The sequence below is a fragment of the Pantoea cypripedii genome (assembly GCF_011395035.1).
GTDB lineage: Bacteria > Pseudomonadota > Gammaproteobacteria > Enterobacterales > Enterobacteriaceae > Pantoea > Pantoea cypripedii_A.
The window spans coordinates 3,838,042-3,890,342 of the sequence record NZ_CP024768.1 but is presented as its reverse complement, the minus strand read 5'-3'; the positions used below and the strand labels follow the sequence as shown (position 1 = coordinate 3,890,342).

At 54.4% G+C, this 52,301-nt stretch carries 46 protein-coding genes, 3 tRNA genes, 1 rRNA gene and 1 other annotated feature (1 of these 51 running past the window's edge); of the genes, 27 read left to right on the top strand and 23 right to left on the bottom strand.

Annotated elements, in window-relative coordinates; all coding sequences use genetic code 11:
* Positions 1-88: 88 nt before the first annotated feature.
* Positions 89-354: a sequence feature (23S ribosomal RNA rRNA prediction is too short), on the top strand.
* 119 nt (positions 355-473) lie between these two features.
* Positions 474-589, top strand: a 5S ribosomal RNA gene (gene rrf, locus CUN67_RS18085).
* A 205-nt stretch (positions 590-794) separates the two neighbouring features.
* Here rrf and CUN67_RS18080 read toward each other — a convergent pair.
* The 4 genes from CUN67_RS18080 to CUN67_RS18065 form a co-directional block, all read right to left on the bottom strand.
* Positions 795-1,556 (bottom strand): amino acid ABC transporter ATP-binding protein, encoded by a 762-nt coding sequence (locus CUN67_RS18080; protein ID WP_084877269.1) that lies wholly within the window; start codon positions 1,554-1,556, stop codon positions 795-797.
* An 8-nt stretch (positions 1,557-1,564) separates the two neighbouring features.
* Positions 1,565-2,665, bottom strand: a complete 1,101-nt coding sequence (locus CUN67_RS18075; RefSeq protein WP_208716693.1) for an amino acid ABC transporter permease — start codon at positions 2,663-2,665, stop codon at positions 1,565-1,567.
* A 15-nt stretch (positions 2,666-2,680) separates the two neighbouring features.
* Complete coding sequence (locus CUN67_RS18070) at positions 2,681-3,859, bottom strand: amino acid ABC transporter permease (RefSeq protein WP_208716692.1); 1,179 nt, start codon at positions 3,857-3,859, stop codon at positions 2,681-2,683.
* A 66-nt stretch (positions 3,860-3,925) separates the two neighbouring features.
* Entirely contained in the window at positions 3,926-4,951 is a 1,026-nt protein-coding gene (locus CUN67_RS18065) for an amino acid ABC transporter substrate-binding protein (protein ID WP_208716691.1), read from the bottom strand.
* Between the two features lie 260 nt (positions 4,952-5,211).
* Here CUN67_RS18065 and CUN67_RS18060 point away from each other — a divergent pair, with 260 nt between their 5' ends.
* Positions 5,212-5,493: a hypothetical protein gene (locus CUN67_RS18060; RefSeq protein ID WP_208716690.1), complete on the top strand. Its 282-nt coding sequence runs from the start codon at positions 5,212-5,214 to the stop codon at positions 5,491-5,493.
* 2 nt (positions 5,494-5,495) lie between these two features.
* On the opposite strand, the gene fis is transcribed toward CUN67_RS18060, so the two are convergent.
* From fis to msrP, 10 genes are all read right to left on the bottom strand, one after another.
* A complete protein-coding gene (gene fis / locus CUN67_RS18055) occupies positions 5,496-5,792 on the bottom strand; it encodes a DNA-binding transcriptional regulator Fis (protein WP_003855228.1) in 297 nt (98 codons plus the stop codon).
* Between the two features lie 24 nt (positions 5,793-5,816).
* Positions 5,817-6,782 carry a tRNA dihydrouridine synthase DusB gene (gene dusB / locus CUN67_RS18050; protein ID WP_084877254.1) on the bottom strand — a complete coding sequence of 322 codons (966 nt, stop codon included), beginning with the start codon at positions 6,780-6,782 and terminating at the stop codon, positions 5,817-5,819.
* A gap of 293 nt (positions 6,783-7,075) precedes the next feature.
* The gene (prmA, locus tag CUN67_RS18045; RefSeq protein ID WP_208716689.1) at positions 7,076-7,957 is read right to left on the bottom strand and encodes a 50S ribosomal protein L11 methyltransferase; all 882 of its coding nucleotides are present in this window, start codon (positions 7,955-7,957) and stop codon (positions 7,076-7,078) included.
* Between the two features lie 11 nt (positions 7,958-7,968).
* On the bottom strand, positions 7,969-9,414 hold the full coding sequence (panF, locus tag CUN67_RS18040; RefSeq protein ID WP_208716688.1) for a sodium/pantothenate symporter: 1,446 nt from the start codon (positions 9,412-9,414) through the stop codon (positions 7,969-7,971).
* Positions 9,404-9,646, bottom strand: coding sequence for a YhdT family protein (locus CUN67_RS18035; RefSeq protein ID WP_208717261.1), 243 nt, complete (start codon positions 9,644-9,646; stop codon positions 9,404-9,406). Before CUN67_RS18035 ends, panF begins: the two co-directional genes overlap by 11 nt.
* 74 nt (positions 9,647-9,720) lie before the next feature.
* Complete coding sequence (accC, locus tag CUN67_RS18030; RefSeq protein ID WP_084877243.1) at positions 9,721-11,067, bottom strand: acetyl-CoA carboxylase biotin carboxylase subunit; 1,347 nt, start codon at positions 11,065-11,067, stop codon at positions 9,721-9,723.
* Positions 11,068-11,078: 11 nt separating this feature from the next.
* Positions 11,079-11,549 carry an acetyl-CoA carboxylase biotin carboxyl carrier protein gene (accB, locus tag CUN67_RS18025; protein ID WP_208716687.1) on the bottom strand — a complete coding sequence of 157 codons (471 nt, stop codon included), beginning with the start codon at positions 11,547-11,549 and terminating at the stop codon, positions 11,079-11,081.
* A gap of 21 nt (positions 11,550-11,570) precedes the next feature.
* Positions 11,571-12,023 (bottom strand): type II 3-dehydroquinate dehydratase, encoded by a 453-nt coding sequence (aroQ, locus tag CUN67_RS18020; protein WP_208716686.1) that lies wholly within the window; start codon positions 12,021-12,023, stop codon positions 11,571-11,573.
* Positions 12,024-12,255: 232 nt separating this feature from the next.
* Complete coding sequence (msrQ, locus tag CUN67_RS18015) at positions 12,256-12,858, bottom strand: protein-methionine-sulfoxide reductase heme-binding subunit MsrQ (RefSeq protein ID WP_208716685.1); 603 nt, start codon at positions 12,856-12,858, stop codon at positions 12,256-12,258.
* The gene (msrP, locus tag CUN67_RS18010; RefSeq protein WP_208716684.1) at positions 12,859-13,863 is read right to left on the bottom strand and encodes a protein-methionine-sulfoxide reductase catalytic subunit MsrP; all 1,005 of its coding nucleotides are present in this window, start codon (positions 13,861-13,863) and stop codon (positions 12,859-12,861) included.
* Between the two features lie 294 nt (positions 13,864-14,157).
* Between msrP and csrD the strand changes: the two genes are divergently transcribed.
* From csrD to tldD, 8 genes are all read left to right on the top strand, one after another.
* Positions 14,158-16,104, top strand: a complete 1,947-nt coding sequence (csrD, locus tag CUN67_RS18005; RefSeq protein WP_208716683.1) for an RNase E specificity factor CsrD — start codon at positions 14,158-14,160, stop codon at positions 16,102-16,104.
* A gap of 310 nt (positions 16,105-16,414) precedes the next feature.
* Positions 16,415-17,458, top strand: coding sequence for a rod shape-determining protein MreB (mreB, locus tag CUN67_RS18000; RefSeq protein ID WP_003855260.1), 1,044 nt, complete (start codon positions 16,415-16,417; stop codon positions 17,456-17,458).
* Between the two features lie 148 nt (positions 17,459-17,606).
* Positions 17,607-18,632, top strand: a complete 1,026-nt coding sequence (mreC, locus tag CUN67_RS17995) for a rod shape-determining protein MreC (protein WP_208716682.1) — start codon at positions 17,607-17,609, stop codon at positions 18,630-18,632.
* Positions 18,629-19,117 carry a rod shape-determining protein MreD gene (gene mreD / locus CUN67_RS17990; RefSeq protein ID WP_208716681.1) on the top strand — a complete coding sequence of 163 codons (489 nt, stop codon included), beginning with the start codon at positions 18,629-18,631 and terminating at the stop codon, positions 19,115-19,117. Before mreC ends, mreD begins: the two co-directional genes overlap by 4 nt.
* Positions 19,118-19,125: 8 nt before the next feature.
* Entirely contained in the window at positions 19,126-19,719 is a 594-nt protein-coding gene (locus tag CUN67_RS17985) for a Maf family protein (protein WP_208716680.1), read from the top strand.
* The gene (gene rng, locus CUN67_RS17980; RefSeq protein WP_208716679.1) at positions 19,709-21,178 is read left to right on the top strand and encodes a ribonuclease G; all 1,470 of its coding nucleotides are present in this window, start codon (positions 19,709-19,711) and stop codon (positions 21,176-21,178) included. The genes CUN67_RS17985 and rng overlap by 11 nt, the downstream gene beginning before the upstream one ends.
* 167 nt (positions 21,179-21,345) lie before the next feature.
* Positions 21,346-25,161, top strand: coding sequence for an AsmA2 domain-containing protein YhdP (yhdP, locus tag CUN67_RS17975; protein ID WP_208716678.1), 3,816 nt, complete (start codon positions 21,346-21,348; stop codon positions 25,159-25,161).
* A gap of 65 nt (positions 25,162-25,226) precedes the next feature.
* Positions 25,227-26,672 (top strand): metalloprotease TldD, encoded by a 1,446-nt coding sequence (tldD, locus tag CUN67_RS17970; RefSeq protein WP_084877214.1) that lies wholly within the window; start codon positions 25,227-25,229, stop codon positions 26,670-26,672.
* 75 nt (positions 26,673-26,747) lie between these two features.
* On the opposite strand, the gene aaeR is transcribed toward tldD, so the two are convergent.
* The gene (gene aaeR, locus CUN67_RS17965) at positions 26,748-27,665 is read right to left on the bottom strand and encodes an HTH-type transcriptional activator AaeR (RefSeq protein ID WP_208716677.1); all 918 of its coding nucleotides are present in this window, start codon (positions 27,663-27,665) and stop codon (positions 26,748-26,750) included.
* Between the two features lie 269 nt (positions 27,666-27,934).
* Between aaeR and aaeX the strand changes: the two genes are divergently transcribed.
* From aaeX to CUN67_RS17945, 4 genes are all read left to right on the top strand, one after another.
* Positions 27,935-28,138, top strand: a complete 204-nt coding sequence (gene aaeX, locus CUN67_RS17960) for a p-hydroxybenzoic acid efflux pump operon protein AaeX (RefSeq protein ID WP_013510717.1) — start codon at positions 27,935-27,937, stop codon at positions 28,136-28,138.
* Positions 28,139-28,146: 8 nt separating this feature from the next.
* The gene (aaeA, locus tag CUN67_RS17955) at positions 28,147-29,076 is read left to right on the top strand and encodes a p-hydroxybenzoic acid efflux pump subunit AaeA (RefSeq protein ID WP_208716676.1); all 930 of its coding nucleotides are present in this window, start codon (positions 28,147-28,149) and stop codon (positions 29,074-29,076) included.
* 9 nt (positions 29,077-29,085) lie between these two features.
* Positions 29,086-31,038 carry a p-hydroxybenzoic acid efflux pump subunit AaeB gene (gene aaeB, locus CUN67_RS17950; RefSeq protein ID WP_208716675.1) on the top strand — a complete coding sequence of 651 codons (1,953 nt, stop codon included), beginning with the start codon at positions 29,086-29,088 and terminating at the stop codon, positions 31,036-31,038.
* 175 nt (positions 31,039-31,213) lie between these two features.
* Positions 31,214-31,483, top strand: a complete 270-nt coding sequence (locus tag CUN67_RS17945) for a barstar family protein (RefSeq protein ID WP_208717260.1) — start codon at positions 31,214-31,216, stop codon at positions 31,481-31,483.
* 58 nt (positions 31,484-31,541) lie between these two features.
* Here CUN67_RS17945 and yhcN (CUN67_RS17940) read toward each other — a convergent pair whose 3' ends face one another.
* The 4 genes from yhcN (CUN67_RS17940) to argR all read right to left on the bottom strand — a co-directional run bounded on the left by yhcN (CUN67_RS17940) (position 31,542) and on the right by argR (position 33,495).
* Positions 31,542-31,805 carry a peroxide/acid stress response protein YhcN gene (gene yhcN, locus CUN67_RS17940; protein ID WP_208716674.1) on the bottom strand — a complete coding sequence of 88 codons (264 nt, stop codon included), beginning with the start codon at positions 31,803-31,805 and terminating at the stop codon, positions 31,542-31,544.
* Positions 31,806-31,908: 103 nt separating this feature from the next.
* Positions 31,909-32,181 carry a YdgH/BhsA/McbA-like domain containing protein gene (locus tag CUN67_RS17935; protein WP_208716673.1) on the bottom strand — a complete coding sequence of 91 codons (273 nt, stop codon included), beginning with the start codon at positions 32,179-32,181 and terminating at the stop codon, positions 31,909-31,911.
* Between the two features lie 88 nt (positions 32,182-32,269).
* Positions 32,270-32,533, bottom strand: a complete 264-nt coding sequence (gene yhcN, locus CUN67_RS17930) for a peroxide/acid stress response protein YhcN (RefSeq protein ID WP_208716672.1) — start codon at positions 32,531-32,533, stop codon at positions 32,270-32,272.
* Positions 32,534-33,024: 491 nt separating this feature from the next.
* Positions 33,025-33,495, bottom strand: coding sequence for a transcriptional regulator ArgR (argR, locus tag CUN67_RS17925; RefSeq protein WP_208716671.1), 471 nt, complete (start codon positions 33,493-33,495; stop codon positions 33,025-33,027).
* Between the two features lie 431 nt (positions 33,496-33,926).
* On the opposite strand from argR, the gene mdh reads away from it, so the two are divergent.
* Positions 33,927-34,862, top strand: coding sequence for a malate dehydrogenase (gene mdh / locus CUN67_RS17920; protein ID WP_208716670.1), 936 nt, complete (start codon positions 33,927-33,929; stop codon positions 34,860-34,862).
* Between the two features lie 80 nt (positions 34,863-34,942).
* Here the strand turns inward: mdh and mscM are convergent, their stop codons facing one another.
* From mscM to rsgA, 3 genes are all read right to left on the bottom strand, one after another.
* Positions 34,943-38,275 carry a miniconductance mechanosensitive channel MscM gene (mscM, locus tag CUN67_RS17915; protein ID WP_208716668.1) on the bottom strand — a complete coding sequence of 1,111 codons (3,333 nt, stop codon included), beginning with the start codon at positions 38,273-38,275 and terminating at the stop codon, positions 34,943-34,945.
* A gap of 14 nt (positions 38,276-38,289) precedes the next feature.
* Positions 38,290-39,186 carry an archaetidylserine decarboxylase gene (gene asd / locus CUN67_RS17910; RefSeq protein ID WP_208716666.1) on the bottom strand — a complete coding sequence of 299 codons (897 nt, stop codon included), beginning with the start codon at positions 39,184-39,186 and terminating at the stop codon, positions 38,290-38,292.
* A 218-nt stretch (positions 39,187-39,404) separates the two neighbouring features.
* Positions 39,405-40,454: a small ribosomal subunit biogenesis GTPase RsgA gene (gene rsgA, locus CUN67_RS17905; protein WP_208716664.1), complete on the bottom strand. Its 1,050-nt coding sequence runs from the start codon at positions 40,452-40,454 to the stop codon at positions 39,405-39,407.
* Positions 40,455-40,556: 102 nt separating this feature from the next.
* On the opposite strand from rsgA, the gene orn reads away from it, so the two are divergent.
* The 4 genes from orn (at position 40,557) to CUN67_RS17885 (ending at position 41,702) form a co-directional block, all read left to right on the top strand.
* Positions 40,557-41,105: an oligoribonuclease gene (orn, locus tag CUN67_RS17900; RefSeq protein WP_208716662.1), complete on the top strand. Its 549-nt coding sequence runs from the start codon at positions 40,557-40,559 to the stop codon at positions 41,103-41,105.
* Positions 41,106-41,424: 319 nt separating this feature from the next.
* Positions 41,425-41,500, top strand: a tRNA-Gly gene (locus CUN67_RS17895).
* A 25-nt stretch (positions 41,501-41,525) separates the two neighbouring features.
* A tRNA-Gly gene (locus tag CUN67_RS17890) sits at positions 41,526-41,601 on the top strand.
* A gap of 25 nt (positions 41,602-41,626) precedes the next feature.
* A tRNA-Gly gene (locus CUN67_RS17885) sits at positions 41,627-41,702 on the top strand.
* Between the two features lie 404 nt (positions 41,703-42,106).
* Here CUN67_RS17885 and queG read toward each other — a convergent pair.
* Complete coding sequence (gene queG, locus CUN67_RS17880; protein ID WP_208716660.1) at positions 42,107-43,246, bottom strand: tRNA epoxyqueuosine(34) reductase QueG; 1,140 nt, start codon at positions 43,244-43,246, stop codon at positions 42,107-42,109.
* On the opposite strand from queG, the gene nnr reads away from it, so the two are divergent.
* From nnr to hflK, 8 genes are all read left to right on the top strand, one after another.
* Positions 43,245-44,762 carry a bifunctional ADP-dependent NAD(P)H-hydrate dehydratase/NAD(P)H-hydrate epimerase gene (gene nnr / locus CUN67_RS17875; RefSeq protein WP_208716658.1) on the top strand — a complete coding sequence of 506 codons (1,518 nt, stop codon included), beginning with the start codon at positions 43,245-43,247 and terminating at the stop codon, positions 44,760-44,762. The two genes, queG and nnr, sit on opposite strands and share 2 nt — an antisense overlap.
* Before the next feature lie 3 nt (positions 44,763-44,765).
* Positions 44,766-45,242 (top strand): tRNA (adenosine(37)-N6)-threonylcarbamoyltransferase complex ATPase subunit type 1 TsaE, encoded by a 477-nt coding sequence (tsaE, locus tag CUN67_RS17870; RefSeq protein WP_208716656.1) that lies wholly within the window; start codon positions 44,766-44,768, stop codon positions 45,240-45,242.
* Complete coding sequence (amiB, locus tag CUN67_RS17865) at positions 45,239-46,891, top strand: N-acetylmuramoyl-L-alanine amidase AmiB (protein WP_208716654.1); 1,653 nt, start codon at positions 45,239-45,241, stop codon at positions 46,889-46,891. Before tsaE ends, amiB begins: the two co-directional genes overlap by 4 nt.
* Before the next feature lie 41 nt (positions 46,892-46,932).
* Positions 46,933-48,768: a DNA mismatch repair endonuclease MutL gene (gene mutL / locus CUN67_RS17860; protein ID WP_208716652.1), complete on the top strand. Its 1,836-nt coding sequence runs from the start codon at positions 46,933-46,935 to the stop codon at positions 48,766-48,768.
* Positions 48,761-49,711 (top strand): tRNA (adenosine(37)-N6)-dimethylallyltransferase MiaA, encoded by a 951-nt coding sequence (miaA, locus tag CUN67_RS17855; protein ID WP_208716650.1) that lies wholly within the window; start codon positions 48,761-48,763, stop codon positions 49,709-49,711. The genes mutL and miaA overlap by 8 nt, the downstream gene beginning before the upstream one ends.
* A 101-nt stretch (positions 49,712-49,812) precedes the next feature.
* Positions 49,813-50,124 carry an RNA chaperone Hfq gene (gene hfq, locus CUN67_RS17850; protein ID WP_208716649.1) on the top strand — a complete coding sequence of 104 codons (312 nt, stop codon included), beginning with the start codon at positions 49,813-49,815 and terminating at the stop codon, positions 50,122-50,124.
* Positions 50,125-50,206: 82 nt separating this feature from the next.
* Positions 50,207-51,487 carry a ribosome rescue GTPase HflX gene (gene hflX, locus CUN67_RS17845; RefSeq protein ID WP_208716647.1) on the top strand — a complete coding sequence of 427 codons (1,281 nt, stop codon included), beginning with the start codon at positions 50,207-50,209 and terminating at the stop codon, positions 51,485-51,487.
* A 79-nt stretch (positions 51,488-51,566) separates the two neighbouring features.
* Positions 51,567-52,301 carry the 5' portion of an FtsH protease activity modulator HflK gene (gene hflK / locus CUN67_RS17840; protein WP_208716645.1) on the top strand. The gene runs 504 nt beyond the window's last position, so 735 of the gene's 1,239 nt are visible here — the first part of the coding sequence; it begins with the start codon at positions 51,567-51,569; its stop codon lies beyond the right edge, outside the window.

Here is a 52,301-nt window from a genome sequence, read left to right as displayed (position 1 = left end):
AGGGAGGGTACGGCTGTTCGCCGTTTAAAGTGGTACGCGAGCTGGGTTTAGAACGTCGTGAGACAGTTCGGTCCCTATCTGCCGTGGGCGCTGGAGAATTGAGGGGGGTTGCTCCTAGTACGAGAGGACCGGAGTGAACGCACCACTGGTGTTCGGGTTGTCATGCCAATGGCATTGCCCGGTAGCTAAGTGCGGAAAAGATAAGTGCTGAAAGCATCTAAGCACGAAACTTGCCCCGAGATGAGTTCTCCCTGACCCCTTGAGGGTCCTGAAGGGACGTTGAAGACGACGACGTTGATAGGCCGGATGTGTAAGTGCAGCGATGCATTGAGCTAACCGGTACTAATGACCCGTGAGGCTTAACCTTACAACGCCAGAGGCGTTTTGGCTGAGAGGCCGGAAGAAGATTTTCAGCTTTGTTTACCGGATTGATTCGTGCGGCCTGTGATGGCGGTGCGGATAAACAGAATTTGCCTGGCGGCTGTAGCGCGGTGGTCCCACCTGACCCCATGCCGAACTCAGAAGTGAAACGCCGTAGCGCCGATGGTAGTGTGGGGTCTCCCCATGCGAGAGTAGGGAACTGCCAGGCATCAATCAAGTGAAGAAGCCCTGAACGAAAGTTCAGGGCTTTTTTACGTCTGTGGATCAGAAAAGCACGGTCCGTAGCGGCGCGATTTATCGCGCAGTTTCTATTCCGTCAGGTCTGAAGCGTTCACGATAAATAACGCAGAGACGTAAAAAAACCCCCTGCCAGAGCAGAGGGTTGATTTCAGAGAACCCGCCTGAGAGTTGCCTCAGTGGATAACCTGCGACAGGAAGGCACGGGTACGTTCAGATTTCGGATTGGCAAAGAATTCCTGCGGCGGTGCCTGTTCCACGATCTCACCACGGTCCATAAAGATAACCCGGTCTGCGACGGTGCGCGCAAAGCCCATCTCATGGGTTACACACAGCATCGTCATGCCATCTTCCGCCAGGCCAATCATGGTATCGAGCACTTCTTTTACCATTTCCGGGTCAAGGGCGGAAGTGGGTTCATCAAATAACATAATTTTGGGTTTCATACACAGCGAGCGTGCAATGGCCACGCGCTGTTGCTGACCACCGGACAGCTGTCCAGGAAATTTATGTGCATGCTCGGCAATACGTACGCGTTGCAGATAATGCATTGCCAGCTCTTCCGCTTCTTTCTTTGGCATCTTACGCACCCAGATAGGTGCCAGTGTGCAGTTTTGCAATACAGTTAAATGCGGGAAAAGGTTGAAGTGCTGGAACACCATGCCGACTTCAGTTCGCACACGTTCAATATTGCGTACATCATCATTCAAATGAATGCCATCAACGACGATACGGCCTTGCTGATGTTCTTCCAGGTGGTTGATGCAACGAATTGTGGTGGATTTGCCCGATCCGGATGGCCCGCAAAGTACGATACGTTCACGCGGTTTCACCTGCAGGTTAATGTCCTTTAATACATGGAACTGACCATACCATTTATTCACATTTTCGAGCGTAATCATCATTTGGTCAGCAGAATTAGTCATAGATTGTGTCATGTAAAACCTCAGTGCGATTTACGCCCGGTGTGAAAGCGCTTCTCCAGATACTGGCTATAGCGCGACATGCTAAAACAGAAAATCCAGTAGACGAGGGCAGCAAAAACATAGCCTTCTGTCGACATCCCAAGCCATGTGGGGTCAACCGTTGCCTGCTGAACGCTACTGAAAAGATCGAACAGGCCGATGATGATCACCAGACTGGTATCTTTGAACAACGCGATGATGGTATTAACCAGGCCGGGAATAGTGAGTTTGAGTGCCTGAGGCAAAATCACCAGAATCTGTGTTTTCCAGTAACCCAGCGCCAGCGATTCTGCGGCTTCATACTGTCCCTTTGGCAAAGCCTGTAAGCCACCGCGCACCACTTCCGCCACGTAGGCTGACTGGAACAGGATCACGCCGACCAGTGCACGCACCAGCTTATCGATGGTGGTTCCTTCGGCCATGAACAGTGGCAGCATCACCGATGACATAAACAGCACGGTAATCAGTGGTACACCACGCCAGAACTCAATAAAAATCACCGACAGGGTTCGTACTACTGGCATCTTTGAGCGGCGTCCCAATGCCAGCAAAATCCCCAATGGCAGAGCGCCGGCGATGCCGACCGAGGCGATAATCAGCGTCAGCGTCAGGCCACCCCACTGGCGCGTTTCGACGCGGTCCAGACCCAAATAACCACCATACATCAGGAACCAGACGATAATGGGATAGGCCACTGCCCAGCAGGCGATATAACGGCCACGATGTGGGATCGATTTGATAAACATCGGGATAATGGACAGCAGGCCAATCACCAGCGCCAGGTTGATGCGCCAGCGCAGTTCATGTGGATACAGCCCATACATAAACTGGCCAAAGCGTGCATGGATAAACACCCAGCAGGCACCTTCTTTGGTACAGTCAGCGCGGGTTGAGCCAATCCAGTTAGCCTGAAAAACCAGCCAGTTAAGTGCTGGCGGAATGACGCTCCAGATAATCCAGAAGCAGAGCAATGTCAGCAGGGTATTGAACCAACTGGAGAACAGGTTTTTGCGTGCCCAAACCCAGGCTTTGCTGACAGGATTGGTTGGCACCGGCGGTGTTTCGTGTGTGGTAACAGACATAGTAATCCCGTTCTCTTAACGCTCAACCAGCGCAATTTTGCGGTTGTAGAGGTTCATCAGCAGCGAAATGACCAGACTGATGATCAGGTAGACCGCCATGGTGATCGCAATGGTCTCGATAGCCTGGCCTGTCTGATTCAGCACCGTACCGGCAAACAGCGATACCATATCCGGATAGCCGATGGCTGCGGCCAGTGACGAGTTCTTCACGATGTTGAGATACTGGCTGGTCAGAGGTGGAATGATCACACGCATCGCTTGCGGGATGATCACCTGGCGCATGGTCACAGGATTTGGCAGACCGAGTGAACGGGCTGCTTCATTCTGACCATGCGGGACCGACTGGATACCGGAACGAATCACTTCAGCGATAAACGAAGAGGTGTAGATCGACAGCGCCAGTGTCAGTGAGGCCAGCTCTGGGATCATCACGAATCCGCCACGGAAGTTAAATCCACGCAGTTGCGGCACATCCCAGTGAGTGGCCGCACCGAACAATGCGTGGGCGATCAGAGGGAAAGCAATGATCATCGCAGTGGCAATCGGCCAGGTACGGCGCAGCTGGCCGGTTTTCAACTGGTGTTTACGGTTAAAACGAAACAATCCAACACTAACGATTATCGCCAGAGCCAGGGCAATAACAAACGGCCAGGTACCAGGCGCATAGGTGGGCCAGGGAATGTAAAGCCCGCGGTTACTCACAAATGCCAGATCAAATGCGTTCAACGCCTGGCGTGGGCCTGGCAAATTACGCAGCACCGCGAAATACCAGAAGAAGATCTGTAACAACGGCGGGATGTTACGAAACGTCTCAATGTAAATGGTGGAGATCCTGCGCAGCAGCCAGTTATCAGACAGGCGTGCAAGGCCGATAAAGAAGCCCAGGATAGAGGCGAAAACAATACAGAGCGCGGAAACCAGCAGGGTATTGGTTAACCCCACCATAAACACGCGCGCGTAGGTATCACCTTCTGTGTAATCAATCAGATGCTGGACGATGCCGAAACCGGCACTGCGCTCCAGAAAGCCGAAACCGGATGTGATGCCGCGATTAGCCAGGTTGATCACCGTATTGTGGATGAGATATCCCACAACAGCGAACACGGCCACAATCGCGACTATCTGGTAAAACCAGGCGCGAACCGTAGGATTACCGAACGAAAAATCCCTTTTTACGGTTGGGCGTTGAGACATGTTGAAACCTCAGTGAAGAAAACGCATTGGGCACCGCAGGGTGCGGTGCCCGACTGGAAGGCAGAATTAACGTACCGGCGGAGCGTACTGGATGCCGCCCTGGTTCCAGAGCGCATTCTGACCACGCGCGATTTTCAGAGCACTGTCTTTACCGACGTTGCGGTCAAAGCTTTCCTGGTAGTTACCTACCTGTTTAATGATGTTAAACGCCCATTTGTTGTCGAGTTTCAGGTCTTTACCAAAGTCGCCTTCAGCACCCAGCAGGTGAGCCATATCCGGGTTAGACGGTTTTGCGGCCAGCTGATCGACGTTCTTCGAGTTGATGCCCATCTCTTCAGCATTCAGCATCGCGTACAGTGACCATTTCACAATGGTGAACCAGTCATCATCACCACGACGTACCACCGGACCCAGCGGTTCTTTAGAGATCACTTCTGGCAGAACGATGAATTCGTCCGGTTTGCCCAGCTTGATGCGCAGTGCGTACAGCTGAGATTGGTCAGAAGCCAGGGTATCGCAGCGACCGCTGTCGAGTGCTTTAGCGGATTCGTCAGAACGGTCAAAGGTCACCGGAGTGTATTGCATATTGTTGGCTTTAAAATAATCCGCCACGTTCAGCTCGGTATCGGTACCGGCCTGGATACATACGGTGGCGCCATCCAGCTCTTTAGCGCTTTTGAGACCGGCTTTTTTATGGGTCAGGAAGCCGATACCGTCGTAATAGTTTACACCCGCGAACAGGAAGCCCATGCCGCCATCGCGTGAAGAAGTCCAGGTGGTGTTACGGGACAGAATGTCCACTTCACCGGATTGCAGAGCAGTAAAACGCTCTTTTGCCGTCAGCGGGGTGTATTTCACTTTAGTAGCATCGCCAAATACGGCAGCCGCAGCGGCACGGCAAACATCAACGTCGATACCGGTGAATTTGCCGCTCGCATCGGCATAGGAAAAGCCGGGCAGGCCATCACTGATACCGCACTGAACAAACCCTTTCTTTTTAATTGCATCCAACGTGGTGCCGGCGTGCGCTTGCTGCGCAACGGCGAACAGAGAAGCTGCAGCGACCAGGGTGGAGAGCATCATCTTTTTCATAAAGCATCCTGTGTGGCGAAATCGTGTTGTGATGTGGGTGCATTGCGCACTTTTATGTGCGCTTTTCCTGTCTTTGGCGGTCAGCCATTCACGACTTTGCAAAGCTAATGCCAGGTTTGCAGAATCCTGAATTCATTGGAAAGATCTCTTCATAAACTGAAGCATTCAGAAAGTTCCGACTACTATCGCGCACCAAAAGGAAGCAATGCGAGTCGCCTCGATCACAAACAGTGCAAAAAGTTTCACTATATGGAAGCAGTGTGAGCGGGGACGCAGGGCAAAATGTATGGGTTTGCACATTTGCGGCTGAAGCGGTTCAGGATCACACCAGCAGCGGCCTGGGCGGCCATCAGGTGACGAAAAGAGGGGAAAACACGGGCGAAAATGGGGCAGAACAAGGAGAGCGCTACGGGCGAAATATCACTGGAGCAATTGCAACTATCGTTACCATTATGGGGACAACTGTTTCACCCGTTGTTAACGACAATGACACAAACAAAAACGCCAGCCCGAAGGCTGGCGTTTTCGCAGCAACAAACTGAAATCAGTTCATGCCGTATTTTTTCAGCTTCTTACGCAGAGTACCACGGTTGATACCCATCATCAGGGCTGCACGGGTCTGGTTGCCACGGGTGTACTGCATCACCATGTCCAACAGTGGCTGCTCGACTTCAGCCAGTACCAGCTCATACAGGTCACTCACATCCTGACCATTCAGTTGAGCAAAATAGTTCTTCAGTGCCTGTTTAACCGAATCACGCAGAGGCTTTTGCGTCACCTGATCCTGTGAGTTAACGGTAGAAACGGTCAGTACGTCAGAATTTACGCGTTGTTCGAACATAGTTCTTTCAGCTCTTTATTTCGTTTACGCAAGATTTTCGAAGTATGCCTCCAACGCCTCCAGCTGTTCGCTGGCATCCTCTATGGCGTTGAATGTGCGCCGAAACTGGTCATCAGGGGCATTTTCCTGCAAATACCAGGAAACGTGTTTTCGGGCAATACGGTATCCCTTGCGCTGACCGTAAAAGTCGTGCAGCTCCCGTATATGTCCAATCAGCATATGCTTCACTTCAGCCAACGGCTTCGGTGCCAGCAGCTCCCCTGTGTCCAGATAATGCTGGATTTCCCGGAAGATCCACGGTCTTCCCTGAGCAGCGCGACCGATCATCAGAGCATCGGCTCCTGTATAATCGAGCACTGCTCTGGCTTTATGCGGGTCAGTAATGTCACCATTCGCGATAACCGGAATGGTAACGCTCTGCTTAACTGTCCGAATGCTGTCGTATTCAGCTTGCCCTTCAAACAAACAGGCGCGAGTGCGTCCATGAATGGTGAGAGCCTGAATGCCACAGCGTTCAGCCAATTGGGCAATCTCTACACAATTACGATTTTCTTTATCCCAGCCAGTGCGAATCTTCAGCGTAACGGGCACATCAACTGCATTCACGACCGCGGAGAGAATAGACTCAACCAGTTGCGGATGTTGCAGCAGTGCAGAACCCGCCATCTTACGATTCACCTTCTTCGCCGGGCAGCCCATGTTGATGTCAATGACCTGTGCGCCTGACGCCACATTAATGCGCGCGGCAGCCGCCATTTCATCGGGATCACATCCGGCAATTTGCACGGCACGAATGCCAGGCTCGTCACTATGCACCATGCGCAAACGGGATTTGTCACTGGCCCAAACTTCCGGGTTTGATGACAGCATCTCGGAGACCGTCATGCCAGCACCGTTCTCGTAACACAGGGTGCGAAATGGCTTGTCGGTAACCCCGGCCATAGGCGCAGCGATGAGTCGATTACGAAGCTGATGATGTCCAATGCGCATGAAAAAGAAGTGACCCTAACTGTTCGCAAGGCGGCGTATATTACGCATTTTTTCACGAAGATGAAAGGCCAAACTTTGAACAATTCGCAGGGAAAGATCAAGGAATTGAGGCCGATCAGCGTGAGCTATAAGAAATACCTATACTATTCAGTGGATTAAAAAAATACGCTGAAATTGTGTACAAAAGTTTTTCTGAAAATTTGAACTAAATCACAACATAAAAAACGCCACATCGCCCGATTAGCAAGAGATGTGGCGGGGTGGAAACAATGAACTGCGCTAATTGTGCGGGATTAGCGGCGTACACCGGTAATCCGACACCACTCTTCTTTTTCTGCCACCGGGTCCAGCACAAAACGTTCGGTGTAGGCTTCACAAACGCTGTCGGCCTGGCTGGCCAGCACGCCGGATAACCCCAGATGTCCCCCGGATTTTGGCAGAACGCTGATTAACGGAGCCAGTTCGCGCAGCGGGCCGGCAAGAATATTCGCGACCACCACATCCGCCGTCAGATTTTCCGGCTGCTGATGGGGCAGATAAAGCGCCAGGCGGTCGGCCACGCCATTACGCTCTGCGTTATCGCGGCTGGCCTGAATCGCCTGCGGGTCGATATCAATACCAATCGCCTGTGCAGCTCCCAGCTTTAGTGCGGCAATCGCCAGAATGCCGGAGCCACAGCCAAAGTCGATGACCGTCTTACCCTGTAAATCGAGACCATCCAGCCAGCTCAGACACAGCGAGGTGGTCGGGTGGGTGCCGGTGCCAAATGCCAGGCCTGGGTCGAGCATCACGTTGACAGCGTTGGGATCCGGGACTTCACGCCAGCTCGGGCAGATCCATAAACGCTCGCCGAAACGCATCGGGTGGAAATTATCCATCCATTCGCGTTCCCAGTCTTTGTCCTCGATCTGTTCGATCTTATGACGGAAACCGCTGCCAAGCAGCGGGTGCTGGCTCAGTTCCGCGACAACATCGTCCATCTCCGTTTCGGCATCAAACAGGCCGATAACATCGGTATCGCCCCACAGCAGCGTCTCACCCGGCAGTGGCTCATACACCGGGTTATCGTGGGTGTCCTGGAAGGTCACAGACACGGCCCCGCTCTCCATCAGCGCATCGCTCAGTGTTTCCGCGTGCTCACCGGTGCTGTTAATTTTGATTTGAATCCATGGCATAGCGTTTCTCTTTATTCCAGGGCAGCGTCTTGTGCGTCAGGCGTGCTGCCAAATAGGTTACCTGCCAGAAAGGCCAGCAGGCTAAGGATCAATGATGGAACGATAGGATGGAAGCCCCACAGTTCCAGTTTCAGGCTGGCGAGCAGCGTATAGCAACCGGCACCGACGACCATCCCGCTGATAGCGCCAGCAGCGTTTGCGCGCTCCCAGTACAACCCGAGTACCAGTGGCCACAGGAACACGGCTTCGAGGCCACCAAAAGCCAGCAGGTTTAGCCAGATGATCATATCCGGTGGGTTCCAGGCGGCCAGCAACAGCAATAAACCCAGCACAAAGGTGATGGTGCCGGAGAGCATGCGCAGGCGCGCTTCATTCTCGCTATGCTGCGGCGCGATACGCAAATAGAGGTCTTTGATCAGGGTAGCGGAGGATTGCAGCAGCTGCGCGTTAATTGTCGACATGATCGCCGCCATTGGTGCGGCAAGAAAAACACCAGCGGCCATTGGTGGCAGCACGGTGATCATCAGTGTAGGGATCACCCGATCAGGTACGGTCAGATCCGGCAGGATCGCGCGGCCCAGTGCGCCCGCCAGATGCATCCCCAGCATCAGGATCACTACCACGATGGTGCCAATAATGATGCCACGATGCATCGCCTTGCTGTCTTTATACGAAATACAGCGCACGGCGGTATGCGGCAGGCCGATCACACCAAAACACACCAGTACGGCAAACGAGCTGAGGAATGTCGGCGTGATCACATTGCCAACGCCTTCTGGCGATACCAGTTGCGGGTCGATGGCGCGCAATTTCGTCACCGCGGTTTCCAGCCCGCCCGCCTGATGAATCACCGCAAACAGCAGCAGGAAGGTACCTGCCAGCATCACAAGTCCCTGCATTGCATCATTCAGCACGCTGGCACGGAAGCCGCCAAACGCGGTGTAAAGCGCAATAGTGCCGCCAAAAATCAGCAGCCCGGTATCGTAGGGAATGCCCGCCGCCGTTTCCAGCAAACGTGCGCCGCCAATGAACTGCACCGTCATCGCGCCGATAAAAGCCACCAGCAGACTCAGGCTGGCTAACCAGATCAGCAGCGGGCTGCGATAGCGGCCATACAGCATGTCATTCAACGTCACCGCATTGTAACGACGCGCCAGAATGGCGAATTTTTTTCCCAGTACACCGAGTGACAACCACACGGCAGGGACCTGAATCATGGCGAGCAGTACCCAGCCCAGGCCATATTTATACGCAGCCCCTGGGCCGCCAATAAACGAGCTGGCGCTGATATAGGTCGCGGTGACGGTCATCGCCAGCACGAAGCCACCCATTGACCGGTTGCCGAGAAAATATTCCGTCAGGAAGTTGCCCTGGCGTTGCTTGCGCATGGCAAATACCGACAGCGCGGCAATCAGCACCAGATAAGCCAGCAGGGGAAGAATGATTTCACTTTCCATCTTTGTCCTCCAGTGACATATCGCGGAAAACCATCCGTACCATCAACCAGCACAACACAATAAACAGCACGGGAGCAAACAGGCAGGAGAGCTCAAACCAACGGGGCAGGCCAGTTATTCCAGCCGCATTCCCCCCCAGCCAGGCGGAAAGCCCCCACACAGCGAGATACGCCAGCGCCAGATAAAACGCCCAGCGCGCCTCTTTATTCGCTTGCACAAAACGCCAATCCATCATGCAACCTCAAAGGCAACAAAAATGAAAAAGGCCGGTTTAACCGGCCTCAAAGGAACTCTGCGTTGCAGGGATTACTCTTGCATGCCGAGTTTTTTCTCCAGGTAGTGGATATTGGTACCACCCTGCTGGAAGTTTTCGTCGGACATGATTTTCATCTGCAGTTCGACGTTGGTCTTGATCCCGTCAATGATCAATTCCGCCAGCGCATTTTTCATGCGGGCAATGGCCACGTCACGGTTTTCACCGTAAGTGATCAGCTTGCCGATCATGGAATCGTAGTACGGCGGTACCGTGTATCCGGCATAGATATGCGATTCCCAGCGCACACCAAAGCCACCCGGTGCGTGGAAACGCGTGATCTTACCCGGGCTTGGCAGGAAGGTGTTCGGGTCTTCGGCGTTGATACGGCATTCCACCGCATGGCCGCGAATCATCACATCTTCCTGACGGATAGACAGCGGCTGGCCGGCGGCAATGCGCAGCTGTTCTTTGATCAGGTCAACGCCGGTGATCATCTCGGTGACCGGATGCTCTACCTGAATACGGGTGTTCATCTCGATAAAGTAGAACTCACCGTTTTCGAACAGGAACTCAAAGGTGCCTGCGCCACGGTAACCGATATCTACACAGGCTTTGGCACAGCGATCGCCGATGAAGCTGCGCAGCTCTGGCGTGATGCCCGGTGCTGGTGCTTCTTCAACCACTTTCTGGTGACGACGCTGCATGGAGCAGTCGCGTTCTGCCAGATAAATCGCGTTGCCCTGGCCATCGGCCATGACCTGGATTTCGATGTGACGTGGATTTTCGAGGTATTTCTCCATATAAACCATGTCGTTGTTGAAAGCCGCTTTGGCTTCCGCTTTCGTCATGTTAATGGACTGCTCGAGATCCTTGTCGCTGCGCACGACACGCATACCACGACCACCGCCGCCGCCAGAGGCTTTGATGATGACCGGATAGCCGATGCGTTTGGCGAAGGCACGGTTTTTATCCATGTCTTCGGTCAGTGGGCCATCGGAACCTGGTACGGTCGGTACACCGGCTTTTTTCATTGCGGTGATCGCCGACACTTTGTCACCCATCAGGCGGATGGTGTCCGCTTTCGGGCCGATAAAGATAAAGCCAGAACGTTCAACCTGCTCGGCGAAATCGGCGTTCTCAGACAGGAAGCCATAACCCGGGTGGATCGCAACCGCGCCGGTAATTTCGGCGGCGGAGATCAGGGCCGGGATATTGAGATAACTTTTGACCGACTGCGCCGGGCCGATGCAGACAGTTTCGTCAGCCAGCAGCACGTGCTTCAGGTCGCGGTCCGCCGTGGAGTGCACCGCCACAGTCTTGATGCCCAGTTCTTTACAGGCACGCAGAATGCGCAACGCGATCTCACCGCGGTTAGCAATGACAATTTTATCCAGCATGGTTCGCCTCGTTATTCGATGACAACCAGCGGCTCGTCAAATTCAACCGGCTGGCCACTTTCCACCAGAATCGCTTTCACAACGCCGGATTTGTCGGCTTCGATCTGGTTCATCATTTTCATCGCTTCAACGATGCACAGGGTATCGCCGGCGTTAACTTTCTGGCCGACTTCGATAAAGGCTTTCGCGTCCGGGCTAGGGGTGCGATAGAAGGTGCCTACCATCGGTGAACGCACGATGTGGCCGCTGATTTCCGGTTTAGCGGCTTCCGCAACCGGTGCAGCAACAGCAGGGGCAACCGCAGCAGCCAGAGGAGCAACCTGCGGCGCAGGTGCAGCATAAGCCTGCTGCATCATAGGATAACCGACATTGGCAGGTGAACGGCTGATACGAACGGACTCTTCGCCCTCAGAGATTTCCAGCTCAGCGATGCCAGACTCTTCAACCAGTTCGATCAGTTTCTTAATTTTACGAATATCCATGAGTGTGGTTCCGTACTCTGTTTAATTGGAATGTGTCAGGCGTTTTACGGCCGTTTGTAAAGCCCACGAGTATCCGTCAGCGCCAAGTCCACAGATGACACCGGCAGATACATCGGAAAGATAGGAGTGATGGCGGAACGGTTCGCGTGCATGCACATTGGTCAGATGCACCTCGATAAAGGGAATATCGACCGCCAGCAGGGCATCACGCAGCGCGACGCTGGTGTGTGTGAATGCCGCTGGATTGATGATGATGTAATCCACATTGCCTCTGGCCTCGTGAATACGATCGATCAATTGAAACTCCGCGTTCGATTGCAAATGACTCAATTTCACATGGTGCTGATCAGCCTGTTGCGTCAGATCGCTGACAATTTGCGCCAGCGTGGTGTGCCCATACTTCTCAGGCTCACGCGTTCCCAGCAAATTCAGGTTGGGTCCGTTCAAAAGCAGTATGTGAAAGTTGTGCGCCATCTTGCTGCTATCTCCTGCAATTATTCAGGCATCGCGTAAAATACCGCGACAATCTTCCTTTGTCACTCTTCCGAGTGAAAAAGAAGACTTCACTTGCAATAAAGCCGGGCATTATATCCGTTTCGTCGCAATTCGCAGCAAAATACTGGTCTTATCTGCGAAGATGATCGGATGCGGCCAGAAGGCCACACCTTTTAACAGAAATTGCAGCAGGATGACAACCGTGCAGAAATTATCGGGAGAATAGTTTTCGCAACTTATTGTAACGCCAGCCCAACAGCAGCAGAGCCAGCAAAGCATAAATCAGCGGCTGTGGTGACAGGACTTTAACTGACCAAAGATAGTGAATAGGTGCGAGGATCGCCACCAGATAGATACCATTGTGCAGAGTTTGCCAGCGACGTCCCAATTTACGTTGTGCGCGTTGAAAGGAGGTGATTGCCAGCGCAAACAGCACCAGCCAGCAGATAATACCCAGTGTCAGGTAGGGGCGGGATATCAACTCACTGCCGAGTAATCGCAGATTATTGACACCTAATTCCAGCAGATAATAACTCAGCAGATGCAGACAGGCCCAGGCGAAGCACCACAGACCGAGCATGCGACGGGTGCGAATCAGCAGGGGTTGTTTGGCGTAACGCGTTAATGGGCTGACCAATAGCGTCGCCAGCAACAATTTAAGTGCCATTCTGCCGGTAAAATGCTGGATATCTTTGGCCGGATCGGCGCTTAACCAGCCCTGACTGGCGGCAAAAAACAGCCACACCAGCGGCAGAAAAGCCGCCAGATGCAGCACCACTTTCAGCCAGGTGATATGGCGTAATGTCAGACGCACTCAGTAGTTCTCCCGTAAATCCAGCCCGTGATAGAGCGAGGCTACCTCTTTGGCATAGCCGTTAAACAGCAGCGTTGGCTGGCGTTCCACCTTCAGAATGCCCCCCGGACCAATAAAACGCTCCGTCGCCTGCGACCAGCGGGGATGATCGACATGCGGGTTAACGTTGGCATAAAACCCATATTCATTAGCGGCGATTTGATTCCAGGTGGTCGGCGGCTGATCGTGTGTCAGGGTAATTTTGACGATCGATTTAATGCCTTTAAAACCGTATTTCCACGGTACGGTCAGGCGGATCGGCGCGCCATTTTGTGGTGGCAACGCTTTGCCATACACGCCGGTGCTGAGCAGGGTCAGGGGATGCATCGCTTCATCCATACGTAATCCCTCGACATAAGGATAATCCAGCCCGCCGCCGATAAAGCGATCTTTCTGACCTGGCATTTGATCCGGGGCGTAGAGCGTCTGAAACGCCACAAAACGCGCATTGCTGGTGGGTTCCGCCAGTTTCAGTAACTTGTTCAGCTCAAATCCCACCCAGGGGATCACCATTGACCAGGCTTCAACACAGCGCATGCGATAGATACGCTGCTCCATCGCAAAACGTTTAAAGATGTCATCCATATCCAGCGTGATCGGTTTTGCGACTTCGCCTTCAATACGTAGCTGCCAGGGATCCGTCTTCAGCGTTCCGGCATTGGCGGCTGGATCGGCCTTATCGAGGCCAAATTCATAGAAGTTATTGTAGCCCGCGACCTTATCAAAGGGCGTGAGCGGTAAATCCGCCTGCCAGGCGGGCGGTTTACTGAATTGCAGCGCTTTTCCAGCTGGCGCGGCGGGGCGATCGTTGCCTTTGAACCAGCTGAGTACATCGGCCTGTGCGACCCGTGGCAGGCTGGCAGCAGCAGCACCCAGGCCAAGGGCCTTCAGCACCTGACGACGCTGCATATTGAAGATACTTTCTGGCGTCACATCGGCTTCAGAAAGGGAATGCTTCGGCTTCATGGAATTCTCCGGCTGAATGTATAAGGCAAGCATGAGCAAATCCCGTTATACGCGCCAGCAAGAGCCGTAAAATGTGAAATTTCCTGGCTGCGCTTATGTTGAGAATAGGACGAAAAAAATCAGATGAAAGTCAGGTATTCCCTGTTTATCGTTATACTCGCCCCTGAATAGGTCGCGATGGTGGCTGAACGCTGTTTCAGGCGGTGATTTATGCTATTTTGCTCAGGTTTGCGCCAGTGAGGCTGGTGCCGCGGGTTCTTTTTCATTCATAACCGCAGTGATACAGGCACAGGGATGCGATTAACCACGAAGTTTTCTGCGTTTATTACATTATTAAGCTTACTGGCGATGTTGTTGATGCTGGTGGGCTGCGCTTTTAGTTTTGTCTGGTTGTCACAGCAGCGGGTGGAAACCCGGGTACAAACCCTGGCGACCGAAGTCGACAAAGCCTTAATCACTCAATCGCCTCAGGATCTGACGCAATGGCTGTCGCGCATTATGCCGGTGATTAATGCCGAACAGCTGGAGCTACGAGACGGCGAACGCACGTTGTTTCGCCTTGCCCGCCACGAACATCCGATGCTGGAAGATGAGCCGAACCGTTTTATCCAGTTCGATCTGCCGCTGGAGCATTCCCCGGGGATGATGCTGCGTGTGGTGGTGCTTGATCCGGCTAAAACCTGGTTTCGCTCCTTCACCGGTGCTTACACGCTGGTGGTCATTTTTACCGTGGTGATGATCATGGCGTCATTGCTGGTGATGACGCATCGCTGGCTGAACAGCCACTGGCGCAATATGGAGAGGCTGGAGGCGCGTTCCGAGCGTATTCTGGCGGGCGATCGCCAGGCTCGGGATAATGAAGCGGTGGAATGGCCACCCAAGGCCAGCCACGCGATCGATCTCCTGCTACATGATTTGCTGGAGGCGGGCGAGCAGCGATTGCGCATCGATACCCTGATTCGCACGTTTGCCGCACAGGATTCGCGGACCGGGTTGAACAACCGGCTGTTCTTCGATAACCAACTGGCGACGCTGCTGGAAGATCAGGAAGATGTTGGCACCCATGGTGTGGTGATGATGGTGCGCCTGCCCGATCTTGAAACACAGCATGAAACGCTCGGCTCCGCGCTGGCCGAAGAGTACCAGTTTGATCTCATTAATATGCTGTCCACCTTCGTGCTACGTTATCCTGGCGCACTGCTGGCCCGTTATTTCCGCAGTGATTTCGCTGTGCTGCTGCCGCACCGAACCCTGAAAGAAGCCAACAATATTGCTGATCAACTGATCAATGCCGTGGACTCCCTGCCGCCGATGCGCCTGGTGGATCGTGATGATCTGATCCATATCGGCATCAGCGCCTGGCGTAGTGGGCTCAGCGTGCCACAGGTAATGGAAAACGTTGAAATGGCCACGCGTCGCGCTGCCTTGCAGGGGGGTAACAACTGGTCAATCGGCGAGGGTAACCTGCTGGATATGGGGCGCGGCAGTGTGCGCTGGCGAACGCTGCTGGAAAATACCCAGAGTCGTGGTGGACCTCGTCTGTACCAGAAACCTGCCGTCATGCTGGATGGAAAAGTTCATCATCGGGAGATGCTGGCCCGTATCTTTGATGGTGACAAAGAAGTCGTGTCTGCCGAGTTTATGCCGCTGGTGCAGCAACTGGGCATGGCCGATAGCTGGGATCGCCAGATGGTGACCCGTATCGCCGCATTGACCGAGATGTGGCCTGATGAAACTCTGGCGCTGCCGGTGAATATTGATTCGTTAGTACAGCGACCTTTTCAGCGCTGGCTGCAAAAATTGCTGCTGCAATGCAGCAAATCACAAAGAAAACGATTTTTATTTGAACTTGCCGAAGCGGATGTTTGTCAACACATCAACCGTTTAGTGCCGATTTTCAGAATGCTCAGCGCGTTTGGTTGTCGCATCGCTGTCAATCAGGCGGGATTAACGGTGGTGAGCAGCGCTTATATCAAGCAATTTCCGGTGGAGTTAATCAAACTGGACCCCGGTCTGGTGCGTAATATTGAACGACGCACCGAAAATCAGTTGTTTGTACAAAGTCTGCTGGAAGTGTGTAAGTCCACCCCCACTCAGGTCTTTGCTGCCGGTGTACGCACGCGTGCGGAGTGGCAAACGCTGGCAGGATTGGGGGTCGCCGGTGGTCAGGGCGATTTCTTTGCACCCTCGCTGCCGGTAAACAGTAATGTGAAAAAGCATTCACAACGTTATCGAATTTAGCCGTTAATTGGCCGATAGCGGCGCTCACGGTTGTTTTACGCTGTAAACCTGAATTATGCCGGCCAGCAGCTATGCTGGAAATGTTAGATTTTATGTCGAAAATCGCCCCGGCTTGTGGGGCGAAAGGCACTGGAAGCGGCGGCTTTGCGCCATTTTTCCTTAGCGAACCGCAGCATACACTGCTGGAAAAAATAGCTAGCATATTTTCTCACCGAAGCGGAACGTTTTTGCGCCTTGTAGCGGCTTCGCGTGGTTGGTAAAGTAGGCGGATTTTATTTTCCGCCCCCAGCTTGCAGGATTATCCCTTAGTATGTTTAAAAAATTTCGTGGCATGTTTTCCAATGACTTGTCCATTGACCTGGGTACCGCGAATACCCTGATTTATGTAAAAGGACAGGGCATCGTGCTGAACGAGCCTTCCGTGGTTGCCATTCGTCAGGATCGTGCCGGCTCCCCAAAGAGCGTTGCCGCCGTTGGTCATGACGCCAAACAGATGCTTGGCCGTACGCCGGGCAATATCGCTGCTATCCGTCCGATGAAAGACGGTGTAATTGCAGACTTCTTCGTCACCGAAAAAATGTTGCAGCACTTTATTAAGCAAGTGCACAGCAACAGTTTTATGCGCCCCAGCCCGCGTGTGCTGGTGTGTGTGCCGGTGGGTGCAACTCAGGTTGAGCGTCGTGCTATCCGTGAATCTGCGCAGGGCGCAGGTGCGCGTGAAGTCTTTCTGATTGAAGAACCGATGGCCGCTGCAATCGGTGCCGGACTGCCGGTATCAGAAGCGACCGGTTCTATGGTGGTGGATATCGGTGGTGGTACCACTGAAGTTGCCGTTATCTCTCTGAACGGCGTGGTTTACTCCTCTTCAGTGCGTATTGGTGGTGACCGCTTCGATGAAGCTATCATTAATTATGTACGCCGTAATTACGGCTCGCTGATCGGTGAAGCCACCGCTGAGCGTATTAAGCATGAGATCGGTTCTGCGTATCCGGGCGATGAAGTCCGTGAAATCGAAGTCCGTGGTCGTAACCTGGCTGAAGGTGTGCCGCGCGGCTTTACGCTGAACTCCAATGAAATTCTGGAAGCGCTGCAGGAACCGTTGACCGGTATCGTAAGTGCGGTGATGGTGGCGCTGGAGCAGTGCCCGCCGGAACTGGCTTCCGACATCTCCGAGCGTGGCATGGTGCTGACCGGTGGGGGCGCGCTGCTGCGTAACCTCGATCGCCTGCTGATGGAAGAGACCGGCATCCCGGTGGTCGTGGCCGAAGACCCGCTGACCTGCGTAGCGCGTGGTGGTGGTAAGGCGTTGGAAATGATCGACATGCACGGCGGCGATTTGTTCAGCGAGGAGTAAATCCTCATCGGCTGAGGCCGTGGTCAAATTGCGCAGGGAATGAGCGCCGATGACGACGCTGCGCATGACGGCACGATGCGTCCAGCCCTGGAGGCGCAGGTCTTAGGACCAGCGCTTCTTCCCTGATGTCGAGGAACACGCAGATTTTATGAAGCCGATTTTTAGCAGGGGGCCATCCCTGCAGTTGCGCCTCTTTCTGGCAGTCATTGTGGCCATCGCGATCATTATCGCTGATAGCCGCGTGGCCTCCTTTTCCCAGATTCGCAACTACCTGGACACATCGGTCAGTCCATTTTACTTCCTGGCTAACGGGCCAAGAGAGCTTCTTGACGGCGTTTCCGCCACGCTGGCTTCACGTCAGCAGCTGGAACTGGAAAACAAAGCACTGCGTCGTGAACTCTTTCTGAAGAACAGCGACCTGCTGATGCTGGGGCAATATAAGCAGGAGAACGCGCGTCTGCGCGAGCTGCTCGGCTCACCGTTACGCCAGGATGAGCACAAGATGGTGACGCAGGTGATCTCCACCGGCACCGATCCCTACACCGATCAGGTGGTTATCGACAAAGGCAGCGTAAACGGTGTTTACGAAGGTCAGCCGGTGATCAGCGATAAAGGTGTCGTGGGGCAGGTGGTGGCGGTAGGCCAGGTGACCAGCCGTGTGCTGCTGATCTGTGACGCTTCCCATGCGTTGCCGATTCAGGTGCTGCGTAATGATATCCGCGTGATTGCGGCCGGTAACGGCTGTAATGAAGATCTGCAACTTGAGCATCTGCCAGGCAATACCGACATTCGTGTGGGTGATGTGCTGGTTACCTCGGGTCTGGGTGGACGTTTCCCGGAAGGCTATCCGGTTGCCGTGGTGTCGTCGGTGAAAGTGGATACGCAGCGTGCGTACACCGTTATCCAGGCTCGCCCGACAGCAGGTTTGCAGCGTCTGCGTTATCTGCTGCTGTTATGGGGAGCGGATCGTAACGGCGATATGCCGATGGCGCCTGATGAAGTGCATCGTGTTGCGAATGAACGCTTAATGCAGATGATGCCGCAAGTCTTACCGCCAGCCGGTGAGATGGGGCCGCCCGCACCCACTAGTCAGCAAATGGGACCACCCGCGCCTGCCAGCAATGGCAGCAGTTCGCAGGTAACACCGGCGAACACGCGTGGAGGCCAGCCTTGAGTCGATATCGCAGCCAGGGCCGATGGGTTATCTGGCTGTCCTTTCTGATTGCCCTCATCCTGCAAATCATGCCCTGGCCAGAACAGTTCTACATGTTCCGGCCATCATGGCTTTTGTTGATCCTCATCTACTGGGTGCTGGCGTTGCCACACCGGGTTAATGTTGGCACCGGCTTTGTGCTGGGCGCCATCATGGATCTGGTGGCCGGTTCAACGCTGGGCGTGCGTGCGCTGGCATTGAGTATCGTTGCCTACCTGGTCGCCTTTAAATTCCAGCTTTTCCGTAACTTAGCGTTGTGGCAGCAGGCATTAATGGTTATGGTGCTGTCGCTGGCGGTGGATGTTATTGTTTTTTGGGCGGAATTTTTGGTGATTAATGTCTCCTTTCGTCCGGAAATCTTCTGGAGTAGCGTTGTCGACGGTATTCTCTGGCCCTGGCTATTCTTATTAATGAGAAAGATTCGTCGTCAGTTCGCTGTTCAGTAAGGAAAACTATGATAACCCTGTACCTGGCTTCCGGTTCACCGCGTCGACGTGAGCTGTTGACGCAGCTTGGTTTGCAATTTGAACGTCTGATTACCCATGTGGAAGAACAACGTCTGCCAGCTGAAGCGGCTGAGGTGTATGTGCGTCGTCTGGCGATTGATAAAGCGCTTGCCGGGGTGGCTGTGGCTCCGCAGGATCTGCCAGTGCTGGGTGCTGATACCATCGTGGTGCTCAATGGTGAAGTGCTGGAAAAACCGGCCGATGCCGCCCACGCAACCCAAATGCTGAGTAAGCTATCAGGACAGACGCATCAGGTGATGACCGCAGTGGCGCTGGCTGACCACAAACAGCAACTGGATTGTCTGGTGGTCACAGACGTGACCTTCCGCAAGATCACAACGGAAGAAATTGCGCACTATATCGCCAGTGGCGAACCGATGGATAAAGCCGGCGCTTACGGAATACAGGGCATGGGCGGCAACTTTGTGCGCAAAATTAATGGAAGCTATCACGCAGTGGTGGGATTACCGCTGGTTGAGACCGGTGAGTTGCTCAGCAATTTTCAGTCACTGCGTGCGCTAAGGGGACAAGATGACGGCTGAACTGCTGGTAAATGTGACACCCTCTGAGACTCGCGTCGCCTATATTGATGGCGGCATTTTGCAGGAAATCCACATCGAGCGCGAAGCGCGCCGCGGCATTGTAGGCAACATCTACAAAGGACGCGTCAGCCGGGTGCTGCCGGGTATGCAGGCCGCGTTTGTTGACATCGGCCTCGACAAAGCGGCCTTTTTGCACGCTTCCGACATCATGCCGCACACGGAATGCGTTGCGGGTGATGAACAAAAGAATTTCAACGTGCGCGATATTGCCGAACTGGTACGCCAGGGGCAGGATTTAATGGTGCAGGTGGTGAAAGATCCCCTCGGCACCAAGGGCGCACGTCTCACCACTGACATCACGCTGCCGTCGCGTTATCTGGTGTTTATGCCGGGTGCCTCGCACGTTGGCGTCTCCCAGCGTATCGAAAGTGAAGCCGAGCGTGAACGTTTGAAAGCGGTGGTTGCCGCTTATTGCGACGATCTTGGTGGCTTCATTATTCGCACCGCAGCGGAAGGCATTGGCGAAGAAGAACTGGCGCAGGACGCAGCGTTCCTCAAGCGCCTGTGGACCAAAGTCAGTGAACGTAAGAAGCGTAACCAGACGCGTTATCTGCTGTATGGGGAGCTGGCTCTGGCGCAGCGCGTGTTGCGTGATTTTGCCGGTGCGGCACTGGATCGCATCCGGGTGGATTCCCGCCTGACCTGCGATCTGCTGGTGGAATTTACCGGTGAATATATCCCGGAAATGGCCAGCAAGCTGGAGTTATACAGCGGCAAGCAGCCGATTTTCGATCTCTACGATGTAGAAAACGAGATCCAGCGTTCGCTCGATCGCAAAGTTGAACTGAAGTCTGGCGGTTATCTGATCATCGATCAGACTGAAGCGATGACCACCATCGATATCAATACCGGTGCGTTTGTCGGCCATCGCAATCTGGACGAAACCATTTTCAACACCAATATCGAAGCTACCCAGGCGATTGCCCGCCAGCTACGGCTACGTAATCTGGGCGGCATCATCATTATCGATTTTATCGACATGAGTAATGATGACCATCGCCGGCGCGTGCTGCATTCGCTGGAAAGCGCGCTCAGCAAAGATCGGGTCAAAACCGGGATCAACGGTTTCTCGGCGCTTGGGCTGGTGGAGATGACGCGTAAGCGCACGCGTGAAAGCATCGAACATGTGCTTTGCGCTGATTGCCCGGTCTGTAAAGGACGCGGCACGCTGAAGACGGTGGAAACTGTCTGCTACGAGATCATGCGTGAGATTGTGCGTGTGCACCATGCTTACGATTCGGATCGCTTTCTGGTGTATGTCTCACCCGCGGTGGGCGAAGCGCTGAAAAGTGATGAATCCCACGCGTTGGCTGAAGTGGAGATCTTTGTAGGTAAACAGGTGAAAGTCCATGTTGAACCGCTCTACACTCAGGAGCAGTTTGACGTGGTGATGATGTAATTTTTCTTGTTTATGCTGGCCTTGCACGACGTTTTGTCATGGAGTCGGGCTAAAAATAGCCCCTTTTTTGGGGTAATATGCGTTTTCGACTCGATTGTTCCGCACTGATAACGGTCAGGGCTTGAGAGGTATCGATCCGTAATCCGGCGGAAAACAAGGAGAGGTGTGTGAGGCGGTTGCCGAGGATTTTTTTACTGCTGCTCGCCACAATCATCGTTATTGTGGCGCTGCTGGTCAGCGGGTTGCGCCTCGTCATGCCGCATCTCAACAGCTACCGCAGCGACATTTTGCAGGTCATCTCCCGCGCCACTGGCGTGCCGGTGCAGGCCAGTGAGCTGCAAGGTAGCTGGGAAAACTTCGGCCCCACTTTGCAGGTGCGCGATCTGCATATTGCCATGCAAGACGCCGGGCAGCTGAACATTGGTCGCGTCAATCTGGCACTGAATATCTGGCAGTCACTTTTTCAGTGGCGCTGGCAGTTTCGCGATCTCACCTTCTGGCAGATGCACGTCGAACTCAATCGGCAGCTGCTCACCAGCGATGAACAGAAAAACAGTTTCAAACCTACGCAGATCAACGAACTCTTCCTGCGTCAGTTCGATCATTTCGACCTGCGTGATAGCAGCATCCGTTTTCTTACCCCTTCCGGGCAGCACGCCGAACTGGCGATCCCGCGTCTTACCTGGCTGAATGAAAAAACACGCCATCGCGCAGAAGGTGAAGTGAGCCTGTCGAGCTTTACCGGCCAGCATGGCGTGGTACAGGTGCGCCTTGACCTTAATGACAACAATGGCCTGCTCGATACCGGACGTATCTGGATGCAGGCGGATGATGTCGATGTGCGTCCGTGGATCGGTCGCTGGCTGCGCGATAACACCAGCCTTGAAAGCGCGCGTTTTAGTCTTGCTGCATGGGTAAATCTGCGTGATGGCGATGTTTACGCCGGAGATTTGCTGTTACGGCAGGGCGGTGCACGCTGGCGCGGTGAAAAGGGTGATCATCAGTTGCAGGTGGATGGTTTAACCGCCCATCTGTCCCGTTTCCAGAATGGCTGGATGGTGTCCGTGCCGCAAACCCGCCTCAGTACTGATGGGGTTGCCTGGCAACCGGGGCATTTCTCGCTGCTATGGAAACCCGAAGATCAACAATTGCTGGGTGCCAGCAGTGCGCCGGAAATCCGCGTGCGCGCCACCCAGCTGGATCTGCAACGCCTCGCGCCACTGATACCGCTGTTCGCGCCGCTCTCGCCAACGCTGTTCGACAACTGGCGTGCGCTGCAACCGCAGGGCTACATCGATGCGCTGGCGCTGGATGTTCCCTTACAACAACCGGAGCAAACCCGTCTGCAGGCCCAATGGCGTGATTTAAGCTGGCAACATTGGGAGCTGCTGCCGGGCATCAGCAAACTGAGCGGCAACGCCAGTGGCAGCCTGAGCAATGGTCAGCTGGATGTGGCAATGGGACAGGCCGAGGTGCCCTACGGTGATATGTTCCAGGCACCGCTACAAATTCAGCAAATCACCGGCAAGCTCAACTGGCGGCATGATGATAACGGCCTGACGCTGGATGGTCATCAGCTGGATGTGAAGGCGCGTTCGCTTTGGGCGCGCGGCGATTTCCTCTATCAGCAGAATCTCGGTAAAGCGCCACGACTGGATATTCTGGCGGGTATTCGTGTGACCGATGCCGGTGATGCCTGGCGTTATTTCCCGGAACCCCTGATGGGCCACGGCCTGACGGACTATCTCAGCAACGCAATTAAAGGCGGGCAGGTTGATAACGCCACGCTGTTGTTTGCCGGTGACCCGACACTCTTTCCATTCCGCCACAACGACGGCATGTTTGAAGTCTGGGTGCCGCTGCGTCATGCCACCTATCAATTCCAGCCGGGCTGGCCAGCGATTAACAATCTCGACATCGATCTCGATTTCGTCAACGACGGTCTGTGGATGAAAGCCAATCAGGCGAAGCTGGGCGAGGTGGACGCCCGTAATATCAGCGCGGTGATCCCGGATTACCTGAAAGAGAAGCTGATCATTGACGGCGACCTGAGCGGTGAAGGCAAACAGATCGCAGATTATTTCGAACTCACGCCACTCAAACCTTCGCTGGGCGCGGCGCTGCAACAACTGCAGATCAAAGGCAATGTTCGTGGCCAGCTTAACCTCGATATACCGCTGGATGGCGAACTGGTTCATGCCAGCGGCAACGTGGTGATGAACAATAACAGCCTGCATATCAAGCCACTCAATACCACGCTGAACAATCTCACCGGACGCTTCCGCTATAACAATGGTGATCTGGAAAGTGAAGAGATGCAGGCTAACTGGTTCGGGCAGCCGGTTGGCGTCAGCTTTAGCACGCAGGAGAATCCGGACAACTTTGGCGTCAATGTTAAGTTGCTGGGAGACTGGCAGCTGGCGAAGCTAAAAGTGCTGCCGTCGGCCATCACCAGCCAGCTGAGTGGCAATCTGCCCTGGCAGGGCAATGTCGATATCACCCTGCCGAATAAAGGTGGCGCAAGCTACAAGATAGATTTGAAAGGCGATGGCAAAGAAGTAAGCAGTCGCTTACCGGCTCCGCTGGATAAGAGCGCAGGATCCGCGCTGCCGATCACCATTGCTGCCAGCGGTGATCTGCGTGGATTTGATCTCAGCGGTAGCGTGCTGGAGCATCATCGTTTTAACAGTCGCTGGCTGCTGGAGCCACAGCTGCGGGTCGATCGCGGTATCTGGCTGAACGATGCCAAAACAACGCCGAAGCTGCCGGAAAATCGCGGTATGGTGCTGAATTTACCGGAGATGGACGGCGAAGCCTGGATGGGGGTACTGGCAGGGACAGGTGGCTCGCACAATGCCCAGGGAGAAACCAGCATCGGCGGTGCGCTGCTGCCGGGTGATGTCACGCTGCATACCCCGGCACTGCGGCTGGCAGGCCAGCAATGGCATGACGTCAGTGCCACGGTGACCCAGGGACCGACCGGGAATACCGATGTGCAGCTCGACAGTCGCGAAGCTCATGGCAGTCTGAAAACCGCACAGAATGCGCCCTGGCAGATTGCCCTTAGCTATCTTTACTACAACCCGGAATGGGCGGAGAGCAAGGATGGCACCGCATCACCGTTCGGTAGCGATACCAACATCAATTTAACCAACTGGCCGGCGCTGCAACTCAGCTGTCAGGAGTGCTGGCTGCGCGGGCAGAAGTTTGGCCATATGCAGGCGTTACTGCAACCTCATGGCGATACGTTAGCACTCACTAACGGTTCGGTAGATACCGGCAGCTCGAAGCTGAGCGTCAACGGGGAATGGGTCAATAAACCCGGAGAGCAACGAACCTCGCTGAAAGGAACGCTGAGTGGCAAGAATATTAACGATGCCACTAACTGGTTTGGTGTGAACACGCCGCTGCGCGATTCATCCTTCAAAATTGATTACGATTTACACTGGCGTGCTGCTCCCTGGCAGCCATCCGAGCCGACCCTGAGCGGGACGCTGAAATCACACTTTGGTAAAGGTCAGATTGCGGATGTCAGTACCGGTCGCGCCGGGCAACTGCTGCGTTTGATGAGTTTTGATGCGCTGCTGCGCAAGCTGCGTTTCGATTTCAGCGACACTTTCGGCCAGGGTTTCTATTATGATTCGATCAATGGCACGGCATGGATTGAAAACGGCGTGATGCATACCGATAACCTGTTAGTCGATGGCCTCGAAGCGGATATCGCCATGCAGGGTAAAGTTGACCTTGTGAAACGCGAGATCGATATGGAAGCCGTGGTGGCCCCGGAAATTTCGGCTTCGGTAGGGGTGGCCACCGCTTTTGTGATTAACCCGGTGGTCGGTGCCGCAGTTTTCGCCGCCAGTAAGGTGCTGGGACCGATTTGGAACAAAATCTCGCTGCTGCGATACCACATCAGCGGACCGCTGGATAAGCCGGAAATCAATGAAGTGCTGCGCAAGCCGCGCGAAAACGACAAGAAGTGAATTTGACGCCGCCGGGGAATTACCGCAGGCTATGAAGTATCCGAGCAAATACTGAGTGAGAAACGATGACTCTGAATCTGGTAAGTGAGCAGTTGCTAACTGCGAACAGCATTAATCAGCAGGACCTTTTTTCCCTGTTAGGGCAGCTTTCAGAACGTCGTCTGGATTATGCCGATCTCTATTTTCAGTCCAGCTTCCATGAATCCTGGGTGCTGGAAGACAAAATCATCAAAGATGGTTCTTACCATATCGACCAGGGCGTTGGCGTTCGCGCGGTAAGCGGTGAGAAAACCGGTTTTGCCTACGCGGACCAAATCACCCTGAATGCGCTACGTCAGTCGGCTGAAGCCGCACGTAGCATCGTACGTGAACAGGGTAATGGCAAAGCACATACCTTATCGGCGGTAATCAACCGTTCGCTGTACGCAGCGGTGAACCCGCTGGATAGCCTGACGCGTGAAGACAAAATCGCTTTGCTGCATCGTGTTGATAAAGTTGCGCGCGCCGCTGACCCACGCGTGCAGGAAGTGAATGCCAGCCTGACCGGAGTTTACGAGCAGGTGCTGGTGGCGGCCACTGATGGCACACTGGCGGCCGATGTGCGTCCGCTGGTGCGTCTGTCTATCAGCGTCCAGGTGGAAGACCAGGGCAAGCGTGAGCGCGGATCCAGCGGCGGTGGTGCCCGTACCGGTTATGAATTCTTCCTCGCCGATGAAAGCGGTGATGTGCGCGCGGATGCCTGGGCGCGGGAAGCGGTGCGTATGGCGCTGGTTAATCTGTCAGCCGTCGCGGCACCGGCGGGAACACTGCCAGTGGTGCTGGGGGCGGGCTGGCCTGGCGTGCTGCTGCATGAAGCGGTCGGTCACGGTCTGGAAGGCGACTTTAACCGTCGCGCGACCTCGGTGTTCAGCGGCAAAATGGGCCAGCTGGTGGCATCTGAGCTGTGTACCGTCGTGGATGATGGCACCATCGAAGGGTTGCGTGGTTCGCTGGCGGTGGATGATGAAGGTGTACCAGGCCAGTACAACGTGTTGATTGAAAACGGTGTACTGAAAGGCTACATGCAGGACAAGCTCAACGCACGTCTGATGGGCGTTAATCCTACCGGTAATGGCCGTCGTGAATCCTATGCGCATCTGCCGATGCCGCGTATGACCAACACCTATATGTTGGCGGGCAAGTCCACGCCGCAGGACATCATTGAAAGTGTGGAATATGGCCTGTACGCCCCGAACTTTGGCGGCGGCCAGGTGGACATCACCTCCGGTAAGTTTGTGTTCTCAACCTCGGAAGCTTATCTGATTGAGAACGGCAAAGTGACCAAACCGGTGAAAGGTGCCACGCTGATTGGTTCCGGTATCGAAGCCATGCAGCAGATTTCGATGGTGGGCAACGATCTGGCGCTGGATAAAGGCGTTGGCGTCTGCGGTAAAGAGGGGCAGAGCGTGCCGGTTGGCGTGGGTCAGCCGACACTGAAGCTGGATAAACTTACCGTCGGCGGAACCGCCTGATAAGTCGCGTCAAACCTGGTGCGCATGAATGCGCACCCTACATCCGTAGGGGCGGCATTTATGCCGACCAGGCTGTTAATTTTTACGGTGTTGCTGGTATTGGCGCGCCACCCGTTTGAAATACTCAGTCAGATAATCGATACATACCTGCACTTTCAGCGGCAGCTTATCTTTTTCGGTATATAACGCGTACACCGGTCGTGGTGCCGACTGATATTGCGTAAACAGAATATCGATCTCACCGGTGTTGATCTCGTTTATCACCCACATCAGTGGCACATAGGCGATACCACACCCGGCTTTAAGCCAGCGAATCAGTGTCAACGAATCATTGGTGACGAAACGCCCCTGCGGTGTCAGACGTGTGACCAATCCCTCCGGCGCAATCAGTTCAAAGGTGTTATCCGGCCGCACGCTGTATTCCAGCCACGAAAGGTTATCGATTTCGCTCGGTTTTTCCGGCGTCCCCTGCTGTGCCAGATAGCTTTTCGCCGCGCACACCACCATCGGCATGGCCCCCAGCCGACGCGAGAACAGGTTAGAATCCTGCAACTCACCCACGCGTATGACCAGATCCAGGCCATTGGCGATGAGATCCGGTGCTGGGATGCCGGTGACTAAATTGACGCTCAACCCCGGATATTCGCGTAACATGTCGGCGGTCATATCGGCGAGGACATTTTGCGCCATTGTTGAGGAGCTGCCGATGCGTAAAATACCAATAGGCGTGTTGTTGAAGGCATACAGCTGCTCGTGCACCTGCATCGCCTCTGCCAGCATGCGGCGGCAGCCCTGATAATAGATTCTGCCAGCCTCGGTCAGCCCGATACTACGGGTGCTGCGATTCAACAGTTTAACCTGTAGTTCATCTTCCAGTTTCGCGACTATCTGGCTGATAGACGAAACGCTCAGATGAAGCTGACGTGCCGCGGCGGTAAAGGAACCTAATTCAACCACTTTGGCGAAGATGGACATGCCTTTAAGTCGTTCCATTGTTTACTCTGGCTAAAAAGTGATTTAGCTCACAATATGTAGAAAACGTATAGTCAAGCGCGTTACTATACGCACGCTGGGTCTTTTCACCGCACCTGAACATGGCAGCAAATCTGCCCGTGTTTGTCAGATGATACGCTATGATTAGCTCAAACGGCCTGAATGTTGCCATCAGTCTACCCGTCATCCCACTATCATCAACCCGTCGTGTTTTGTGGCGAACGGGCAGGTATCGGTGCAATCCGGCAAGGTCGAACTAAGGAACCGTAATGAGTGTGCTTCCGGTATTTGTCGTATTTGGGTTGTCTTTCCCGCCCATCTTCATTGAACTGATTGTTTCGCTGGCGCTGTTCTGGCTGGTGAAACGCGTGCTGACGCCCAGTGGATTGTATGATCTGGTCTGGCATCCGGCACTTTTTAACACTGCGTTGTATTGCTGTGTGTTTTACCTTGTATCCCGTTTATTCGTCTGAGGTTTTAAGTGAAAGCGCTAATAAGAAAAATCGCGCGCTACGCGATTACTCTCCTGCTGGTTGTCATCGCTATCGTGATCATCTTCCGCGCCTGGGTGTTCTACACCGAATCCCCGTGGACGCGTGATGCAAAATTCTCCGCCGATGTCGTGGCGATCTCTCCGGATGTCACCGGTCTGATCACCGATGTGCCGGTCCATGATAACCAACTGGTGAAGAAGGGCGACACGTTGTTCGTGGTTGACCGCCCGCGTTACCAGATGGCGCTGGATCAGGCCCAGGCCGACGTCGAGTATTATCAGGCAGTGGCGAACGAAAAACGTCGTGAAGCTGCGCGCCGTAATCAGCTGGGTACCAGCGCGATGTCGCGTGAAGCCATCGATCAGGCGAACAACGATCTGACCACCACCGAGCATCAACTGGCGAAAGCCATCGCGACGCGCGATCTGGCGGTGATCGATCTTGATCGCACCACCATCAAAGCACCGTCTGATGGCTGGGTCACCAACCTCAATGTGTATGAAGGCGAATTCATCACGCGTGGTTCAGTCGCCGTCGCGCTGGTGCAGCAGCATTCATTCTATGTGATGGCTTATATGGAAGAGACTAAGCTGGATGGCGTGCGTCCGGGCTTCCGTGCCGAAATCACCCCGCTGGGTAGCAACACCGTGCTGCGTGGTACCGTCGATAGCATTGCGGCGGGTGTCACCAACAGCAGCAGTAGCGTCGATAGCAAAGGTATGGCTACCATCGATTCCAATCTGGAATGGGTGCGTCTGGCGCAGCGTGTACCGGTACGTATTCGCCTCGATGATCAGCCGGGTAACCGCTTCCCGGCGGGGACTACTGCAACCGTGGTGATCACCGGGGATAAAGATCGCCAGACAAAAGTCTCGCCAATGACCCAATTTTTCAATCGCCTGCGTGAGTTTGGTTAAGAGGGCGATATGATTGAGTTCCTGCGTTTCCCGGTGAAGCTGACGTTTGCGCTGGTAGCCGCGCTAATGATCGGCTTTCACTTCAATCTGGAAACGCCGCGCTGGGCGGTGATGACTGCCGGGATTGTGGCGGGTGGCACCGCCTTTGCCGCCGGGGGCGATCCCTACTCCGGCGCGCTGCGTTACCGTGGCATTCTGCGTATTATCGGCACCTTCATCGGCTGTATCGCGGCCCTGACCATTATGATTGCGACCGTGCGTGCACCGGTGGTGATGCTGCTGCTGTGCTGCCTGTGGGCCGGGCTTTGCGTCTGGCTTTCCTCGCTGATTAAAGTCGAAAACTCCTATGCCCTCGGTCTGGCGGGTTACACCGCGCTGATTATTGTGGTCACTGCTGATGCCAGCGGTGGATTGACGCTGGCCCCGCAGTTCGCGGTGGAGCGTTGCAGTGAAATTGTACTCGGCATTCTCTGCGCCATTCTGGCGGACATGATTTTCTCACCGCGTTCGATTAAAAAAGTCATCGACCAGGAAGTGGATGCGCTGCTGGTGGCGCATTACAAGCTGCTGCAACTCTGCGTCGCTCACGGTGATAAAGACGAAGTCGATAAAGCCTGGAGCGCTCTGGTGCGTCGAACCACGACATTGAACAGCATGCGCAGCCAGCTGATGATGGAATCATCGCGCTGGCAGAACAGCAACCGTCGTTTGCAAATGCTGAACACGTTGTCGCTAACGCTGATTACCCAGGCTGCCGAAACCTTCCTGATTCAGAATTCACGAGCGGATTATATTCCGCCGCAATATCGCCTGTTGATCGAGAAAGACGTTAGCAGCGTTGATGATGTTCACAAACGCATGAAGATTATGCGTCGGGTGATTGGCGTCAGCAGTAAAACCACGCCACTGACGCTGGCCAGTTGGGTTGGTGCCGCCACCGAATACCTGCTGCTGATTAATGGCATAAAAAGTAACAGCCGAATCACCACGCTGGAAGAGGGTATCCTGCAGCGTGAAGTGGTGATTCAGGCGCGCTCTGCCGAAACGCATCATGCCATGATTAACGGCGTGCGTACTTTCGTTGCCACCGCACTTGGCTCGCTGTTCTGGCTCTACACCGGCTGGACTTCCGGCAGCGGTTGTATGGTGATGCTGGCGGTAATCACCGCGCTGGCGATGCGGATGCCAAACCCGCTGATGATGGCGAAAGACTTTCTGTACGGAATGAGCGTCGCGGTGCCGTTGGGTGCGCTGTACTTCATCTACATTATGCCTTCCACTCAGCAAAGCATGTTGCTGCTGTGTATTGCCATTGGTCTGCTGGGCTTTATTGGCGGCATTTTCGTGCAGCGCCGTCAGATCGGTACGCTTGGGGCACTTATCGGTACCATCAACGTGCTGGTGCTCGATAACCCGATGAAGTTCGAGTTCAACGTGTTTCTCGATAACGTTCTCGGTCAGGTCATTGGTTGTTTTGTGGCGATGATGGTGATTCTGCTGATTCGCGATAAATCAAAAGAACGTACCGGACGTAAGCTGCTCAACCGCTTTATGTATGCGGCCGTGTCGGCGATGACTACCAATCAGGCACGTCGCCGGGAGAACCATCTGCCCGCGCTGTATCAGCAGTTGTTCCTGCTGCTCAATCTGTTCCCGGGTGATATCAATAAATATCGTATCGCCCTGACGTTGATTATTGGTCATCAGCGCTTACGCAATGCGGAAGTTCCGATCAATGCGGATCTGTCGGCTTATCACCGTCAGCTACGAGCCACCGCAGACCAGGTTATTTCGACACGTAGCGATGATAAACGACGCGTCTATTTTGAACGGCTGTTGCAGGAGCTGGATGTCTACCAGGAAAAACTCCAGCAATATGCGGCACCAGGTAGCGTGACTGAGCCAGTGAAACGGTTAGCCGCAATGCTTAGCAAGTACCGCAACACATTGATTCAAATCTAGTACGGGCCGCCGCATTTATCGTGCGGCCCGCTATCACAAAACCCCCCGGATAATGCCATCTATACTTTCCTGACAGGATGCAAGCTGTCAGGAGAAGCAGGATGTCTCCCTTCTTTTACAGCAACACCCTCATTTCAACGCTTTAACGGGTAGTGGCACAGAGAGGATCGTCATGATGAGAATCGAACGTTTTGATTTCGATGAAATCGTCGATCAGGCGCATTTTTTCCGTCAGTTCAGCGACCGTTTTGCGCTGGCGGATCTGGCGATTATTGATCTGGACGATCTCTGGGAAGCGGTGACCGGCGATCAATTGCCGTTGCCGCTGGAGATTGAATTTATTCACTTAGGAAAGGGACAGAAGCGCCGCTATGGCGCGTTGATTCTGTTATTTGATGAAGCAGAAGAGGAGCTGGAAGGCCGGCTCCACTTTAATGTGAAGTAACAACAAAAAGGGCCCCGGCGAGCGGGGCCAAAGGGTTCGTCAAGCAGTTGACGAGGAATTACTTATACAGTTCAGCAGTGATGTGATAGTTGTCGCCGGTACGGGCTTCAATCACTTTATAGGCGCTGGCACCCTGTTCATCGGCTTTCTGTGACAGCTCAGCACGATAATCCATAGGCGCACCGGCAGTACCACTGATGGTTACTGTCCCCGCAGGCTGCATATTCTGAGCCTGTTCTGCAGTGACCAGTTGTGCGGCTGACGCACCAAAGGCGAGGACTGAGAGCAGGCTAGCGGTTGCGATGGTTGTTTTGATTTTCATTGTTTTTTCTCCTTTGGCAATCAACAACCTGCGGTAGTAAGGGGTTAGCGGGTCGTCGATTCATATCCAGGCGCCTGTGCGGCGCCGGATAATCATTTATCGATTATTTATACAATTCAGCAGTGACGTGGTAGGTGTCATTCTGATTGTTTTCAATGATGCGGTAGTGGCTGGCACCCTGAGCATCCGCTTTCGCTGACAGCTCCTGACGGATGTTGGTCTGGTCGCCATCACGACCACTTACGCTGATGGTTTGATTCAGCGGTTGCAGATTCATGGTGTCGGCCTGTTCGTTAGTGATCAGGTTGGCAGCGCTGGCACCGAAAGAAAGAATGGAAGCCAGGCTCAGAACTGCGATAGATAATTTGGTTTTCATGATTCACTCTCCTGAATTTGGGGTGGCAACCTGAGCGCAATCGCGTCTCAAAGGGGTCGCCATTCACACTGCGTCTTGTTTCAGTGACTTATTTATAAAGCTCAGCGGTAGCGTGATAAGTGTTGTCATTACGCGCTTCGATAACGCGGTAAGCTTTAGCACCTTGCTGGTCTGCTTTTTCACTCAGTTGCTGATGGATATCCATCGGCGAACCGGCGGTGCCACTGACACTGATGGTGCCAACCGGTTGCAGATTCATGGCCTGATCGGCATTAATAGATTCTGCGGCAAAAGCGCCAAATGACAGGGCAGATAGAATGCTCAGGGTTGCGATAGTAGTTTTAACTTTCATGATTATTTCCTCGTCTTTTGTTTTTTATCTTTTTATTCACTGTGATTTGCATCACGAAAAGAAGTATAGATCTAATCACCCATGAAATTAATATTCAGCTAATAATGTTTGGTTGTTATTCTTTGTCCTTATGACAACTTTTAATAACTGAGAGTTATAAAAACCGCCTGGTTTCTGTTCTATCGCTGTTAATTACATGTAAAAACAAGGGGCTATGTCATTTTATCTTTCTGTGCGAAATATCCCGGTTGATCCAGCTGGCTGGTACGCAGTGGGTGGGTAATATGGCTGATGTTGGTATGTAAAGCAGTGTAAAATAGCGCGAAAGGTTAAGCAGGCCAAAAGGTCCTACCAATTATCCCAAAGCGTGAGAACTGGCGGGAATATGCTTAATGCATTGTTTCCGTGAGGTTTTGGTTTAAGCGTGACGACTGCAGGGGGAGATGGCGGGATTGTTACCGGCAGGTAATCTGCCGGTAGCAGGCAGGGTTTTATAGCTCTTGTTCGAATAAAACCAGAATAGCATCGTGCAGTTGCTTCACGGTAAAGCTACGCGCGGGGGTAATAAAGATGGTGTCATCACCCGCGATGGTGCCGAGGATGCCTTCAGCTTTGCCAAGGGAATCCAGCAGGCGCGCAATCAGCTGAGCAGCGCCGGGGCTGGTATGAATCACTACCAGTGCATCGTTATAGTCGATATCCAGCACCAGGTTTTTCAGCGGGCTGGTGGTGGTGGGGACACCCAATTCGGCTGGCAGACAATACACCATCTCCATTTTTGCGTTGCGGGTACGCACCGCGCCGAACTTGGTAAGCATACGAGAAACTTTTGACTGGTTGATATTCTCGAAGCCGTCTTCCTGCAATGCCTGCACAATTTCGCCCTGAGAGCTGAATTTCTCTTCTTTCAATAGGGCCTTGAACGCCTTGATCAGCTCGTCCTGTTTAGATGGGTTTCGCATAGGTTACCAATAAAAAGAGGGATGCATCGGGCAACAGGCCCGTAGCAGATAAATTATTATGCATTTAAATGAATTTTTATGCAATAAACCAGGTGAGAATTTCGCCGGGAAAACCAGCGGGGCGGCGATCATAACAGAGATTTACCGCTGCGCCAAAATCGCGGGGTGGCACGCAAAAGCGAAGGTTGCAATGTTGTTATATTATTGAAGTGGTAACAACAAAATGACTGATCATTGCCGACCCCCTGTCTTCTGGCTGCGACCTATGATCATTCAGGCGACTTCTGAAGTGTGGATGTCTCGGGAGCCGAATTGCGGCGTCAATATTTATCGCGCGACGGGCCTTGTCGCTATCGCCTGAGAAGTTGATTACACTCGTAACCTGATGGAAACCCGGCATATCTCTGCCCCACCTTAATAAGGAGTCCAGGATGAAAGTTGCCGTTCTCGGTGCCGCTGGTGGTATTGGCCAGGCGCTTGCACTGCTGCTCAAGACCCAATTACCCGCAGGTTCAGCTCTCTCGCTCTATGACATCGCCCCGGTAACGCCGGGTGTGGCTGTGGATCTCAGCCATATTCCCACCGCAGTGAAAGTTGAGGGTTTCAGTGGTGAAGATGCCACGCCCGCACTGAAGGGGGCCGATGTGGTGCTGATCTCCGCCGGAGTGGCACGTAAACCCGGCATGGATCGTGCCGACCTCTTTAACGTTAACGCAGGAATCGTCCGCAACCTGATTGAGCAGGTGGCGAGTACCGCACCAAAAGCCCTGATTGGCGTTATCACCAACCCGGTCAACACCACGGTAGCGATTGCTGCGGAAGTGCTGAAGAAAGCCGGGGTGTATGACAAGAACCGGCTGTTTGGCGTAACCACCCTGGATATTATTCGTGGCAATACTTTTGTTGCGGCGTTGAAAGGCAAACAACCGGGCGAAATTGACGTGCCGGTGGTGGGGGGCCATTCGGGTGTCACCATTCTGCCGCTGCTATCGCAGGTGAAAGGCGTCAGCTTCAGCGAGCAGGAGGTGGCGGATTTGACCAAACGGATCCAAAACGCCGGTACCGAAGTGGTGGAGGCCAAGGCAGGTGGCGGTTCTGCGACGCTATCGATGGGGCAAGCGGCAGCACGCTTTGGTTTGTCGCTGGTGCGCGCCATGCAGGGCGAAGCCAATGTCGTGGAATGTGCTTATGTGGAGGGGGATGGCGAATACGCCCGATTCTTCTCACAGCCGCTGCTGCTGGGCAAAAATGGCATCATCGAGCGGCGACCGCTCGGACCGCTCAGTGCTTTTGAGCAGCAGGCACTCACCGGCATGCTGGATACGCTGAAAAAAGATATCGCTCAGGGCGAGGCGTTTGTGAAATAACCTGTGCTGATCAGGTGCACATAAATGTGCACCCTACGTCATCCAGCCTGTAGGGTCGCCATTAATGGCGACCTTTTTATTTACAATCCACCCGATTTAAAATTACGTGCCGCAGGCGCGCCATTGCTGGCCGGGGTTTTCTTGCCCAACGTTTCCATACGGACCTGGAAAGGCGGAAAAGGCATTTCAATACCGTGCGCGGCGAAACCGTGCAGAATCAACTGATGCAGCTCATGACGCAGCGGCATGCGATGCCCCATCTCGGCGGCGTAGACGCGCAGCTCAAACAGCTGAATACCCTGCTGCAAATCGACGAGGAAAACATCAGGAGCGGGCATATCCAGCACATACGTGCAGCGCTCTGCTGCCTGTTTCAGCAGGTTTGTCACTTCGTCACTGTTCACCCCGGCCGGGGCGGGAATGGTCAGCACCACGCGCGTCACTGAATCGGACAGCGACCAGTTAACAAACTGCTCGGTGATAAAGGCCTTATTCGGCACGATAATTTCTTTGCGGTCCCAGTCGGTAATGGTGGTCGCACGGGTATTAATCCGCGTGATACTGCCGGTGAGGTCGCGGATCGTCACGGTATCGCCAATGCGAATCGGTTTCTCGAACAGGATGATCAGGCCGGAAATAAAGTTGGCGAAGATTTCCTGTAAACCAAAACCAAGACCCACGCCGAGTGCGGCGACCAGCCATTGCAGTTTTGCCCATTCGATACCAATCATGGAGAAGCCAATCAACCCACCGATCAGCATCAGCACATATTTGGTCAGGGTAGTGATGGCGTAACCCGTACCGGGCGTCAGGCTCAGATGCTGTAACAGCGCCAGCTCCAGCAGCGCAGGCATGTTACGCACCAACTGAGTGGTGATAATCAGCACCAGTATGGCAATCAGGACCGAACCGAGGGTAATCGGCTGGATGCTTTCCACCCCCTGAATTGTGGTGCTGACATCCCACAGGCGGATATTTTCCAGAAAACCGAACGCCGAGTGAATTTCTGACCAGAGCACAATCACCGACACCAGCGCAATTAATGTCAGAAGGGACCGTACCAGACGCAGCGACTGGGCGCTGATAGCGTCGAGATCGATAATCGGTTCTTCCGCCTCTGGCGCTTCGTTACTTCCAGCGGGCTGATCCTTTTCTTCTTCGCTACGCGCGCGGTTTGCCAGCATATCGGCACGGCGCTGACGGGCGCGATCAAAGGCAATACGACGCCGCTGAATCAGCATCCAGCGGCGGATAATGTGGTAAATCACCAGCAGGAAGAACCAGATGCCAACGGATGTCTCCAGACGCGCCAGTAGCGCCTGCGCAGTCGCCAGATAGCCGATACAGGAGGCAAAGGCGGCGACCAGCGGGATGGCGATCATCAGGTTCCACAGAATACGATTGACGAAGTTATCGCCGTTACCTTCTTTATCCAGGTACAGCGGAATACCTGCGCGTTTCAGGCTGACGGTGACGATGCTCAACGCGCCGCAAATCAGAATGAAGCATATCCGTCCAAGTGTTGATGAGAACTCACGGTCTTCCAGATTGGCGAAGGCAATCAACAGCATGATCAGCGGTACAATCAGGCCAACGCTCAGTGAGTAATAACGCATCGCGCGCGCCACCCGCGTGTGCGGCCAGCGGAAATGCACCACAAACAAACCATTTGGGCGGGCAAAGGAGGCACTGATCATAAACGCCCACAACAGCGGCAATGTGGCAGTAATGCCGTCACCAATCGCCACGGCTATCGGGTAGGGCCAGGCTTCCTGCAAGCCATAGCCGAGCGCCGCCCAGAGTACCGGTATCGGAACGGCCACCAGAATTGACCAGAACACCGTGCGTAGCGTCAGGCTGAATTGATCCTGCGTGACCTTGCCGACTTTGCTGGCGGCGCGCGCCAGAAACGCATGGTAATGGCGACGTGAACTGACACTAAACCCAACCAGCAGCAGTGCCCCAAGGATGGGCAGCACCGTTTCTTTGCTGGTAAACATCATGGCCAGTGCTTTTCCTAACTGGCCCAGCGTATCGAGCGACAGCAGGCGTCCCAGCGACTGTGCCACATCCACCGGGAAGTTCAGGTCAATGGTGCTGACGTCCGCTGTCCAGAACAAATAGCGATGCGTGGCATCGCGCACTTCAGCGAGTGCATCCTGCAACTGGGTGTTGGACACTTTAAGTTTGGTGATTTCCAGAATCAGCGTATCGCAGCCGGAAATTAATGAGTTGAGTAATTCGCGCTGGGTTTTTAGCTGTGCTTCGAGGATGCGGCTCTGCTCGCTGGTAAAGGGCGTGCCATCATCCTGCTTCTCTTTACGCAGCGTCTGCTGGCGCTCCAGCAAATCCTCATAACGCAGCCGTTGTACGCGCAACTGGCCCATTTCGTTGTCGATCTGCTGCGATTTTGGTACATCCGGCAGACGCGCGACCTGGGCACGCAGTGCTTCGCCCAGCAGATTTGAGGCACCCAGCCACTGTGATTGCTCACGCAGGGTGCTGAGCGCCTGGCGAACCTGCAAGGTCTGATTGGTTGACAGCCGCTGCTGTGAGGCGACCAGATCCATGCGTTGTGCCTGCTGATTGAGATCGGCAGACAATTCACGGTTTACCCGGAATTGATCGCTGATAATGCTGGGCAAATCGCCACTGTTTTCCGCCAGTTGTTCGGTACGCTCCAGCGCCTGTTCTGCTTCACGCTGGCGTTGATTATTCAGCTGATTGCGCAGCGCCTGGAGATAATTATCCAGCTGGGTCGCCTGGCGCTGATGTATTTCGGCACGCATCCGCGCCAGTTCCTGGCGATTATTGGCAGAAAGCTGGGCCAGCTCCAGTTCATCTACGCGGGCTTTATTGGCGGCATTTTCCGCCTGACGCGCGTAAATCTGCGCCTGGGCCTGCGGTGTCGTGGCTGCGGCGGCACCCTGTACACGGCGATCGCTTTCGGTCATCGCGCGGCGTGCTTCAGTTTGCTGTTGCGGTAGCTGTGACAGCGAATCGCTGATTTCGCGCGCCCGATCCTGTTCCTGCTGCGCCTGGCGTCCCTCTTCCAGTAACTGGCTACTGACCTGCAAAATCTCCTGATCCAGCTCGGCGCTGCTCATATTGCTACGCACGGTTTTGCTGCTATCAGTCAGACTGGCAAGTTGCTGACGCAGCTCACGTGCCAGCCGCGGGAAGTCATCAATCACCTGCTGATATTGTTTGGTGCGCTCCAGGGAGTCATCGCGTTCAGCAAGAAAATTGAGGGCCGTTTCCAGCGTCTGAATTTGTTCGCTTTGAGAGGGGGAACTTTTCGCGGATTTGGCCGCGTCCAGTTCCTGCTTCAGATCGCTGGCCTGTGGGACAGTGGCAGCGAAGGCAGTGCTGCTGAACCACAGGCTCAGCAGCAGAATAAGAGAGGCGCGCACAGGGGAATTCCCACTTAGTCGGTGAGCGGGGCGGTTTCACCCGGCTGTGGCAAGGCGATGGCCAGCGGCTGACCGAGACGGGTCTTGCTTTCGGCTTCCAGGCTTTCTGCCAGTTTGACGCGCTGTGGCGCAAACAGGTTGATGACCGTTGAACCCAGCTTGAAGCGACCCATTTCCTGTCCTTTCAGCAACACGATAGCACCGTCATGATCGGCAGCCGGGTAGTGCCAGCGTTTGATCACGCCTTCACGTGGCGGTGTAATGGTCCCAGCCCACACGGTTTCGATGCTGCCAACAATGGTGGCTCCCACCAGAATCTGCACCATCGGGCCGTGATCCGTATCGAACACGCAAATGACACGCTCGTTACGGGCAAACAGGTTCGGGATGTTGCGTGCGGTTAACGGGTTGACCGAGTAGAGGTCGCCTGGGACATAGATCATTTCACGCAGGATGCCGTTACAGGGCATATGCACGCGATGATAATCACGCGGCGCCAGGTAAGTGGTGACAAAGTTACCATCCTGGAACTGTTGCGCCAGCTCGTCATTACCCGCCAGCAGCGCCTGCAGCGTGTAGTAGTGACCTTTGGCCTGGAAGATCTGATCGCCTTCGATACGGCCTAACTGGCTGATGGCGCCATCGGCCGGCAGGGCCAGCAGTGTCGCATCGGGATCGATCGGACGTGCCCCTTCTTTTAATGGGCGCACAAAGAAGTCATTAAAGGTGCGATAGCTGGCGGTGTCTGGTTTGCTGGCCTCTGCCATGTCCACCTTGTAGTACCAGACAAAAATATCAATGACCGCTTTGGTCAGCCAGCCACCACGTCGACTGGCACCCCAGCCTGCGAGTTCGGTCAGTCCTTTCTTAGGCAGAATATGATTCAGGCCGAGTTTAAAACGATCAAACACCTTAGCCTCCTGGCTTTATTACGTATCGTTTAGACAAAAGGGGGCGGATTGTAGCAGCGCCCCGCTCAGTTGGCGAATGTGCCGTTGTATACCCTTCATCCTTCAAACTACAGGTGCGTTAGCTGCACTCGCTCACCCCGGTCACTGACTGATGTCAGCACGCGGGGATTCACTCACTTGCCGCCTTCCTGTAGCTCGAATGATTGTGGGTATAACCATTAATCTTCGCTGGCGGAAAAGTTTTTACGCGTTTTTACCTGCGCCATGCTTTCCAGAATACGGTGGTAGTTATCGAAGCGGGAAATGTTGATGGTACCGTTTTCTACCGCTTCGCGAATGGCGCAGCCCGGATCGTTGTCATGTTTGCAGTCGCGGAACTTGCAACTGCCAAGAAACTCACGGAATTCGACAAATCCGCGGGTAATTTGTTCCGGCTCCAGGTGCCACAAACCAAATTCGCGTACCCCAGGGGAATCAATCACATCGCCGCCATGAGGGAAATGATACAGGCGTGCGGCGGTGGTGGTGTGCTGGCCGAGACCCGAGGCATCTGAGATGTCGTTGGTCAGGATTTCATCACCGGCGACATCAAGGCCCAGCAAAGCATTCAGCAGGCTGGATTTGCCGACACCAGACTGTCCGGCAAAAATGCTGACGCGGCCAGTCAGTGCCGCTTCCAGCTCCACCAGGCCATTTTTGGCACGGCTGGAAACCATCAGCACGCGGTAACCAATATGACGATAGATATCCATCTGCTCATCGACAAAGGCGCGAGCCTCGGCATCCAGCAGATCGGTTTTGTTCAGCACCAGCAGTGGCTCGATCCCCAGGGTTTCGCTGGCAACCAGGTAGCGATCGATGATGTTGAGTGACAGTTCCGGCAGGATCGCTGAAACGATAATGATTTGATCGATGTTGGCGGCGATCGGTTTGATGCCGTCGTAATAATCGGGGCGCGTCAGAACGCTGGTACGCTCGTGTACCGCTTCGACGATCCCTTTACCACCGTTCTCATTTGCGGCACGCCATAAGACGCGATCGCCCGTCACCAGCGAACGGATAGTTCGACGGATATTACAGCGATGCACCTCGCCCGCGCTGTCCTCTACGTCTGCGTGCATGCCGAAGCGGCTGATCACGACACCATCGGTTGCTTCCCCAAACAGGCTGTCATCCGGTTCCGGTTTTTCGTTCCGTTGCTTCAGACGACGCTCGTGGTTCGCACTCACACGACGTTGTTGACCCTTCGACAGTTTATTTTTGCTCACGCATCCTCTCACGCTTTCGCCAGGCTTCGCCCCGCTGGGCAAAACGTCTATGATACACCTTAATTTAGTCTAATGACGACTTTGGCAACGGGCGGAAAACGCATGACAGCTGGAAATGAAAACAATCTGATTTGGATCGACCTCGAAATGACCGGGCTGGATCCGGAACGCGACCGTATTATTGAGATCGCCACGCTGGTTACCGATGCTAACCTGAATATTCTGGCGGAAGGGCCGGTGCTGGCGGTACATCAATCCGATGCGCAACTGGCGCTGATGGATGACTGGAATGTGCGCACTCACACCAATAGCGGCCTGGTGGAGCGCGTTAAAGCCAGCCAGTATGACGATCACGCTGCTGAACTGGCGACCATCGAATTTCTGAAACAGTGGGTGCCCGCGAATACCTCGCCGATTTGTGGCAACAGCATCGGTCAGGATCGTCGCTTCCTGTTTAAATACATGCCGGAACTGGAAGCCTATTTCCATTACCGTTATCTCGATGTCAGCACCCTGAAAGAGCTGGCTCGTCGCTGGAAACCCGATATCCTGCCGGGTTTCAAAAAGAGTGGCAGCCATCAGGCGCTGGATGATATTCGCGAATCGGTGGCGGAACTGGCTTATTATCGCGAGCACTTTTTGCAGCTTTAACCCGCCCGGGGTGTGCAGGAAAACAGCAGGTTGCTGAATTAATCAGCAAACGCGCGGAAAGCGCAAAATTTTGCTTTCAGGCTCTTGCGATGGAAAGGATTTCTCGTATAATGCGCACCCCGTACCGATGAAGAATTTCGGTACGGTACAGAATCAGTTTTTAGTTTGCGCAGTGGCAAGCAAGTACGACGATGCAGAATCGAGTATTTTTGTTTGCAACAAGGCGGCAACTGAACGAATCCGTGGAAGCTTACTCAAGTAAGTGACCTGGGTGAGTGAAGGAAGCCAACGCAGTGGCAAACAAAAAGACGATGGTTATGCGGGAATAGCTCAGTTGGTAGAGCACGACCTTGCCAAGGTCGGGGTCGCGAGTTCGAGTCTCGTTTCCCGCTCCAGAATCTGTACAGCAGCACCCTCTACGCGGGAATAGCTCAGTTGGTAGAGCACGACCTTGCCAAGGTCGGGGTCGCGAGTTCGAGTCTCGTTTCCCGCTCCAAAATTTGTATAGCAGTACCTCCTACGCGGGAATAGCTCAGTTGGTAGAGCACGACCTTGCCAAGGTCGGGGTCGCGAGTTCGAGTCTCGTTTCCCGCTCCAGATTTTTATATTCATTAACGTTGTTGGTCTTCGATTACGAACAGCACTCAAACTGTGTCAGCCAGGACGTTTTCTGAAATTCTGCTGAAGCAGGTTAGTGACAGTCGCTGTCATGATAATCCTTTAGGTTATCCACAATCTGTCTGGTGCACCCGGACGGCGTTTTACCCCATCTGCAAAACTGTTTTAAACAGAGTTATCCACAGGCTCTGGACAGCGGCTTGCAACTCAAAACATGTGAGAATGTTAACGATAAATCAGTAATTAATTGATTTTAAAGATTATTTTCATGTTTCAGGCTGTTGGCGTGAGGGTTGGACGATATAACGGGGCATACCTGCAATCGGACTTATAATTTTATTCACAGCATGTGGAAAAGGATTTTATCCTGTAAATTTGCTCAATCACGCATCACGTGACAGACCCTTTTCAATCGCACGTACCAGACGCAGTTTGCGGGCGGGTTGAACCTCAATGGCGAGCGCAGCACGTTTCTGACGCTGTTGATCCAATGCCCAGTCGATATGTTCATCCAGCAATGGATGCTCCCCTGAACGCTGTTGCAGCACGGCAATGTTTTCTTCTGACCACGGGGCGTTGCCTAGCGCTACCGCCACATTGCGCAACCAGCGCAGATGACCAATCCGGCGAATCGCCGACCCTTCCGTCACACGCAGAAACTTTGCTTCATCCCACATAAATAGCGTGGTGAGGGGTGGGGCATGTAGCACCGCACGGGGCGAAAAATCATCTTCATCAGTCAGTTGCCCATAGCGGTTCCACGGACAAATCAGCTGACAATCGTCACAACCATAAATGCGGTTGCCAATCAGCGGACGAAACTCTTCGGGAATGGCACCTTCCAGCTCAATGGTCAGATAAGAGATACAACGACGCGCATCCACGGTGTATGGCTCGACAATGGCTGCCGTGGGGCAGATGGTCATGCAGGCCACACAGCGACCGCACTGCTCTTCCTGCGGGGTATCGACCGGTAACGGCAGATCGATCAGCAGCTCGCCGAGGAAAAACCAGGAGCCCGCTTCGCGGTTGAGGATCAGCGAATGTTTTCCGGTCCAGCCCAGTCCCGCTTTTGCGGCCAGCGGGCGTTCCAGTAGTGGGGCGGAATCAACAAACGGGCGAAAATTCAGTTCGCCACAATGCTCCTGAATCTTATCCCCAAGTTTTTTTAGCCGATTGCGCAGAACTTTGTGATAGTCGCGTCCCAGCGCATATCGGCTAACATAACCGAGCTGAGGGTTTTTTAACGTGCTGGCGAAGGCAGCTTTGGCAGGCAGATAATTCATGCGCACGCTGATGACGCGCAGCGTACCGGGTAATAACTCATGAGGGCGCGCGCGCATCATGCCATGACGCGCCATCCACTCCATCTCGCCGTGATATTGTTTCTCCAGCCACGCCTGCAACCTGGGCTCTTCTGCGCTAAGGTCGGTATCGCAAATACCCACCTGCTGGAAGCCAAATTCGCGTCCCCAGTGTTTAATCTGTTGAGCAAGCTGATGAAGATCGAGAGGGTATGACATGAGAAACCAGGAAGTGAATGCTAACCCGCGCAGTTTATCACACTCTGTCTGGCCTGCGCAGGCGATAGGTCAACTGGAACGCGATGCGGCCGATAGCCTGGGATTAACCCTGTATGAATTGATGCTGCGTGCCGGGCAGGCCAGCTATGAACTGGCGCGTCGGTTATGGCCCGAAGCGGGCCATTGGCTGATTCTATGCGGCCACGGCAACAACGGCGGGGATGGCTATGTGGTCGCACGGCTGGCACAAGCCGCAGGGATACAGGTGACATTGCTGGCGTGTGAGGGCAGCAGGCCGTTGCCGGAAGAGGCGCAACAGGCGCGGGAGGCCTGGCTGGCCGCTGGTGGGGTAATTCATGCCGCCGATGCCCCCTGGCCGCAGCAGGTTGAGGTGATAGTTGATGCACTGCTTGGCACCGGGTTAAATCGTGCGCCTGGCGCGCCTTATGAACATCTGATTACGCTGGCAAATGCCCATGCTGCGCCAGTGCTGGCGATTGATATCCCGTCCGGGCTGATGGCGGCAAACGGCTCTGCGCCGGGTGCGACCATCGTTGCTGCTCATACCCTCAGCATGATCGTGTTGAAGCCGGGGCTGCTCACCGGCATGGCCCGTAATTATGTGGGACAGCTGCATGTTGACGAGTTGGGATTATCGCCGTTTCTCAGCGGCAATGAAGCACCGATGCAGCGGATTGATGCGCAGGATCTTTCCCGCTGGCTGAAGCCGCGCCAGGCCACGTCCCACAAAGGTGATCATGGCCGCCTGCTGGTGGTGGGGGGCGATACCGGTACGGCAGGGGCCATTCGCATGACAGCGGAAGCGGCGCTGCGCGCGGGGGCGGGTCTGGTTCGCGTATTGACGCATGAGGATAATATTGCGCCGATTCTGACCGCCAGGCCGGAACTGATGGTGGATGCGCTGAGCGATGCGCGCCTGCAACAGGCGCTTGAATGGGCAGATGTGATCGCCATTGGCCCTGGCTTAGGCCAGCGTGAATGGGGGAAAAAGGCACTGAAAAGGGTTGCTGCCTGCGAAAAGCCGATGCTTTGGGATGCGGATGCACTTAACCTGCTGGCAATCAACGCAGATTCCCGTCAGAATCGCATCATCACACCACATCCCGGTGAGGCAGCCCGCCTGCTGGATGTGAAGACCAGTGATATTGAGAGTGACCGCATCCATGCCGCCCAGGCGCTGGTCAAACGCTACGGAGGCGTGGCAGTGTTGAAAGGGGCGGGTACGGTGATTGCCAGTGCAAAGGGAGAGCTGGTGATTGCCGATGTGGGTAATGCCGGTATGGCCTCTGGTGGTATGGGAGACGTACTGAGCGGCATCATTGCCGCGTTGATGGGCCAGAAACTGGCTTTGTTTGATGCAGCCTGCGCAGGCTGTGTGGCGCATGGTGCAGCAGCGGACGCCGTTGCCCGTTTGCGCGGCACGCGCGGGATGCTGGCCACCGATTTATTCGAGCTGCTATGGCAGTTTGTTAATCCTGAGATGATCCAACAATAAAGCATGAAGACCTGTGTTATCCCTTTGCCCGATGAAGCGGCAACCCTTGAACTTGGCGCGCAGCTGGCTCGCGTGTGCAGCAGTGCGGCGGTTATTTATCTTTATGGCGATCTGGGTGCCGGTAAAACCACCTTCAGTCGTGGTTTCCTGCACGCGCTGGGTCATCAGGGTAATGTAAAAAGCCCCACTTATACGCTGGTCGAGCCTTATACGTTGGGTAGCCGTACCCTGTATCATTTTGACCTGTATCGTCTGGCCGATCCGGAAGAACTGGAATTCATGGGCATTCGTGATTATTTCAGCGGCGAAGCGATTTGTCTGGTCGAATGGCCGCAGCAGGGCACGGGTGTGTTACCTGACCCCGATTTAGCATTGACGTTGCGTTACGTTGATGACGCGCGCGAAGCAGAATTACAGGCGGTTTCGGTGCAGGGTGAAAGCCTGCTGCAACATTTTAAGCAGCAAAGGGATCAGGCATGATGTCACGGATGAAAATGGTCCTTGCGGCCCTGCTCTGCCTGTTTTCGGCTTCAGCATTGTCGGCTGCGTTGTCAGATATTAAAGTTGAAAATGGTGACAGCCAGGCGACGGTGACACTGAGTTTCAACGGCCAGCCGGTGTATGGTTTTTTCCCGCTGCATAATCCCGATCGCGTGGTGCTGGATATTCGCCAGAGCGGCAATATTCAGGGGCTGCCGCTCAATTTCAGCGGCGAAAATATTGTTAAGCGTATCCGCAACAGTAAACCGCAGGATAAGCAAAGTATCCGCCTGGTATTCGAGCTGACGCAGGCGGCACGCACCCGAGCCGTCACGCAGCGTGAGGGCAATCAATATCGTGTGGTGTTTACCATGCGTGGTACGCAAACCGCCAAACGTAACGCTGCGCCAGTCGATTCTGTGCGGGAAACGCCGCAAAGCAGCAACCAGGGTAATCCGTTCAATGCTAACCCGGTGACGGCGGTCAGCAGCAGTGATACCACGATACGCCCAGGTGGCTCGGTGAGCCGTAACGAACAGGTAATTGTGGCAATTGACGCCGGACACGGTGGTCAGGACCCTGGGGCTTCCGGCCAGCACGGTTTGCATGAGAAAAATGTCACCATTGCCATTGCGCGCAAGCTGAAGGCGCTGATGGATCGGGACCCGATGTTTAAACCGGTGCTGACGCGTACCGGTGACTACTTTATTTCGGTGATGGGCCGTTCCGATGTGGCGCGCAAAGAAAACGCCAACCTGCTGGTGTCGATTCACGCCGATGCCGCGCCGAATCATTCAGCCACGGGGGCGTCGGTATGGGTGCTATCCAACCGTCGCGCCAATAGCGAAATGGCGAACTGGCTGGAACAGAAAGAGAAGCAATCGGAATTGCTGGGTGGCGCGGGCGATCTGCTGGCAAACAGCCAGGCCGATCCTTACCTGAGCCAGGCCGTGCTGGATCTGCAATTCGGTCATTCACAGCGCGTCGGTTATGATGTGGCGGTGAAAGTGTTGCAGCAGCTGCGTGGCGTCACGCCATTGCATAAACGTCTGCCAGAGCACGCCAGCCTCGGCGTATTGCGTTCGCCGGATATTCCTTCTTTGCTGGTTGAAACCGGCTTTATCAGTAATGCCGCGGAGGAGCGACTGCTTGGCAGTAGCGCATATCAGGAGAAGATTGCTCAGTCGATTTATAAGGGGCTGCGTAATTACTTCCTGGCGCATCCGCTGCAATCGGTCCCAAAGGAAGAAAACCGGCCGCAGGACACCATTCCAGCGGTTAGCGTCGCCAGCAACCCGGCGACAGGGACGGTGCAATACACTGGCGCAACGCAGCGCCATACGGTGACGCGCGGTGAAACCCTGTCAGGCATTGCGGCAAAATACGGTGTCAGCATGGCAACGTTGCGCGAGATGAACAGCCTGAAACGCGACGTGGTTTGGGTCGGTCAGCGTCTGAAAGTCCCGGCTAAATCGGGGGGCACCGCGACAGCCTCGCGCGGTCCGGTGCGTCATAAAGTGGTGCGTGGTGACTCTCTGACGGCGATTGCCGCCCGTTATGGCGTCAGTCCCAATGCCATCATGCAGGCGAATAACATGAAGTCCTCCAATGTGATGCTGGGTCAGACCCTGAAAATTCCGCAATCCTGATTGCCGGCCCGGATGGGCCAGCCAGTTACAAGGACACCACCATGCCTATACAAATCTTACCGCCGCAGCTGGCAAACCAGATCGCAGCAGGTGAAGTGGTGGAGCGTCCGGCGTCGGTGGTGAAAGAGCTGGTGGAAAACAGCCTCGATGCCGGTGCGACTCGTATTGAGGTCGATATTGAGAAAGGCGGCGCGAAACTGATCCGCATCCGTGATAACGGCTGTGGTATCGCTAAAGATGAGCTGGCAATGGCGCTGGCACGTCACGCGACCAGTAAAATCGCCTCACTTGATGATCTCGAAGCCATCGTCAGTCTCGGATTTCGCGGGGAAGCGCTCGCCAGTATCAGCTCGGTTTCCCGCCTGACGCTCACCTCACGTACCGAGGCTCAAACCGAAGCCTGGCAAGCCTACGCAGAGGGGCGAGATATGGCGGTGACGGTTAAACCGGCCGCGCATCCCCCAGGAACGACGCTGGAAGTGCTCGACCTGTTCTACAACACCCCCGCCCGACGCAAGTTTATGCGCACGGAAAAAACCGAGTTTACCCATATTGATGAAGTGATTCGCCGCATTGCGCTGGCGCGCTTCGATGTGGCAATTTCACTCAGCCATAATGGCAAGCTGATGCGTCAGTATCGCGGCGTGAGCCAGGATGCGCAGCGTGAGCGACGACTGGGGGCGATTTGCGGTACCACCTTTATGCAGCATGCATTGAGAATTGACTGGCAGCATGACGATTTGGCGTTGCGTGGCTGGGTGGCCGATCCGGCGGGTTCTCGCCAGGTGACGGACCTGCAATATTGCTACGTCAATGGCCGTATGATGCGCGACAAATTGATCAATCATGCCATCCGCCAGGCGTACCAAACCCAACTGGGGGATGAGCAGCAACCGGCTTATGTGCTGTACCTGGAAATCGATCCGCATCAGGTGGATGTCAATGTCCATCCCGCCAAGCATGAGGTGCGTTTTCATCAGTCGCGCCTGGTGCATGATTTTATCTGGCAGGGCGTAATGAGCGCGTTACAGGCCAGCCGTGCCGCAGAGCTGCCAATCGCCCATGCGGAAGAACCTGCGCCGCAGTGGCAGCCCGAGAATCGTCAGGCAGCGGGCGGCAATCATTTTTCACAGCCTCCGGCTGCACCACGCCAGTCAGGCGCAACCACCAGTGGCGGCTGGCAGCAAAAAGAGCCGACTTACCGCGCGCGGGAAGGGGCGGCCTATCAGCAACTCCTGAAAACACCAGCCACCGCAGCGGCACCGCAGCCCCAGCCAGCGCCAGTGTCGAAACCTGAACGCGAAGCGCCGCTTGCTGCGCATGCGCAGAGTTTTGGCCGGGTGTTAAGTGTGGTGCGTGAGAGCTATGCCCTGCTGGAGCGTGGCGATAAGCTATTGTTACTCTCTTTGCCCGTGGCGGCACGCTGGCTGAAACAGGCCCAGTTGCAACCTGGGGAAGAGGGATTAAAACCGCAGCCGCTACTCATTCCCGTCAGGCTGAAAATTGCGCCGGAAGAGTTGGCCGTTATTGGTCAGCAATCGGCGCTGCTCACTGCCATGGGCATTGATTTACAAAGGGAAGGCCAGCATGTGACTCTGCGCGCGGTGCCTTTACCGTTACGAACACAAAATTTACAAATCTTGATTCCAGACCTGTTAGGCTATCTCGCCCGACAGCAAGAGGTCTCTGCATCCTCGCTGGCCCAATGGCTGGCACGTCGTGATGATGCAGAGGCAGCGCACTGGAATCACTCGCAGGCGATTACGCTGCTGGCGGAGCTGGAACGGCTCTGTCCGCACTTGCTGAAGTCGCCGCCTTCTGGCCTGTTACAGGCTATTGAGATTGAGAGCGCGATTAACGCGTTGAAGCATGAGTGAACAGAACCAGGCTGGCCGGCCTAAGGCAATTTTTTTGATGGGGCCTACGGCCTCCGGTAAGACGGCACTGGCAATTTCGTTGCGTCAGCATCTTCCGGTGGAACTTATTAGCGTTGACTCTGCCTTAATCTATCGCGGGATGGATATTGGCACGGCGAAGCCGTCTGCTGAGGAGTTAGCGCAGGCACCCCATCGTTTGCTGGACATTCGCGACCCGGCGGAAGCTTATTCCGTTGCTGAGTTTCGTCGCGATGCGCTGGCAGAAATGGCGGAGATCACCCAAAGGGGTAAGATTCCGTTGCTTGTTGGTGGAACTATGCTCTACTTCAAGGCGTTGCTTGAAGGATTGTCGCCGCTGCCCTCGGCCGATCCGGACGTGCGTCAGCGGATAGAGCAAATGGCGGCAGAAAAGGGTTGGGATGACCTTCACCGCCAACTGTGTGAAATCGATCCGGTCGCCGGTAGTCGTATTCATCCGAATGATCCGCAGAGACTTTCGCGAGCACTGGAAGTTTTTTTTATTTCGGGTAAAACTTTAACGGAACTGACAAAAACATCCGGTGAAGCGTTACCCTACGACGTGTACCAATTCGCCATCGCTCCGGCGAGTCGCGAGTTGCTACATCAACGCATTGCGTTGCGTTACAACCAGATGCTGGCGTCAGGATTTGAAGCGGAGGCTCGTGCTTTGTTTGCACGGGGTGATTTGCATACGGATATGCCTTCCATTCGCTGTGTAGGATATCGTCAAATGTGGTCTTACCTCACTGGCGAAATCGATTACAACGAAATGGTTTATCGGGGAATTTGCGCAACCCGGCAGCTCGCGAAGCGCCAGATGACCTGGTTACGTGGCTGGCCCGACGTGCACTGGTTAGACAGTGATGAGCCAGACTTAGCGCGTAATGCGGTGCTTCAGGTTGTTAGTGCTAAGCAGGGATGATTGTGTACAATTGGTCCGTTATCGTGCGCAAATTTTTACGCAGTTTTTCTGAACCACGGTTCAAAAAGTAACAAACAACAAGCATATAAGGAAAAGATAGAATGGCTAAGGGGCAATCTTTACAAGACCCGTTTTTGAACGCACTGCGTCGTGAACGTGTACCGGTTTCGATCTATTTGGTGAATGGTATTAAGCTGCAAGGGCAGATTGAATCTTTTGATCAGTTCGTGATCTTGTTGAAAAACACGGTTAGCCAGATGGTGTATAAGCACGCCATCTCTACAGTGGTTCCTTCTCGTCCGGTATCGCACCATAGCAACAATGCGGGCGGCGGAAGCAGTAACTACCACCACGGCGGAAGCAACCAAACCGCTCAGTCGCAGCCACAACAAGACGGCGATAACGCAGAATAATTTTTTGTGTAGCCGTGAAGCCAGGGCTGGAGAGCGAACACGTTTTCCCGTCCTGGTTATTTTATTTTAGCGAGGTTATAGCTTGTTTGACCGTTATGATGCCGGTGAGCAGGCCGTACTGGTACACATCTGGTTCTCCCAAGACAAAGAGCTGGAAGATTTGCAGGAGTTTGAAACTCTTGTCTCTTCTGCGGGCGTCGAAGCGCTGCAGGTTATTACTGGCAGCCGTAAAGCGCCACATCCCAAATATTTTGTCGGTGAAGGAAAGGCAGTTGAAATTGCCGATGCGGTAAAAGCGAGTGGAGCATCGGTCGTTTTATTCGATCATGCCTTATCCCCTGCTCAGGAACGAAATCTTGAGCGGCTGTGCGAGTGTCGCGTTGTCGACCGTACCGGCCTAATTCTTGATATTTTTGCTCAGCGCGCCCGTACCCATGAGGGTAAATTGCAGGTCGAGCTGGCACAGCTACGCCATCTGGCAACCCGCCTGGTACGTGGATGGACGCACCTTGAACGTCAAAAAGGCGGTATTGGTTTGCGCGGTCCGGGTGAAACCCAGCTGGAAACGGACCGTCGTTTGCTGCGCAATCGCATCAGCCTGATCCTATCCCGTCTTGAACGCGTGGAAAAACAGCGCGAGCAGGGCAGGCAGGCGCGAGCCAAAGCGGATGTGCCAACCGTTTCGCTGGTGGGATACACCAACGCCGGTAAATCCACCCTGTTTAACGCCATTACATCAGCGGATGTTTACGCTGCGGATCAGTTGTTTGCCACACTGGATCCTACCCTGCGTCGCCTTAATGTCGCGGATGTAGGGGAAGTGGTGCTGGCGGACACGGTAGGTTTTATTCGCCACCTGCCTCACGATTTAGTTGCCGCATTTAAGGCAACCTTGCAGGAGACGCGCCAGGCGACTTTACTGTTGCATGTGATTGATGCGGCTGATATCCGTCTCAATGACAATATTGAGGCGGTCAACGTCGTGCTGGAAGAAATCGAGGCCGATGAAATTCCAGCCCTGCTGGTGATGAACAAAATCGATATGCTGGAGGATTTTGAACCGCGTATCGATCGAGATGAAGAGAATAAGCCGATTCGCGTCTGGCTGTCAGCCCAGACGGGGGTCGGTCTGCCTTTACTGTGGCAGGCATTATCAGAACGCCTTGCCGGTGAAATTGCGCAGTACGACCTGCGTTTGCCGCCGGACGCCGGACGTCTGCGCAGTCGCTTTTATCAGTTACAGGCGATTGAGAAAGAATGGAATGAAGATGATGGCAGTGTAGGTTTACATGTGCGTATGCCAATTGTTGATTGGCGTCGTTTATGTAAACAGGAGCCGTCGCTCGCCAGTTATATTGTTTGACCGTTGCCCAACTCATTTACCGGAAAGCCTGAACATCGGCTGCAAGGTAAAACGTAAATACAATAAATGGAGTAGAGACATGGCGTGGAATCAGCCCGGTAATAACGGACAGGACCGCGACCCGTGGGGAAGCAGCAATAATCAAGGCGGCAACTCTGGGGGAAATAAAGGAGGTCGCGATCAGGGACCACCTGATCTGGATGATATCTTCCGTAAGCTGAGTAAAAAACTCGGTGGACTGGGCGGTGGCAAACAGAGCGACAATGGCCAGCGCAGCGGCGGTAGCGGTGGCAAACTGGTCGGCATCGTTGCCGCAGCGGCAGTCATCATCTGGGCAGCCAGCGGTTTCTACACCATTAAAGAAGCAGAACGTGGCGTCGTCACCCGCTTCGGTAAATTCAGCCATCTGGTGGAACCAGGCCTCAACTGGAAACCCACTTTTATCGATCAGGTCCGTGCCGTGAACGTGGAAGCGGTGCGTGAACTCGCCGCGTCTGGCGTGATGCTGACGTCGGATGAAAACGTGGTGCGCGTAGAAATGAACGTGCAGTACCGTGTGACCGATCCTGAGCGTTACCTCTATGCTGTGACCAGCGCGGATGACAGCCTGCGTCAGGCTACTGACAGCGCGCTGCGTGGCGTGATTGGTCGTTCTACGATGGACCGCATTCTGACCGAAGGTCGAACCGTGGTGCGTAGCGAAACCCAGCGCGAAATCGATGAAACCATTCGTCCGTACAACATGGGCATCACGCTGCTTGATGTTAACTTCCAGGCGGCGCGTCCACCGGAAGAGGTAAAAGCGTCGTTTGAT

Coding starts and splice junctions, on each gene's coding strand:
- aaeB (WP_208716675.1), top strand. CDS start 29,086: ATGATTGAGTTCCTGCGTTTCCCGGTGAAGCTGACGTTTGCGCTGGTA.
- CUN67_RS17935 (WP_208716673.1), bottom strand. CDS start 32,181: ATGAAAACCAAATTATCTATCGCAGTTCTGAGCCTGGCTTCCATTCTT.
- amiB (WP_208716654.1), top strand. CDS start 45,239: ATGATGTCACGGATGAAAATGGTCCTTGCGGCCCTGCTCTGCCTGTTT.
- CUN67_RS17945 (WP_208717260.1), top strand. CDS start 31,214: ATGAGAATCGAACGTTTTGATTTCGATGAAATCGTCGATCAGGCGCAT.
- accC (WP_084877243.1), bottom strand. CDS start 11,067: ATGCTGGATAAAATTGTCATTGCTAACCGCGGTGAGATCGCGTTGCGC.
- CUN67_RS17985 (WP_208716680.1), top strand. CDS start 19,126: ATGATAACCCTGTACCTGGCTTCCGGTTCACCGCGTCGACGTGAGCTG.
- mreB (WP_003855260.1), top strand. CDS start 16,415: ATGTTTAAAAAATTTCGTGGCATGTTTTCCAATGACTTGTCCATTGAC.
- orn (WP_208716662.1), top strand. CDS start 40,557: ATGACAGCTGGAAATGAAAACAATCTGATTTGGATCGACCTCGAAATG.
- msrP (WP_208716684.1), bottom strand. CDS start 13,863: ATGAAGCCGAAGCATTCCCTTTCTGAAGCCGATGTGACGCCAGAAAGT.
- yhcN (WP_208716674.1), bottom strand. CDS start 31,805: ATGAAAATCAAAACAACCATCGCAACCGCTAGCCTGCTCTCAGTCCTC.
- nnr (WP_208716658.1), top strand. CDS start 43,245: ATGAGAAACCAGGAAGTGAATGCTAACCCGCGCAGTTTATCACACTCT.
- tldD (WP_084877214.1), top strand. CDS start 25,227: ATGACTCTGAATCTGGTAAGTGAGCAGTTGCTAACTGCGAACAGCATT.
- tsaE (WP_208716656.1), top strand. CDS start 44,766: ATGAAGACCTGTGTTATCCCTTTGCCCGATGAAGCGGCAACCCTTGAA.
- aaeR (WP_208716677.1), bottom strand. CDS start 27,665: ATGGAACGACTTAAAGGCATGTCCATCTTCGCCAAAGTGGTTGAATTA.
- CUN67_RS18075 (WP_208716693.1), bottom strand. CDS start 2,665: ATGTCTGTTACCACACACGAAACACCGCCGGTGCCAACCAATCCTGTC.
- miaA (WP_208716650.1), top strand. CDS start 48,761: ATGAGTGAACAGAACCAGGCTGGCCGGCCTAAGGCAATTTTTTTGATG.
- queG (WP_208716660.1), bottom strand. CDS start 43,246: ATGTCATACCCTCTCGATCTTCATCAGCTTGCTCAACAGATTAAACAC.
- CUN67_RS18035 (WP_208717261.1), bottom strand. CDS start 9,646: ATGGATTGGCGTTTTGTGCAAGCGAATAAAGAGGCGCGCTGGGCGTTT.
- csrD (WP_208716683.1), top strand. CDS start 14,158: ATGCGATTAACCACGAAGTTTTCTGCGTTTATTACATTATTAAGCTTA.
- dusB (WP_084877254.1), bottom strand. CDS start 6,782: ATGCGCATTGGACATCATCAGCTTCGTAATCGACTCATCGCTGCGCCT.
- accB (WP_208716687.1), bottom strand. CDS start 11,549: ATGGATATTCGTAAAATTAAGAAACTGATCGAACTGGTTGAAGAGTCT.
- CUN67_RS18065 (WP_208716691.1), bottom strand. CDS start 4,951: ATGAAAAAGATGATGCTCTCCACCCTGGTCGCTGCAGCTTCTCTGTTC.
- prmA (WP_208716689.1), bottom strand. CDS start 7,957: ATGCCATGGATTCAAATCAAAATTAACAGCACCGGTGAGCACGCGGAA.
- rng (WP_208716679.1), top strand. CDS start 19,709: ATGACGGCTGAACTGCTGGTAAATGTGACACCCTCTGAGACTCGCGTC.
- CUN67_RS18080 (WP_084877269.1), bottom strand. CDS start 1,556: ATGACACAATCTATGACTAATTCTGCTGACCAAATGATGATTACGCTC.
- aroQ (WP_208716686.1), bottom strand. CDS start 12,023: ATGGCGCACAACTTTCACATACTGCTTTTGAACGGACCCAACCTGAAT.
- hfq (WP_208716649.1), top strand. CDS start 49,813: ATGGCTAAGGGGCAATCTTTACAAGACCCGTTTTTGAACGCACTGCGT.
- fis (WP_003855228.1), bottom strand. CDS start 5,792: ATGTTCGAACAACGCGTAAATTCTGACGTACTGACCGTTTCTACCGTT.
- aaeX (WP_013510717.1), top strand. CDS start 27,935: ATGAGTGTGCTTCCGGTATTTGTCGTATTTGGGTTGTCTTTCCCGCCC.
- mreC (WP_208716682.1), top strand. CDS start 17,607: ATGAAGCCGATTTTTAGCAGGGGGCCATCCCTGCAGTTGCGCCTCTTT.
- panF (WP_208716688.1), bottom strand. CDS start 9,414: ATGGAAAGTGAAATCATTCTTCCCCTGCTGGCTTATCTGGTGCTGATT.
- argR (WP_208716671.1), bottom strand. CDS start 33,495: ATGCGAAACCCATCTAAACAGGACGAGCTGATCAAGGCGTTCAAGGCC.
- CUN67_RS18070 (WP_208716692.1), bottom strand. CDS start 3,859: ATGTCTCAACGCCCAACCGTAAAAAGGGATTTTTCGTTCGGTAATCCT.
- mdh (WP_208716670.1), top strand. CDS start 33,927: ATGAAAGTTGCCGTTCTCGGTGCCGCTGGTGGTATTGGCCAGGCGCTT.
- yhcN (WP_208716672.1), bottom strand. CDS start 32,533: ATGAAAGTTAAAACTACTATCGCAACCCTGAGCATTCTATCTGCCCTG.
- mutL (WP_208716652.1), top strand. CDS start 46,933: ATGCCTATACAAATCTTACCGCCGCAGCTGGCAAACCAGATCGCAGCA.